The sequence below is a fragment of the Synergistaceae bacterium genome (genome assembly GCA_031267575.1).
Classification (GTDB): domain Bacteria; phylum Synergistota; class Synergistia; order Synergistales; family Aminobacteriaceae; genus JAIRYN01.
The window spans coordinates 1-57,671 of record JAIRYN010000051.1; the positions used below are offsets into that span (position 1 = coordinate 1).

Here is a 57,671-nt window from a genome sequence, read left to right on the forward strand (position 1 = left end):
GGACCAGAGGACCAGAGGACCAGAGGACCAGAGGACCAGAGGACCAGAGGACCAGAGGACCAGAGGACCAGAGGACCAGAGGACCAGAGGACCAGAGGACCAGAGGTAATTTTTACTACCTTTCAACGTTTTTTTCCTTCTCGTTTTCCCTTTTTCAATTTAGAAAATCAAAACGGGGATCACCGTCGATATCGCGCTGCCAATCGGGATTTTCTTCTTCATATTTCAACTTTATATTTCAACTAATGTCCTACATGTTCGGTGTTTACCGAACTCCAGAACTCGCGCGGCGGCGCGCTTAGCAGACGATCGATGAGGAGTGAAGCGTGTCGGTCGTCGAGTTTTTTCATTAATTGCTGATCTTTTTCTACGTTATTTTACACAAATAGGCTCCGCCCTTCAGGGCTTGACAATTATAAGTTTTAAAGTAAAAGTAGTAAAATGCAATTATTAGTGTTAAACTACCCATGTAGTATTAACGACGTTTTATTAACTAATATGGATGAATGCAGTAGTGCCTGCATTTTAATTCTTGTGAAGGAGAGATTGCACATGTGGAAAAATTTCAAACTTAGTTTCAAACTTTTGTTGGGATTCGGCTTGCTCTTGGTGATATTCGTTGCGTCAATAGTCATATCCTGGAGCAATATGGCGGAAGTTCGTGAGGATAGTGATTTCCTGTCTACTCAAATTGTTCCGGTAGTTGTGATGAATAGTGAGTTGGAGCGCGAAGCCTACGAGCTCTTTTTGGCGGTGCGCCAGATGCAATTCCTTGAAGACGCGGATTCGATGACGGCGGTAAGGGCGGCGATCACTACTACAGGGAAAAAACTAGACGAAATCGGTACTTATCGTTCTTCTCACGCTAATCTTCAAACTCCGGCATATGTTATAGACAATGTTCTCCCTGTATTTAAAGATTACGTGAAAGACACCGAAAAAAACATGGATTTCATAACAAAGAAGAATGAGGCTTATAACGAGATGCTGGAGGGTATGAGGATACTATCCACCTCTGCTCAACGGACTAAAGACATAATATCTGAAGTTATGCTTGAAGAGATTAAAAACGGCGATACGGCTGGAATAATGCGAAGATTGGATTTGATGCATGTAGGTGAGGAGATCGCCTCTATCTCCTCGAATCTATGGGTGTCTATGATGTTGGCCATGGACGCCGGCGACGTCACAAAGATGCGCTCGACTTTCGATATGTTCGAACCTTTTGAAAAGAATATGCGAGTTCTGGATCAGTACACCAATACGGACGAGAAGACACAGTTGGTGGCGCGAATGCGTGCGGCGATTCGGACTTATGCGACCAACATGGAGGCGTATATTGAACTCTACAAGCAATTGCAAGACATTAACATCGAACGCCTCTCCCTTTTCAATCAATTCAATACGGCTTCCTCGAAAGCCACCACAATGGCTCAGGATCGAATCAGAAGCCTATCGAGGGCGGCCGTCGCTAGCCTGAGTGACGCTATCTTTCTTATGAACTCCTGCACGGGCCTCGCCATGATTTTAGGGATATTAATCGCGATCTTCATCTCCCGTAGCATCTCGAAGCCGTTGAACACGATTGTCCAACTCGCCAAACGCGTCGGAGACGGTGACATGACTGTTGAGTACAAAGAATTTGGTTATGAGGGTAAGGATGAATTGGGTACGCTCTCCCTGGCTCTGTCCCAAATGATCACAGATCAAGAAAAGGCCATGCAGCAAATTCTTTCTGTGGCGGTAAAACTTTCAGATGAAGCAGTCGACCTTTCCGCCATTTCTCAGGAAACGGACGCCTCGATGATGGAAGTTAAGTCATCCATCGAACAAGTTGCTTCTTTGAGCGAGGCCAATGGTGCCGCTCTCGAAGAATGTAATGCTGGTGTTGAGGAGATGAGCGCAGGAGCGGATACCGTGGCTCAGTCGTCCACCGACAGCGCCGCTTTCCTTTCTCAGACCACGGGGGCTTCTCAAAAAGCTATTCAGACGGTGAGCGGCGTCATTTCGGGTATGCATAACGTGGATAAAAACGCCAAGGAAAGTGAAAACAAAATACGTCAGTTGGTTTCGTCTGTGGATAACGTCAGCAGTTTTGTATCGGTCATCACGGGGATCGCGGATCAGACGAACCTCCTTGCCCTCAACGCGGCCATTGAGGCGGCGCGCGCCGGAGAGGTCGGGCGCGGGTTTGCTGTGGTCGCTGAAGAGGTTCGCAAGTTGGCAGAAGAGTCCGCTCGCGCGGCTCAAAACGTAAATGGAATCATCGTCGAGCTTCAGAATGGCGCGCACGAAAGTATCAAGGCCACGATCGAGGCGGGGCGTGTGCTAGGGGATACCCTCGTCCAGGCGGAACAGGCGCAGGGAGAGCTGGATAGCGCTTTGCGGCAAATCAACAAAGCCAATGATTCCATACAGAATATCGCCGCTGTCGCGGAAGAACAGGCGGCTTCTTCCAAGGAAGTGGCAACGGCCATCGACAACGCAACCCAATCGACGATGGAGGTTGTCGAGGCGATCAGCCATATTCGTCACGCGTCGGAGGATACGGCACAGGCCGCGCAGGGTATCGCGAAGCAGTCCGAGTCTTTGAGCTCGTATGCTCATGACCTGTCAAATATCTTGTCCAAATTCAAGCTAGATGTCGCTGCTCCTGTTGTTAAAGTGACAAAAAGTTTGAAGCCTCAAAAAAAAGCAATATTGAAGACGTCCTAAACCGAATAGTTTCTCAGTCGAATAGCTTCTCAGTAAAGTGAAAAGAGCAAAGTGAAAAGTTAATATTCATGACTTTGGGCAAACGCGCTCTTACGCTCGTTTGCCCCATCATTTAGATCAAACCTAAATCACAAAAAGCCGAAAAGATTCCTCCCTCGTCGATATCTTGGGTTATGAAGTCCGCGACAGCCTTTAACTCCGGTTTGGCGCCTCCGACCGCGATGCCCAGTGAAGCGTTTTGTATCATATCCATGTCGTTCAAGCCATCTCCCACCGTCACAATGTCCTTCACGTCAAAACCCACCGCCGTCGCAAGCCTCACGATGCCGCTCCACTTGGAGGTTCCAGAAGGGCGAAACTCCGTTGAATTTGGAAACTCGACAATGTCCAGATTCCAACTCTTCCGCCTCTTCCGCCACTGAGGAGGAAAGGAATCGGAATCAAAAACGCAGACCAAGTGAACCCGCTCCGCAGAGATCAGATTTTTTTTGCAACTGTGTCCCGCTTGTTCGAGGAGGTAGGCGTCGAGGTAATCCTCGTTCATGTTCGTGTAGACATTCTCCGCGTCGAGAGCATAGGACTTGCGAGAAGAAGACGAAAATTCTGATCGGAAATTTTGCGTAAAATCCTCACTGAGGAATACCTCGTAAAGCGACTCTCCCTTTCGGATCCCCTGCGCTCCGTTGCAGCACACCAAAGAGTCGATTCCCAGTGACGACGCCGTCTTACGGGTCAAGGCCAAGTTACGCCCCGTAGCTACAGCCGGCACGTGGCCTTTTTGGGCGAGGCGCTTCAATGCTTCCACCGTGGGCTCCGGAACGTGGGATTTGCCCGCATAGCTGACTAACGTCCCATCGATGTCAAAAAAAACGAGCTTACTTTTCATTATTAATATACCTTTATCCTTCCAAAATCTTTCCAAATTTCGCTCTCTCGGATTTTTATTTGAGGCGGTTCGGATTTTTATTTGAGACGGTAGGGAAAGCCGGCCCACACCCGATCCACCCGGCAGGCTCGCGCGGCCAAGGCCTGGTAGAGAAAGCCCGTCTCGTCACGCCAAAGCCGTTCAAAGGGATCAATAGGCACGATCCCGCTTCCGATTTCGTCACCAATTAAAATTTTGTCCTCTAGGCGATGTAGGTTGACTTCAAAGAACTTCTGGACGGACATCCCCTTTTGGAGCATACGGCGCGTTCCGTCCTGGAGATTCGTCACGACGCGAGCGTCGAAAATTTCCTCCGGCTTCGCGACGGAGAAATCGCGGATAGAAACGTCTTCGCCATAGAGACTTTGGGCATATTTCAGTTTTCCCATGTATTTACCTCCAATGATCAGATGCATGGCCCGCCTCCTTTCGATTGTTCTATTGTCTTTTCATCTTGTCGCGACCAACGTTAGGAGCATCAGGGTTTCCGATAGTTCGAGGAAAGCGCCCAGAAGGTCGCCGGTAACTCCGCCGAAGGTTTTGATGCAGTAAAAACCATACAGACAGAAAAAAAGGGCTCCCGTCACAGGCGCGCCGAAGAAAACAAAAGGAACCCCCGCAATGGAGTAAGTTATCAGTAGGACGAAACGACCTATTGGGGTGCTGGCGCTTCCCAAGGCTCGCGCGAGCCCATCCTTCCGCGCGAAAGGAAAGTACAACAAAAGGCCCAGGCCGGCGCGCGAGTAGACAGGGATCAGCGTCAATAAAACGACAACGGATTTTCCTCTCTCCGAATCAAGGCGAAAGGTCCCCAACAGCTCGGAAAAAATTCCCGTCTTCAATAGCAAGACGATTACGCATCCCATAACAGCAAAAGCCCCAGTGTGGGTATCTGAAAGGATTTCGAGCCGGGCGTCTCGGTCTCGACGGGAAAAAACCGCGTCACAGGTGTCCATCAATCCATCCATGTGAAGCCCCCCTGTGGCGGTCAGATAAAAAAGCGTCATCAGCGCGGCCCGAAGCGTTAGGGAAACTTCCCAAAACTGAAGCCAGGCGAAGAACGCCGCGCCCAAAGCTCCGATCGCAAGCCCCACCAGGGGCAGTACAGCGGGAAAGTAACGAAGACGCGAGGGGGTCCAGTCCAATCGGGGAACGGGAAGCGTGGTCAAAAACGAAAAAGCGATCATCGTTGCCATTATAATGTTTATCATAAAATGGGACATCGCGAAAAAGCATCCTTTCTCTAGGGGTGAATTCAGGGGTGAATTCCTGGTTATTTGTGGGCTTAAATATTTTTACTTCAGGTTTTTTATTTTAAATCATTATAAAGGAGTGAGATGATGTTCGTGTTCATTTCCGGGGCGGCGCGTAGCGGCAAAAGCACCTGGGCCGAAAAGTACGCGCTCTCGCTTTCCCACGCGGAACAAATGGATACTCCACGGGTGTATCTCGCCACAGCTCGCATTCTCGACCAAGAGATGAAGGAGCGTGTTCTGCGTCACCAGGCGACGCGTCAGGAGAAGGGATTCGAGACCTGGGAACAGGATGTGGATATTTCGAGGATCCTTCCTCGGCTTGTCCAGTGCGTTCCCGCCGCGACTCTTTTGCTGGAGTGTCTAGGAACACTGTTGGCGAACGAAATGTTCGGTCGAGAAACAACAATAAAAACAAGAAAAACAAGAAAAACGATAGCCTCCCGTGGAAGAGAAAAAGCGAACGTCCTGGTGGAAAAAATCTATGGAGAAATCCTGAGTTTGAAGGCCAATACGGCAAACCTGCTGGTGGTCTCCAACGATGTTTTCATGGACGGCTCGACCTACGACGAAGAAACGGAAAACTATCGGCGAGCCTTGGGAGCGCTTCACGTAAAACTGGCTCGCGAATCCCAACTGGCCGTGGAATGCGTCTGTGGGCAGGCGACGACAATTTACCGAAAAACACCCGCCTGAGAGTGGGCGGGCAGATATCCCTTACGTCCATCCCTCACGCACCCTCACGCGGGAATTTAGGTGACTTCCGTCAACGCGTTCAACGCGTTGGTGTTCGTCAGGATTCTATGTCGATCCCTACTTCCTTGAAGTTTTTCAGAACCTCGTCGAGGGGCATATAGCCGATTCCTTCCTTGAGCACATTACCGGAAGCGTCCATAAAAAGCAGATGGGGGACGTAGCGCACCTTGTATTTTTCCGCTATATCGCGGCGCTCGTAAAGGTCGATTTTTTCCGTGGAGAGTTTGCCCGCGTACTTACCGTTGATCTCGTCCACGACCCTGTACATCTGAGCGCAAGCGGGGCAAGAAGGCGTCGAAAGAACCTTGAGTGACGGAAGCTGAAGCTCCTCCGCCTGCGCTCGCCTTGGGAAAACAACTGGGAAAACGACCAGGAAAGTAAAAAGCGCGAACAAAAAAATTATATTCCACAACGACATGAAAGCCACTCCTTTAAAATAAAATGATAACTCCAAGAATATTATGACTCTCAATTGACAAAACTTGACATACTTCTGACAAAACTTGACATATTTCCACGATTCTTGACATACTTCCACGATTAAAGTTGTGGGATTCTAAGATCGACAAAGACAGCCGACTGAAACCAGTCTTACATCTTCTCCTTCAAGAGTGGATGCCCCCACTCTGAGAATATTTACAGCCACATTAATATCCTGGTCGTGTTCCGCCCCGCATCTCACGTTGATAAGCCATAAAAGGATTTTAACATGAAAGTAGACATATGGCAAGAAACCAAATACAAAACAAACGCCGCCGTTGGATGAGAATCGCTTTATCGTAAACTATTTGGAGGAAGGGGAGAGAGAGATGTACGTCTTGGCGTTTGAAAGAGTCTACACGGCCAAAGGCGGAGAGGAAGAGAGGAAGAGAGGAAGGAAAGGAAGGACGAGCGGAGGAGCACGTAGAAGTAACCCGCAATATCTTGAGCGACGGCTTTCCTATCAATAAAATCGTTAAATACACGATGCTGCCATGGGAAGAGGTGGAAAAGCTGTTGCATTGACCTATTTTCACGAGAAAGGTGGATCTTCGCCTTTCTCGTGAAATTTAATTAAATTTAAATTAAATAAATTTAAATTAAATAAATTTAATTAAATTGAAGTATGCCGCTCTACTTTGACGATCCTGCCGTGTTCCAACACGATGGTCTTTTCCGCGTGTTCCGCCACCTCGGGATCATGGGTAACGACGATGATCGTGCTGCCCTCCCCGTGAAGCCGGCTCAGGAGGTCCAATACGATCATCTCATTGTCCTCGTCTAAGTTACCCGTGGGTTCGTCCGCCAGAATCAGCCTCGGATAGTTGATCAAAGCGCGGGCGATGCAGACGCGTTGCTGTTCGCCGCCCGAAAGCTGGCGGGGAAGATGCTTCGCGCGATCCTTCAGCCCCACCCGTTCCAGGGCTTGCATGGCCTCGGATTCGTCGATCATGCTGTGGTAATACTGAGCGACCATGACGTTTTCCAGAGCCGTCAGATAGGAGATCAGGTGAAACTGCTGAAAGATCAACCCTATCTTGTCACGCCGTATGGTGGTGAGGGCACGAGGAGAAAGCCTCGTGACATCTTGATTGTCCAGGATCACCGTGCCACTGGTGGGTTTGTCCATGCAGCCGATGATGTTCATCATCGTAGTCTTCCCCGACCCGGACGGCCCCATGATCGCCAGCCATTCACCTTGGGCCACCGTCAGATCGATGTTTTGGAGCGCCTTGACCTGCCCTCCCGCTCCATAAATCATGGAGATGTTCTTGAGTTCTAGTATGTTCATGACATCTCTCCTATTCTCCGCGCAGAACCAAGGCCGGCTCTACGTCGGTAGCGCGTCGGACGGGCACCAGACACGCCAACGCCGTTACGGCCATCGACGCCAACACGGTAGCGGGCGCCAAGGCAAAGCTGAAGGAAATCGAACGGCCAAAAACGTTTATGCTGATCGTCTGGGCAAACATCCATCCAAACACGACTCCCAGCAACCCTCCTAGAATCCCTAGGAAAAGCCCCTCTCCCAGAAATTCCGCAACGATACTCCAGTTCTCCGCTCCGATGGCCTTCTTAAGGCCAATTTCCTTGCGCCTCTCCATGACCACCGTCATCATGGTGGTGGCGACACAGATCATCGTCAGCACCAACACCACCAGTGTCACCAAGTACACCAACGTCTGAAGTTTCGACAAAACGGAGGCCTCGGACTGAGTAACGCGCTTCACCAGCCGTGGCGCCACCGTGGGGACTTGCTCCCGAACCCGGGCCGCCATCGCTGAGAGCTCCACCTCGCTGCCCGCGACGCTCACTTCCGCCACCTCCGCCTCGCCCTCCTTGCCTGTCAGGCGTTCCATGGTATCCAGGTGCATAAAGAGAAAGCCGTCCTCTATGCTGCCCGTGCGGACGATCCCACTGATGGTCATCTCGCGGTTGAAGCGCCTCTGCCTGGCGTCGCGGCCGGATAGGGCCATCGTATCGCCCGGCGCGAGACGTGTGAACTCCGCCACGTCCGTTCCGATAAGGATCTCGTTTTCGCCTTCGGGCCACGCCCCTTCGATGTTCCAGTAAGGACTCGTCTTTTTCACCTGCGCGAAATCCGTTCCCACGGCCGTATAGGGCTGCATGTTGCTGCGCACCGCCTCGTACCGATAAGGCGCGACACCTATGAGACTTTCTCGTGGTAGAAGAGCGACGGCCTTTTCGACATCCGTCAGCCGTAGCATAGCTTCCCCTCCCGAAGCGACGAAGACCATGTTAGCCCCGTAGGAGCGAAACTCCCGCTCCATCTGGCGCGGAATGTCGTAGGTGATCGTCGTCATTCCTAGAAGCACCGTGGCTCCTATCGCTACTGCCAAAAGCGCCACCGTCATGCGCGACCGGCGGCGCAAAAGAGAACTGAACAACATTTTCATGTACATCTGACGTTTTGTCATTGGGTTACCTCCCGTGTAAAACCTCCGTAGGACGGAGGGACAGCAGCATCCGTATGGCGGGGAGGCTGCCCAAAAGCGTGACAAGCAGAACCAGAAGCGTGACCATAGGAACGACCAACCCTTTGACCGCGATGGCTGATCCAAAAACGGTTCTCCCGATAACTTGGGCGAAGCCCAGCCCCACAAAGTACCCCGCGGTTCCCCCCAACATGGAAGTCAGGACGATCTCCGTCAGGATCAAAAGGGCAACAGCCGCGCCCGTGGCACCGATGGCTTTCAGAAGACCGATCTCTGAACTGCGCTCCATGACGCTGGCCGTGACCAGGTTTGATATGGCCAGAGCCGAGCAGACCAGGCTCAACACGGTCAAGAGCAGCATCAAAAGCTGAGTCTTCTGCAAAATGGCCCCCTCCGACTCCGCCACCTGCAAGACAGGTTTGGCGCGAGACCCTGGGATAGCCTCCTCGATCTGGTAGGCAATGGAACTGATGTAGGCCGTGCAATACCAGGTATCCCATTCTTTGGGAGAAAGGCTCTTGGGGTTCTGGGCGGCGCGGCGCGCTAGGTCGTTTTCCGGTGTGGTCAGGGCACTGACGTCCACTCTCTGGACGAGTCCTGGTCGATTAGAGATGTTCTGCGCCAGCCGCAGGGGAACGAAGGCCTGGTCGTCTTCTTTGCCGCCGCTATAAAACACCGCTCGCACCGTCAAAGTCTCGTTTCGGCCATTGGCGGCAACCTGAAAGGCGTCTCCTATTTTCAAACCCAACTTCTCCGCCAGATTTTGCCCCAGCATAGCGCCATCGTCGTCATCGCGCGCCCACTCCCCGGTCACGTCCCACCAGGATTTCAAGCGTTTTATGCCCGTGTCCACAGTCTCACCCGTGGGCAGGTCCAGGTGTTTGTCGAACCAGGTTCCCACCAGAGTAACCATTTGACCGTCGGACAGGACCGGCGTCTCCAAAAAAGGAGCGAAGTCCACGATGTTGAAAGCCCAGAAGATCATTTTCATCTTGACTAGTTCGTCCTCAGGCAAATATTTTTGTGAGTTTAACGCGCCCGACAGTTTTTCTGGAAACTCCTCGTCTTCGACGTCCTCCACGCCGTAGAGCTCGCTCAGAAGCGCCGTCTCTCTGGGAACGACGCTCAGGTTCGCTCCGTAGGTTTTCAGCTCCTGATTGACCTTGTCGCCCACGTCCATCATAACGCCCAACATCGCTGTCGCCAGCGAGACACCCAGGGCCATCGTGAACGCGATCATTGACAATTTGCCTTTTTGGCGCATCAAAGCGCCCTTTAACATTTGCGTAAACATAGATTCGACCGCCTTATGAATTAAATAAAAGGCCTAAAGTAAAAGGCCTAAAGTAAAAAGCCTAAAGTGAAAGGCCTAAATAAATAGGAGAGACCCACAATTTGCGTCAATCTTATCTGAACCTTCTTTTCTCCGCCTCCAGGGCCGAGGTCTCAATGACGAGACTGCCGCTCTCAATGACGTACTTCAGAGGTACGGGGTTGCAGCCTCCCGCGAAGCCGATCGTCGAGATGTTCATCACCACGTCGCACAAAATACAAATGACCTGGTCCTTGCGCTGATAATAGCCCGTCGCCCCACAGACATCGCAGGCATCCAAACCCACCCCGTAAGCCACGTCACTTTTGCGGATAACAATGTAACGAACCTCAGTGCCGTCCGAGGTTTTATACATAAAACGATAGAGTTTTCCATCGTTTACATTCTCGAGGGGAATGATAATTCTACCTTCCGTGGCGAGAAGCTCTACGGGAGGGGAAAGTTCGACCGTGCGGTTGGCGTAACTCTGCCCCACGGTAAGAACCAAAAGTGAAAACAAAAGCCCTGTTAACACCACTCCACCGAAGCGTTTTTGACGCCGGGCACCGGTCTTCGCCTTGCGAAGCTGGGCTGGGTTTTCCCCCGTGGGCGGCATGGAGCGTAGCCGAGCGAAAAGGATCAGAGAGAGAATCAGGGCAAGCCCCATGAGGGCGTACATGAACCCGTTCACCCTGGGCAGAAACCACATGACCGGTCCCATCAGCCATTTGTAGCGAGGAATCAGGTTGCGCCCCAAAAGAATCTGAGCGACGGTCAAGGACTGAAAAGCTCCCATGACCAAAACCTCCAGAGCTAAAATGCTCTTCAAGCCCAGAAGAGGGAGTTTTTCCGAACTTGCCGCGAAAAAATAGGCTAACCCGATCAGGAAAAGCACCAAGAGACCCAGAACGTACCCGATGACCTTGTACATGAAATCCGTGTTGAAAATCGTGTCCATCCCCACGGCAAACTCGAAGGGATAGAGCAAAAGGTCAGGCAAACAATAGGCCGTCCAGGTAGCAACGACGCACAAAATGAAAAAGTGAAGCGTGAGCCGGTAGACTTTGTTGTTACCCCAAAAGATCCACCAGAGGATGCAAAGAAAACAAAAAGACGCGACGATGGAAGGCAAGAGGGCTCCCAGGTCATAGTATTCGCGCACCGCGAAGCCGGTGTTACGCTTCAGTACGGCGTAAATCAGGGCGGCGGCGAACCCCAAAGCCCAACCCCACCTCAAATACGTTTTCTTCTCTGTCGGTTCCGCGCGAAAAAGAACGGCCAACAACAAAGACATGACGAGAACCGTCGAAAGAGAGTTGTTTGTGACTTTTATCAGGTATTGCAGCATGAAAAGGCATTCCTCCTAAAATTCTGCAAGAGCGAATAGAAGACATAATTCTGGACAGAACATATCAGTCCCCCGATATCCTCTGTCCATCGCGTTATTACAACATTATTTTAACCTTCGGCTGGCGGAAAAGAACGCGCCTCTGGCCGAAAAGTTATTTTTGAATTTTCCCGTTACCAGGAGCGCGGAATATAGTCGAAGTCCCAGGTCGCCTCGATCGGCTGAGCCCAAAAACGACCAGTTACGCCTGTTTCTTTGTCCACATGCAGCAGGTAACTTTGTTTTTCAGGATTTTCGATGATGAAGGTGATTCTGTATTTACCCGCGCCATCCAGCTTCACGTTGTTGCCGTAGTGAGGGCCATCGGAGGCGCTCATGGGCATGAAAGTCCCCTCGATGGTTTTACCGCCCGCTTTCTGAGCGACATATCTCACTGTCAAATAAGGCACGAAGTCGCCCGCGCCGTAACCCAGATTGTTCCCCTCATTGGCGGAAATATCTGCTTCCAAGTGCATGTCGGCTTCGGCGGCGGGAATCCCACCCAATCCGGCCGGCTCCATATCCACGGGCTGGAAGTACACCCCCGCGATGTGAAGGGGTCCCACATCGTGGTCGTCGCCGATGGGAAACTCCTCGAAGCCAGCGGTATCCTCACCGGGCGCGGGAGCGGCGGCAAACGCGCAGGAAGCGAACAACACGAACACGCACACCAACAACACACCAAACTTTTTCATGACAAACCCTCCATAATAATAGTGATAGATGTATTTCAACCCGCCGTCAAGCGTTGCCGTTCGCTGCGGCCAGCCCTTTTTTGGCCTTGTTGTGGTAATATAACACCGAGACCACAGCCAAGATCAAAAGCACCGCCTGAGGTAACAACGTCTCCACAGTAGGATAAATACCTAAAATATCGATGGACTCCACGAAATTCACCGGCGTCACGCTGATCACGTCGGCTTCTTGCAACTCCTTTACCCCGCCGCCGGCGAAGGCGATGGACATGATGTACATGAGAATGCTGGTTCCCAAGAAGAAAGCCCGGATGGGAATAGCCAGAGACCCATAACGTACAAGTGCGAATATCGCCACCAGCGCCACGCAACCTACGGCGAATCCTCCCCACACCATACTACCGTAGGTCTCCGTCTCGGCCAGAAGCGCTTGGTAAAACAGAATGGTTTCCGCTCCTTCTCGAAAGACCGCCAGAAAGGCGGCGGCTCCCAGAGCAAAGCTATTGCCTGTTTCCACGGCAGTCTGCACCTTTCCCTCAATGTAACTTTTCCAGGCCTCGGCCTCCGCTTTGGACACCATCCAATTGCTGACAAAGAAAAGAACGAACACGGCCAAAAGCATCGCCGCGCCTTCCAAGATCTCCTGATTTGCCCCGCTGACCTCGAAAATGTATTGGATGGCCACGGCCGCCGCAGCGCTGGCGACTAGAGCCGCCACTGCGCTGGCGTAGACGACGCGAGTTTGTCGCCTGTTCCCGGACCGGATGAGGTAGGCAGCAATGGCGGCGATGACTAGAATGGCCTCGAAACCCTCCCGCAAAATGATCACCAATGATGCCAAGAACACACCCCAAGAACTTTCTTCTTTTCCGTCCAACTTGTCGGCGTCTTCATGGAGCATCTTACTCAGAAGATCTAGAGAGGTCCGAACCTCTCGGTTGCTGACCTGTTCCGTCATCAGCTTCTTCACGATTCCGAACTGGTACTCCACAGTGGAAGCTCGCTTACCCGATACGTAAGACAACACCGCGCGCTCAACGCCTTCTTTTTCGTAGTAACCGAAGTACGCGTCGTTCACCCAGTTTTTCGCACCATCAATATCCTTCTGGAAATAAGCGTCATAAGCCTTGTTTAACGAGACGTCCATCTGATCGACGATCTCGTTCCAATTGCTCCACCGACTCGCCCCTTTTGCCTCAAAAGGAAAGGTGAACAAACTCAAAAAAAGTAACGAAACCACCATAGACAAAATCGCGATTTTACGCCTTTGCGCTTGCATATTGCGAGAAACCCCTTTCTCATTAAAAACCACATACACACGCACGGCCGTGCGCTTCTTCAAACATCCCCTCGTCCTCGAGTCGCCCTTAGGGCACTTTCATGAAACCAAGAGGTTTTTCCAATCAAACTTTTAGAACCGCGTATTATATTATCCTAAAAAGTATGTGATGTCAAACACGCTTCTAAAGAAAGCACACTTCTAAAGAAAGTACGCTTCTTAAAGAAAGATAGATGTAACTATAAAAATAGGCATTAACATTATCTCTTTACCAGAGATGAGCGATCTTCATAAAAATAGCTAACGATAAAACAGCCAACAATTTTAACGGCGAAATTCAGTTTTTGCCGTTTGCACTAAAGCGTCGCAGCGGTTGTTGTAAACGTCCGATTCGTGTCCTTTCGTCCAGCGCCACTCCACATCGTGCTGGCAGGACAGCTCCCAAAGGTTTTCCCATAGGTCGCGGTTAAGAACGGATTCCTTCTTCGAGGTGACCCAACCGTTCTTTTGCCACTTTTCCAGCCAGCCTTTGACAAAAGCATTTTGCAGGTACGTGGAGTCTGTGTGCAGTTCCACGGAGCAAGGGAACTTTAGCGCCCGCAAAGCCATGATCGCCGCGGTCAACTCCATGCGGTTGTTGGTGGTATCGTTTTCGAAGCCGTAAATCTCCTGCTCTCGGTTGCCGTGGGCGGGGGAGATCAAAATGGCGGCCCACCCCCCCAAACCCGGGTTGGGCGACGCGCCTCCGTCCGTGTAGATCACGACTTTGGCTTTTTTAGGGACTTTCTTTTCGGAGGTTATTAGCTCAGACATTTTTCAGTTAGGTTAGGAGTACTCAATGGGGCGACGTAGCACAACCATCGCTCCCTCTCGGCTCTCGAAGCCCCGAGAGGTCATGAAGGGAATCCATTCGTCCGTGTATGTAATGACCATCGGAATATTCTTGATGGCAGGGTGAGTCAAAGCGTAGTCCACCAAAGCGCTCCCTAGACCTCTGCCTTGGTGCTCCGGATGAACCACCACGTCCCACAGAGACGCCCGGTAGATGAAATCCGTCACGGCGCGGCAAAATCCCACCAACTTTTCTTGACTCCGGGCGGAAAAGCACATGCCGCTGCCCCTCAGCATCGCGTCGATGCCCTCTACGGACCGGCTACGTCCCCACGTGGTGTAGCGGTAGAGATCTTGCAGCTCGACGGCGTTTAATGCCAGCTTGCTGTCGTAAAACAAATAGTCGTCCTTCACTTTATCATTCCCAATCATTCCCATTCTAGAAGTACGCGTTCTGCTCGGACTTCCATTGTCATCCCCAGGACGATACTTTTCAGGTCGCCGCGTCCATCCGTGGGAACCTCCAATTGCACCACCTGACCTGAGCCACAACAAGGACAGATCCAACATGTCCTTGCTAACCCGTCCTCGTCGGGAGCACCAGCCAAAACTTTACTATCCCCACAGACCTGACACGTTACGATCAGCATCACACCGCACCTCCACACCGCCATACTAGACATTCAAGTTCAGGAAGACGGGGCTCGTTCGGCACGAACGTGTGGAATTTGAACGTTCCCCCGGCCTATTCCAGAATTATTTTAATCCTTACAGGACCTTCCGTATAGATGTCTTCTAACGCTACCGCGTTAATGATCGTTGGTCCCCAAACGGTTTTCAATTTCTCCACCGTTTCGAAAAAGTCCTCTCCTTCTAGAGAACCGACGCTGTTCGTAGCAGGGTCAGGTCTCACACCGTTTTCGATGGCATGGTTTTTCAGCCTCCGCAAAAAATTGTGCAACGCCTCTTCCGCGCCAAACCCCGGCGTTCTCGGATCGATGAGGGTGCGGTAAAGGGTCTCACCTTCGCTGTACAAAAGATAGCTTCTGTCGCTTTCCAGGCGGATCTTGACGTTTTCGCCAGCCGCGATGTTCTCCGCCGCCAGAAGCCGTATGTACAGGCGATCCGGGAAGTCAGTGGCCCGCGTCATCACCTCGGATTCCTCCAGTACGTCGAGAGCAAGTCTCACGTCCCCGGGGGCTACATTGCGCTGTTTGGCGACCGCTATCCGTGCTACGTCTTCCAAGGAGGATAAGATCGACTGAACCAGCGGTCGCGAAGTCTCAGGCGGGACTACTGCCTGCGCCAAAAGGGCGTTGGCCTGAACCGTTATCGGACCCAAGCGCATGACATCCAACTCTCTCCGCAGCTCCTGAGACTCCTCTCTCAAGGAAACCACTGACGCCTCTAAGTCGTTTTTTTCGCTGGTGAGCAGGTCTCGGTCGTTGCGCAAAGTTTCGAGGTCGAAACGCGTCAAGTCGAGGCTCAACGTCGCCGTCTGCAAAAGCGCCTGTTGGTCCATCAGACGTTCTAGATTAGACCTCAGCTCCAGCCGGTTGGACAGGAGTTCATTTTGCGCCTCCTCCAAATCTACGCGATTGTTCTGCAACTGGACGGAAATCCTGTCTAACTCCTGTCGGAGGTATTTCATTGTGAAAAGCGCGGTGCGCACGTTCTCGGAGAAAAAAGACATAATCGTAAGAACCGTCACGGAGATGAAAATGCCGGTGAAGGCCGTGATCAAACGGCTGGTGTACTTGGGACGGAGGCCGAAAATGGAAATTCTCTGTTTCCCGTACTTGGAGCCAAGCACATCCCCCAGGTAGGCGAGAACCGCGCTACCTGCGATGATGGAAACGATAAGAGTCCAGTTGGCTCCTGAAAAAATCTGCGGCTGCACAAGCCTCTCCTCTCCTTTAGCCCCTTACGCTCTGCTCAAGATTGGCGTGGACTCTCAAATGCGCTTAAGCACCCGTTTTTTACTTGGCGTATCTCCTCAATGGCCCGGCGTGCTTTTTCTGCGCTCCGCTGAAAATCTATCTCGGCTTCTTCCGGAGACATCCGCGCGTACCGCTCTGCCCTCGCTACACGTGCTTTGTGAATATCGTCACAGTTGAAAATCACGCCTCACTCCTCCTCGCATTCCCAACTTTACTTCCACCTGTTGTGGAGCCAAAACCATAGGTCCGGGCGGGGGGGCGATCATCTTTTCGAGGGCTTCGTTGACTCGGCGCGTCAAAAGCTCCGTTTTGAGGCGATTGTCGCTCGCGAGAGTTCATTATCGTCAAGCTCCGACAGCACAAAGCTATTATACCTCAACTTTCGCGGCGATTTTTCTACACTTAGACATTGCAATTACAGATTTTTATGGCAATAAAAAGATTAAAAATACTTTGTGATGTTTAAGGTCTTTCAAAACAAAAACTTGTAACCACTAATTCCATTATTTGTATGATGACAAAGGTGACAGCAGTGCTATCCTATCTCCTCGATTTTAGTTCTGATTTGTCAAAGAGCTATAGTCCTCCAGTATCTGCTTCAGTGTATAGCTGGACATCATCTTCTGGGCAGAATCCGCGATCAGGTTAAATGGTTTTTCCAGCAATTGATGAATTTTACTTCCCACGGGACACTTGGGAGAAGGGTTGGGGTGCACTCCAATCAGTTCGTTTAAGGAAACGGTGTCCACAGCCTGATATACATCCCAAATAGTGACGGTCTCCGGTGCGGCAATCAAAGACGTGCCACCCGAGCCGCGCTGTACATTCACGATTCCCGCCTTTTTTAGATTTCCGACTAAATTTCTCACAATAACAGGGTTGCAGCCGATACTCTTAGCTAAACTTTCGCTCGTCTTTTTTTTATCCTTAAATACTTCGAGCAAAACAAGCAGATGAAGAGCAATTGAACACTTGGTGCTGATACGCATGGATACCCCTCCCCACAAAATCATACCAGAAAACTTCGTGATAATTTTTATTGTAAGTATTGGAATTACGATTGAACTGTGCTATGCTATATGTAATAACAAATATTACATCAGGGGGGAATTAAAAAATGAAATCCGTGTTCGATGAAATCACCTTGGGCAATATTCAAGTGCAAAACCGGCTTGTGCGAAGTGCGACGTTCGAGAGCGGAGCCGATGCGGAAGGGCGTTACGATCAGAAAATGTTTGATTTGTACCGGAAACTTGCTGACGGAGGAGTCGGGTTGATCATAACGGGTATGGTTGGAGTTGATGCAAATTCGCGGATAGCGCCTTCTATGGTAAAGACCTATAACGATACATTCACCGAGCGATTGCGTCAGCTCACCGAATTGGTCCACGACCACGGGAGTAGGTTGGTTATCCAACTCGCTCATTGTGGAATCAAAGTTTCCAAGACGGATTCAGGAGAACCGCCTCTAGGAATATCGAGTCTTCCTGGGCAAAATATCCGCGAAATGTCCAAAGAAGATCTTTACCGGCTGGCCGACAGCTTCGCCGACGCGGCGCTTCGCTGTAAAAAAGCAGGGGCCGACGGTGTGCAGATGCACGCCGCGCATGGTTATTTGTTGAGTCAAGCGTTGAGTCCGATTTTCAACAAGCGCACCGATGATTATGGCGGATCTCTCGAAAAACGCGCAAAGCTGCTTTTTGATGTTTACAAATCAATTCGAGACGCAGTCGGCGACGACTACCCCGTATGGATCAAGATCAATTCCAGTGACCTTGTCGACGGCGGACTTACACTGGATGAAAGTCAGGCAATATGTGAACAACTATCAAAAGCGGGTATGGACGCTATCGAAGTCAGCGGAGGCATTGCTGTCTCCAAGGAAAGTCTGCCGATGAAAGGCGTTCGCGACGCGCAGCAAGAGGGGTATTTTTATAAGGAGGCTGTTTCTATCGCGGGAAAAGTCGAAGCCGATACGGATGTGATCAGCGTAGGCGGGTACCGCACACCGGAACTACTGGAGCGAAAGCTGAATGAAGGAAATTTCAAAGGCTTTAGCCTGTGCCGTCCTTTTATTGTCGAGCCTGGGTTGGCGAACCGGTGGCGTTCCGGCCAAATGGAGAAAGCCAAGTGTATTTCGTGCAATCGGTGTTTTGCGCCGGGCGAATTGAGCTGTAAGCAAAGGACTGTGTAAATGACGCGAGAGATCGCTCTCCAAATTGGATGTAAAAGCCAATAGCGTCGGCTTTTACATCCACAACAAAAACTGCCATGCTATGGGGATTTGAAGCGCTCGATGCATGGCGTCCAGAAGCATGAATTTTCCCAACCTCTGGCCTCGACATGAAAGATCTACGGCCAGTCAACTGTCGTAAATAGTGGTCTAGCGCCTCTGTACCGCAAGAGAAAAAAGATCTATCGTGGCGCTTTTGCAACGGTTCAATGACGAACAACAAGTTTACCTTCTTCTATTGCTTTTTCATAGTCTGCTGCCGCCTTTTGCATCCTTTCGTTCGGTTCGAGAGCCGGAGCGTTCAGAGCCTCCAGTAAGGTCATCTGATCCCGTACCGTCAAGTGAATCTCCGACACTTCCGCTTGTTTTGGCATACAAAAACACCTCGCATTCCCAACTTTACTTCCACCTGTTGTGGAGCCAAAACCATAGGTCTGGACGAGGAACGATCATCTTTTCGAGTGCCTCGTTGGCTCGGCGCGTCAGTAACTCCGTTTTGAGGCGCCGATCTTTTTCCTCCGGCACGGAAAGCGGAGGAAAAAACTCCACCATGTGGCGAAAAGGAGCCTTCCGATAGATACCCACCGGGATAATCGGCACAGAAGCTAGGATTCCCAGAACGGCTGGGCCGGTGGTGTTCGTGCAAGGATGCCCCATAAAGGGCAGGGAAATCCCCCCCAGCCAAGAAATATCCGCCAATGCTGCCACGTGAGCGCCTGACTTCAAAAGTTTCACCATCTCCAGCACGGAGGTTTTCTTGGGTAGGAGATTGACTCCAGCGTTCCTCCGATATCGGGCGATCAGATGGGAGATGTCTTTGTCCCTCATGTCCTGGGAGACAATATGAAAATTGTGAAAGCCTTTTTGGCTCAGCCACTGAGCGTACCAGGCAGACAACAACTCCCAGTTGCCATAATGGCCGCTCAGGAAAAGAGCGCCTTTGCCTTTGGCGAGAAGTCCCTCTACGAGACCCAAGTTACGCGTTTCCTCGACCCATTGAAGAGCCTGAGCGGAATCCCGCTGCAAGGTCAATATCTCCGTCACCGTCCAGCCCAGGTGTTCGTAGACACGTCGGCGCAAGGTCCCGCGCCACGCCTCGTCGGTATCAGGGTAGACCAGAGAAAGGTTTGAAAGAACCCTTTTCCCCCTGGGAGCTACGACCTTCAAGATTCCGCAAAGCACAGAGGCGACGCAAGACGCGCGCAACCCCCGTTTTGCCGCCATACGCAGGCCCTCGATCGCCCATGCCGCCAGCTTCAACGATTCTCTTTTCTCGCCGCCGAGACGGAGGACGCGGCAACCGAACGATAAAGCTCCGTCAGCGTCTCTGTCGCTCCACGAACCGAGTAATTTTCCTTCAAAAAGCGCCGGGCGCTGGCCGAGGTCGAACGGCCCTTTTCGGACAAAGCCTCCTGGAGGACCGCTCTCCAGTCCTCTTTCGCCCCACCTTGGAGCGTCAGATATCCTCCCGGCCCCAGCACGGATCGGGATAAAGGACCGTCACGGGTTATCACGGGCACTCCCTGCATCGTCAGGTACGCGGCCAGAAGCGCGTTCGAGGGACTGTCGTCGATAAAGAGGACTCGGCACTTTTTGAGAAGCTCCGACTGGAACATCTCCGACCCATCGATAGCAATACCTTCGACGCCCCCTTCGGGAAGCACCTCCTCCATAATTTTCTTAATTTCCTTCAAATTTTCTTTTAGGGCTTCGTCTAGGGCTTTGTCAGGTTGGAGCGCCAGAAGGAGAACAGAGGTAGGACTTCCTTCTCGGTCTGTCCAGGCTACTTTGATCTCGAAGGAGGGGATGATCCGGCTCTCTCCCTCCTGGACCTGCTCCGCGAAAAGGCGAGTGGGGTGTCCTCGCCACTGGGGTTGGACGTCCAAGGAGGTGTGTAGCGTCCGGGCGCGAAGCCGCACCCACCCCCACCAGAAAGGAGCGTCTCCCCAAAGGTGCCAGAGCCTGCCCTTGAAAAGCACGATCACCGCGCGCTCGAAAAAAGTGAGGGACTTCCAGGACAAAACTCCCTCTACTCGAAAATTCGCCGTTCCGCTCTCTGCGTAGACTCGCGGGGAAAATTCACCGCCTGCCCCCAGTGCCACCGCTAGGTTACCAACCACGGCCGCCTCCCAGGGGCGGCGAAAGCCGGAAATATACCAAATGCACTCCATTTGTGGCGACCTATCGTGAAATCACTTGAAAGCGACGAGGTGGAAGCGCTTTTTTCCCACTCTCACGAAAACGTATTTGCCGAACAAGAGCGACTCTCGTGACAGAAGATCTCCTTCGCTCCCCACGCGAAGATCGTTCATCGAGACGCCGCCCTGCTTGATGGTTCTCCTGGCCTCGCTCTTGCTCTCGCTGGCGTCGCAGGACGTCAGGATGTCCACCACCGTGGCGGGTAGAGGTAGGGAAAGCGTCGCAAAGGGAATCTCTTCCTTCAACAAGGCGAAGGTCTCCTCCTTCACTTCGAACAGGGAACCCGACCCGAAAAGGACGCCACTGGCCGCGACAACGCTTTGAGCCGTGGCTTCCCCGTGGACGAGCTTCGTCACGTTGAAAGCTAGTTGACGTTGGGCTTCCCTGAGGCCCGGTTCTTTTTCGTGCGTTTCCATGATGAAGGTGATTTCCTCCAAGGGCAAGAAGGTGAAAAGTTTCAAGAGGCGCTCCACATCTTTATCGTCGGTGTTGATCCAGAATTGATAGAACTTGTAGGGGCTCGTTTTTTCGGCGTCGAGCCACACGGCGCCTTCCTCAGTCTTGCCAAACTTGGTTCCAGTGGAGGTCAAAAGCAGGGGTTGCGTCAGGCCGAAGACCTCGCCCCCTGTGGTCTTCCGCACGTAATCAGCCCCTGCCACCAGGTTGCCCTGCTGATCGTTGCCCCCCATTTGGAGCCGGCACCCGTAGGTCTCGTAAAGGTGTTTGAAGTCCATGGACTGCAACAGCACATAGGAAAACTCCGTGTAAGAAATGCTTTTATCGGGGTCGTTCAGACGGCTTTTGACGTACTCCCGAGCGATCAGTGCGTTGACCGAAAAGTACTTGCCCACGTCGCGTAAAACATCAATAAAAGAAAAGGTCGATAGCCAGTCGTAATTATTGACTAGAATAGCGGAGTTCTCCCCGCAATTGAAATTTAAAAAATGCGCAAGCTGAGGACGGACTTTTTCGACGTTCTTTCGGACCTCCTCGATGGTGATGAGGTTGCGTTCCTTGCTTTTGCCGGAGGGGTCCCCGATCAGGCCGGTTCCCCCGCCCGCCACGGCGATAGGGCGATGTCCTGTTCGCTGAATCCAAGCCAGGCCCATGAGGGGAATAAGGTGCCCCACGTGTAGGCTGTCCGCCGTGGGGTCAAACCCCACGTAGGCCGTCGTCTTCTCTTTTTGAAAAAGCTCCCGCAATTTTTCGGGCTGACTGCACCACTCCACGAAACCGCGTTTTCGCAAAACTTCATAAGCGTCAGTATAGGTGTTGCTATCAGTATTGACAGGCATACGAAAAAACCTCCCCAATTATTATAGCCCCGTTTATCGCATACTTTCCCAGGCGGAAAAATTCCGACCCAGATGGCACAAGATCGTCGTCCCTTCGCCTACCGCCGAACGCACCTCCAAAGATCCCCCCATCAAGGACATGCGTTCCGTCATGTTGGCGAGGCCGCGATGGCCTTCGAGACGCAGAGCTTCGTGGTCCACCCCGGAGTCGAAGCCTTTACCGTTGTCCTTGATCTCGAAGACGAGTTGACCGTCTTGCTCGTACATCTGCCCGTGGACCTCCGTGGCGTCTCCATGCCGCACCGCGTTGGAAACCGCCTCCTGGAAAATCCGCAGGAGGGAAAGGGTCCGTTCGGGGCCCAGATCGAACGCCTCGTCCATATCTGCCGAGACATGTATATCATAGTTTTGAGAGAGGCGTTCCGCAAGCTCCGTCAAAGCCTGAGCTAGACCTAAATCCACCCAAGGCGGAGCCAGCGCGTCGCAGAGCCCTCGGAGCTCGCGGACTACTACTCGCGCCAGCCGTTCCGTTTTTTTGACACGTTCCCGGATGTTCTCGCCTTCTTCCATCGACATGTGGATTTGCTGCAAAAGCGCGGTGATGTCTTGGAGGGGGCCGTCGTGGATTTCCCTGGCCATGTCCAAACGCTCCGCTTCTTGGACCAGAACAATGTCCCTGACATAACGGTTCCGCAGGTTGTCTCGGTCGATAGCGGCCCGGGCCAAGCGGATCAAAGCGCTGTGGACGCTGTCGATTTCCTTCACGGCCCGGGGGTCCAGAGTGGGGGGCATGTCTTTGCCCATTCGGAGGTCGTCGATCTCGGCGGCCAATCCCCTTAAGGGAGCGATCAGCCTACACCACAACAGGCGAATCGCCCAGAAACTGCCCAGAGAAAGCGCGGAAAACAGAACAGGCCACAAGCGTCCGACTCGAACCAAGTTGCCCAAGAGGAAATCCCAGGAGACCGCCGCGATCACGTAGCCCTGACCTTTTCTCAAAGGTTGGATGGCCAAGGTGTATTGACGCCCCTCCTCGTCTTTCACTCGGACGGCAATGCCGACGGGAAGGTTCTGCCGCCACAGCGATTGAATATCGGCCACGCCGTTCGACGCCAGGAGGACCTTTCCCTCGTTATCGACACGGGCAACCCATCCGGGCATGGAGGGGCCCCACGAAAAGAGTCGGTAACGGTCGTTGGACGAAAAAGGTTTTTCAGGCAAATTCCAGAGGTGGATCTCGGAGTTCAGCCGATAGGCAGCGCCTTCAGCCAGTTCCAGCACATAGGCGCTCACCGTGGCATCCATGACCTCTTCCTGACGGAAATGCGCAAATGCTGCCACCAGGAGAACAACAACGGGGGGCAGCATTAACGCGCACACAAGAAGCGCCAAGAGATGAGTTTTTAACGATACCAGCTTGGGGCGTCTAATCTTCCAACAACTCCTCCAACGTCACCACACCGTATTTCAGAGCCAGGAGTAGGGCCTCCGTCTTGTTCTTTGAGCCCAACTTGTCGTAGATCGAAGCCAAGTGCGTCTGCACCGTGCGTTCGCTGATAAAGAGCTTGCCAGCGACTTCTTTGCTGGAGAGCCCCTTGGCCGCCAGCACTAAAACCTCGCGCTCTCGGGTCGAAAGCTGTTCGGGGTCGAACTCCCTTTCTCCCATGACCGAAGCCACTTCGGGGTCTAGGTAAAGACCGCCTCGGGCCACGGTGGCGATGGCCGTCGTCAGTTCCTTAGGGCTCACGGTTTTGAGGACAAATCCGCGGGCACCCGCACGCAGGGAGGCCATGACGTATTGTTGCGCGTCGTAAGAGGTCAGCATCACCGTCGCCGTCGTCAGACCTGCTTCTTTGACCTTCTGGGCTACGGCGACTCCATCCAATCCCGGCATACGAATATCCAGTAACGCCACATCAGGCTTAAGGTCCTGGATCAACTGCCATGCCTTCAACCCATCCTCCGCCTCGCCCAAGAGTTCAAGAGAACTTTCGCGCTTCAGGTACTCCGCTATTCCGGCCCTTGTCAAGGGATGGTCATCCGCTAACACTACTCTTATCGGCATGAAAATCGGTACTCCTTCCTCGTCAACTTCCCTTGTCAAATTCTCTCGCCAAACTCCTTGCTCTTACCAAATTCGCGCGTTGCCCCCTCTCAAACTCATTCATTCCTTGCTTTGCCCTTGCGTGTTTTAAACGCGTTTCACTTTTGATTTTTCACAAACTTCTACTTCTTGCAAACACTAGCAGCAGTATACGCTGAAGACAACGGCAAAGATACTTACGAAATAGTTCCGCCAGCTGGCTATGATCGATTTCGGATCGTTTTGAAGACGCGACGCTCTTATAGTACAATGGAACCGCGAACATACGAATACGACGAGTCAGAGGCCAGGCTTCGATCTGGCGTGGGTATGATGAATTTTTGTGAAGATAGTGTCGAGGGGGTTCAGTTTCGTTTTAATCATTTTGTTTAAACCACTGGGGAGGGATGGAAATGCCTCTGTTTTCTTGCAGGTTGTGTGGAACAATTTTTACCTCGGCAGGGGGGAGAACATGTCCTGCGTGTTTGCAACGTATCGACGCTCTGTATCCGAAGGCTCGCGAATACCTGAGAGATCATCCCAAAGACGCCCTCGACGTGGAAGGTCTGTCTGAGGAAATGGACGTCGACATTCGGGATATCCAAGCTCTAGTGGATATGGGATATTTGGATCGCGACTTCAACCGAACCAGCGATAAACGGGCGCTCAACAGGCAGCGGCTGGTCAAGGAGCTTGAGACTTCTCTGCGACAGATGAAGAACGAGTCAAGCGTTCGGAATGAGGCAAAAGACACCGCGTCCTATGGGCAACTGCGCTACGGCGAAAAAGAAAAAAAAGAAAAAGAAAAGAAAAGAAACATCTTCTAATACTTACGAAAAGTCCCGTTTAGGAGCATTGTTATGGATATTTTTTCTCTTTTTCAAATTGTGTTTTCCACTCTTCTCGGCGCTTCCTTAGGATCTTTTCTCAATGTGGTGGCCCATCGCAGTGTGGAAGGGCGTCGCTGGTGGGGAAAAGAGCGTTCCGTTTGCGAGTCCTGCGGCAGGGAACTCACCGTCCAGGAGCTGATTCCTATCCTCTCCTGGGTCCTACAAAGGGGACGCTGCCGAGGATGCAAGGCCCCTGTTTCCCCCCGTTACGTGCTGGTGGAGCTCATTGGAGCGACGGGGGCAGGGCTTGTTGCTTGGCGCTGGGGTTTCACTTGGGCTTACGCCTTTTCTATGGTGGGGATCTTCGGATTTTTTCTGAACGCGCTGACCGATTACGAAAGTGGGGACGTTTTCGACGTTTTTGCCCTCGCGATGGGAGGCTGTGGTTTGCTGCTCCGCCTTTTCGGCGGACAAGACGCCTTTATTGATGGGCTCTTGGGCACCGTGGTGGGGTGGAGCGTTTTCGCTGTCATCATTTTGGTGAGTCGAGGCGGAATGGGGTGGGGCGACGCCTGTCTCATGGCTGGAGCTGGAGCTGTACTGGGCTGGAAAATGACACTTCTCGCCTTCTACCTAGGGATCATGGCCGGCGGGGCGGGCATCGCGTGGTTGATGTTCCGCGGAAAAATCAAGTGGGGACGGGGAGACTCCATTCCCCTCGTTCCCTATCTCGCTGTGGGAGGACTGTTGACATTTTTGCAGGGTCCCTGGATTCTAGATCTTGTGGGATCTCACTTTCAGTATTTTTTCCAAGCCGGGTGGCCCTGGTAAAAGCGAAATAAAGGAGGAGGCAAAGGCAAAGAAATGTCTGTCGCTAACATATTCGACATCGGCACCGCGTGTTTATTGGCGTTTTTCATCGTAAGGGGAGGGCTGAGAGGTCTGACGGGGGAGATTGTATCTTTGCTGGGCCTGGTTGCCAGCGTGACCTGTGGGTGGACCTTCGCCCAACCCCTGGCTGCCGCGGTATTGGAGCGTTATCCAAATTGGGATCGAACTATCACCGAACTGGCCTGTGCCGTGATTGTCTTCATGGCCGTGTCCCTGGTTTTCGCGGTTCTGGGCAAGATGCTGCGCGTCTTGGTCAAGGCAGCTAATTTGTCGCTGCTGGACCACCTGGTGGGAGCCGTGGCGGGGGGGCTGCGCGCGCTTCTCGTCATTCTTTTCATTTACGGCGTTCTTTCCATTTTTACGCCCGTGCTCCAGAGCGAATGGGTGGCTGAAAGCCTGGTCATGAAGCAGGCTGCCGTGGTGTGGCCTTTCGTCCTGGACTTTCTGACAGCTCGCGGTTGGGTGGACCTTTCTCATTTGATGCCAAGAGTCTGACAACGAGAATATGAACGTATCCGCCTCCGTGCTGAACCTACTGGAGTTTGCAAAGTCGCTCTTTCCTTTCGCGGAAAACTTGAGGGGTGAGCTGGGAAAGGGTATCCTCGCCTCCCTCGTTCCGTGTAAAACCCTGGAGCAGCTAGAAGGGCGCCATCAACTCCTGAGGGAATGGGCGGACTGCTCCGACCGGCGCGGAGACAAGGAGATCCCCTGGAACCCGGCCGCTGTTCCCGTGACGGACCTTTTCCCTTTGGCGAAAAAAAGCGGGATTCTAACAGGCGGGGAGCTGTTGAAGGTCAAGACACTGCTCTCCCTGGCGACCCGAGTGAAGGAAGCCCTGGGGAAACTGAAAAACGATTACCCCGCCTTTCAGGGCCCGGAACGGCGTATCCGAGACTTCGGTCACGAGCTGGAGGCCTTGTCAGTGGTAGAGGACACGGGCCGCCTGGCGGACAACGCCTCGCCCCGGCTTCAGGCCATTCGCAACGACCTTGAAAACCTGAAGCGCGCCGGTCGCAAGACCGCCAATCGTCTCATGGAGGACGCGAGTATTCTGAACATGTTGCAGGAACGCGCGCTTTCCTACCGGGATGGGCGTTTTCTTTTGCTGGTCCGGCAGGAGTATGTCAACCGTTTCCCTGGGCTTTTGGTTGATCGGTCGGCGTCGGGGAACTCTGTGTACATGGAACCGCGGATGCTCTCCTCCATCAATAACGGCATGATGCTAAAAGCCCGGGACGAACAGGACGAGGAAACGCGCGTTCTGATGGAAATCGCGGGGAAAATTTTAGCGCGCGAGCGGGCCATCGCAGAGGCTCAGGAGGTTTTGGGGGAAATCGACATGCTCTACGCTTGTCGGGAAGTTATGCGCAAAAAACGCTGGACCCTGCCGAACCTGTCACGCCAAACGCAGTTCGACTTAGTAGAGGCGTGTCATCCTCTCTTGGGAGACTCTGCTGTTCCCGTAAACGTGTACTGCTGTGTCAAGGGCAAGACGAATCGCCCTCCATTCACCTCCCTGGTGATCACGGGTCCCAACACCGGCGGTAAAACAGTGGTGTTGAAAACCGCGGGGCTCTGTGTGGCAATGGGGTGGTCGGGGTTGCCGTTGCCTGTTCGAGATGGTTCCCTTGTGGGAAATATCGATGCGATTTACGCGGATATCGGCGACGAACAGAGCATCGAGCAGAATCTCTCCACTTTCAGCGCCCATTTGAAAAACATCGTCAGGATTTTAAAATCCGCCACCTCAAAGTCTCTCGTGCTGCTGGATGAACTCGGCGCGGGCACGGATCCCCAGGAGGGCGCGGCACTGGGGGTGGCGATTCTAGAAACCCTCAAGAACAATCGCGTCCCGACCCTGGCGTCCACCCATCACAATCCCATCAAACAATACGCTTTGACCACTCCATCGGTGGAGACTGCGAGCATGGAATTCGACGCGGACAAATTGGCGCCCACCTATCACCTTTTGATGGGGGTTCCCGGTAAGAGTAACGCTCTCCTAATCGCGCGGAGATGGGGCATGCCAGAGGACGTTTTGGAACTAGCCCATTTGTCTTTGGAGGCCCGAGACATTTCAGCGGAGGACCTGATGGGGCAATTAAACGAGCGTGGGGCAGCCCTGGACGCAATGGAGGAACGGTTCGAGGTTGAGAGGACGGAGACGACTCGGCTCAAAAAAATTTACGAGGATCGGATGTCGGAAATCGAGCGCCAAAGGGATAAAATTATCGAGGCCGCGGACAGACGCGCGGACGATTTGATCGCTAAGGCGGAGGCCGTCTCCCGGGACCTGATCAAGGGATTGGAGGAGGCGACGAGATCGGCGGTCTACAAAGCTCTCGAACCCAGGCGGCAGAATATTCAGAAACTCCGCATAGGAATGGAAACGCGTCACGCCAAGCGCGTCGCCCAGGAACTGAAGAACAAACCAGAGGCGTTTGTCCCAAGGGAAGGCGTGACGGCTCAGGTCGCGGGCAGTGGTGTCGTAGGGGTGATCGAGTCCGTTAGGAACGGCAAGGCAAAGCTCGTGGCGGGTCCCATGCACATGGAAGTCCCTCTGGACCAACTTATGGAGACACAAAAAGTGGCGAAGATCGCCGTTCCCCCACTGGACACATCCGCCGCCATGAAGCGAGAGACCGTCCCCAGTTCTCTGATGGTAAGGGGGATGACCGTGGACGAGGCGTTGCCTTTGACTGGCGCTTACCTGGACAGAGCCTACCGGGCTGGTCACTCCAGCGTCCTCGTCATTCACGGTCGAGGGGAGGGGATTTTGCGCCGCGAGGTTCACGCCCTTTGCGCGAGACTAAAGTACGTGTCCCGTTATCGTCTGGGCGAAATAGGAGAGGGCGGTTACGGAGTTACGGTGGTAGAGTTCAGAAGTAGTAGAGTTCAGAAGTAGTCGAGTTCAGAAAATGAATTGATTTTTGAATACTTAAAAAAGCTGGTTTTTAGATATTCTAACGTCAGAGCTTTTATCTTAAATCAGTATAAGAGAAGTGAGATATGGATGGTAAGAAATTTGCTGTATTGGCTGGCGAGCCTGTTTCATATTGAGGTTGTATGGGTCGATAAAGGGCAGGGAAAATGGGTGAAGCGGCGTCGTTACCATCCCGTGATAAGGGGACTGCTGATCGTGATGACGCTGACGGTGTGTATCACCTGGAGCGTGAATTTTTTCCATAACGTGATGGATTCGGGAGAAGCCCAGCGCGCGCCCTCGCTTCCCGCGGACCCGTCGAGGACCATCGAGTTCAACCCCAACAATTTTTTCCCGGAGCTCACCTCGATAGACACCCTTCCCGGCCCCATTCCCATTGAACTGAATGTAGACGACAACGAATATTGGGTGCGGATCAACAAAAGACTTTACATGCTCTATCTCTATCGCGGTGACGAGGTAGAGAAGACTTATGAGATTGCGGTGGGGAAGAACCCCGGTAACAAGGAAAGGGTGGGCGATAATAGGACACCGAACGGCATCTTCACGGTTCAATCTATCGAAAACGCCAGCTCCTGGAGCCATGATTTTCGGGATGGCAAGGGCGTGATCAGAGGCGCTTACGGTCCCTGGTTCATTCGTCTCCGCACGGGTTGGAAGGGCATCGGCATCCACGGCACTCACGACCCCAATTCTCGGGGCTCTATGGTTTCGGAGGGGTGTATTCGAATGCTGAACGACGAACTGGAGGAGCTAAGGCGATTTACCTTCAGGAATATGAAAGTGGTGATCGAGGAATGAACCCTATCGACGAGCGAAAAACGACGGTTCAGCGCGGAATCGACAGAAGGGGCTCGGACGGAAGAGCCGACGTTCAGACCGCCGCCGAATGGACAGAAGAGGAGCGGAAGAAGTCGGAACGGCGGCTCCTCGAAGGGCGAGTGATTTTTCCCGAAAAATTACACCTGCTGGACCTTCCCCAATTCCGGCCAGGTTTTCGCCAGTTCATTGCCTCATGGTTTTTTATCGATTCTCTAGGAAGAAGAATGGTGGTCGATCCCGGTCCGGCGAGCACCATCCCTCTTCTGTTGCGCAAACTTTCCTTTTTGACCAACGACGTGGATTATGTTCTTCTGACCCATATTCATCTAGACCACTCTGGAGGGATTGGACAGTTCTGCCAGCAGTACAAGAACGCCAAGGTGTTGGTCCACCCTAAGGCTAGGAGATACCTGCTCGATCCGGGAAAGCTCTGGAAGTCCTCGCTCGAAATCTTGGGGGATATTGCCGTCATGTACGGCACTCCCGTGCCTCTGGCCCCCGATTCCCTATTGGATCGCGACGACTTATCGGGCGTGACGATTCTCGAAACGCCGGGACACGCTCCTCATCACCTTTCCTTCATCGTCCAGTTGGCTAGTGAAAAAAGTGAAGAAAACGAAAAAAGTGAAAAAAGTGAAAAGGTCGTTTTTGTGGGAGAAGCCGCCGGGCTTTTTCTTCCTCTGGGCTCGTCCTCCGCTTTACCCTACTTACGCCCCACAACCCCGCCCAAGTTTGATGGAGTCGCGGCGCGGGCATCTCTTCGCAAAATCTCAGAATCCCTACGAGGAGATGAACTTCTGTGCTACGCTCACTGGGGCGCGGCCCGACACGCACGAAACCAAATGGCCCTGGCAAGAGGGCAGTTCGACGATTGGACCACCCTCTTTTCCAGGATGAAAGACCAGACCGAGAGGGCCATTACGAATAGCCTATTTGAGCAAGATTCCCTTCTGAGCGGATATTTCCGGCTGCCAGAGGACCTGCGGACGCGGGAACTCTTTTTTATCCGCAACAGTGTGAAGGGTTTTTTGCAATATATTCGGAAAACCGAAAAAACAAGTGAAGAGTGAGGATGAGCATTTATGAAGATAGAGATCGCGCCTGAGGTATTCGCTCTTTTTCCCAGTTACGCGCGTCATGTTCTTGTGGTGAATGGAGCGGACAATACGAAAGAGGTTTTAGAGCTGGCCGAGCTTCTGGTCGAGGCCCAAGAGCGAGTACGGAGAGACGAGGCGTTTTCGGATTTGAAGACCCATCCTCGTATTGCCTCATGGCGCGACGCTTTTCAGTCTTTTGGAACAAACCCCAACAAGTGTCCTCCCTCCATCGCCAACCTCATCAAGCGCGTGCGTGGAGGCAAGGACCTTCCCTACGTGAACAGCCTAGTGTCGATTTTCAACGTGATCAGTATGAGGCACGTTCTGCCGGCCGGAGGTGACGACTTGGACACGGTGAAGGGAGATATCCGCCTGACTCTTGCCCGTGGTCATGAAAACTATACGCCCCTAGGTTCCCCCGAACAAAAAGAGCGTCCGGTGCCCGGTGAGGTCGTTTTGCTGGACACGGGGAACGACGAGGTTTTTTGCCGCGCCTGGTGCTGGAAAAACGGCGACGTCAGCAAGATCGAGGCGACAACCCGCCGCGTGGCCATCAACATCGACACCCTGCCCCCCGGAACCCCGGAGGAAGGAAAAGCCGCCGCCCTGGAAACGCTGGAGTTGGTGAAGCGGTTTTGCGGCGGGAGCGCCGAGCTCCACAGGCTGGACCCGGAGCACGGGAGCGTGGAGATTGGATAGGCGCGACGGAAGTAAATTTCAGATATAATATTTGATAAGGTGATGGACTTCGATGAGAAGATGAGAAGGAGATTTTTTGAGCATGAGGGGACGTATCGTTGCCGTGTGTCGAGCGCCGGTGAAAGGTATGCAGAAAACCGACATTGGCGAAGCTCTTTTGATAGAAGATAAGGGATTGGAAGGAGACGCTCATTTCGGGTTTCAACACCGTCAGGTAAGTTTGCTCAGCGCGGAAGAAGCTGAGAAAATCAAGAAGAAAGTGCCTCTGTTGAAAGCGGGAGATTTTGCGGAAAATCTTTTGGTCGAAGGTTTTGATCTCGCGCGGTTGGCCCTGGGCGACCAGATTCAAGTGGGCGGAGCGATATTAGAGGTCACTCAAAAAGGAAAGGAATGTCACTCCCATTGCGCTATTTACGAGGCGGCGGGAGATTGTATTATGCCTCGTCTTGGCGTGTTTTGTCGCGTGACCCGGGGTGGCAGGGTGCGCAATGGCGATATGATCCAACGCGTAGTATATTAATAAGCTATATTAATATTCATATCTGATAAACTATTATAAAGCGTCATAATGTATTATGATCAAGTTATATACGGTGTATCAAGCGGTATAGGTAATAAGGTTATGCATTTCGACAATTTCGACAATAAGGAGGTAGCAAAGTCTATCAAAGATGAAAATATTGTTGTAGATCGGAACTATAACGGCGCTTGTGGAATATTTCCGCGAGCTTTGCGAGATTCAGCTTTTTCTTTGGCTTCATAGTCGAAGAAATACTATGCGGAATATATCTAACTAGCTATAAGTAGGTATTAGTACGCTGAAAGGATCGGTTAAGAGAGTATGGCTACTATTGGTTACTACGAACCGGAAAATTTTAAGAAGATTCACCAAACCCCCATCCGAACAACAGTGGAATCTCTATTTTACGGCAACAACGTCACGAAGGTTCCCGACCTGAAAGTCGCCTACGAGTTGGCCAAGGCCAGTCCGGGCACGGTGGAACTGACGGGAATGCCTGTCTATTTGCCGGAAGAGCAGGGTCTTCCGGTGGGAGCGAATGTCCTTCTTTTCAACGATGGGGCTTTTTATGGCCGCACCGCCGCGGCGCGCCGCATCATTGGATATCCCAACGTCAAGCCCGAAGAGATGGCCACCCTCATCCGTGAGGCCGTTTACAAACTGCGTGACCGTAAGCTCTACACGGCGGACGCCTATATCGGTTTGGAAGAGGACTTCATGGTCGCCGCTCATCTTCTGGTGCCTCAAGGATTTGAAAACAACCTTTATAGCTGGCTTTTCAACTTTCAATATATCAACGAAAAATACAAAGAGATGTACAATCGATCACGAAAAGTTTCGGACACGGATGGAGACGTCCTCATCTTCGCCGACCCGGACTGGACGCACCCAGATTATCCGCTGGGCCTGGCCTTCTTTTCGCCCAAAGAAAACTGTGCTGTGGTGCTGGGGCTCCGTTATTTTGGGGAACTCAAAAAGGGCACCTTGACCCTGGGCTGGGGAATCGGCGCGCGCAACGGTTACGCCTCTTGCCACGGGGGACTCAAGCGCTACACCACCCAAAACGATAAAAAGTTTGTGCTAGCCGCTTTCGGTCTCTCAGGATCGGGTAAATCGACGATTACCCACGCCACTCACGGTGGCAAGTACAACATCACCGTCTTGCACGATGACGCGTTCGTGGTAAACGTGAAGGACAAATATGCCATCGCCTTGGAGCCCGCTTACTTCGACAAGGTGCAGGACTATCCCATTGGATGCCCGGCCAACAAGTTTCTGGTGACGATGCAGAATTGCGGTGTTACGCGTACAGCGGATGGCAAGTTGATCGCCGTAACCGAAGACGTCCGCAACGGCAACGGCCGCGCGATGAAATCCAAGTTCTGGTCCCCAAATCGCATTGATCGCATCGATGAGCCTTTGAACGCCATCTTCTGGCTGATGCGAGACCCGACCATTCCCCCCGTTCTGAAACTGACGGGCCCGGAACTGGGATCTGTTCTGGGAGCCACTCTCGCGACGAAGCGCACCAGCGCCGAACGCCTGGCGCCTGGAGTCGACCCCAACGCCCTGGTTTGCGAACCCTATGCCAACCCCTTCCGTACCTATCCTCTCGCGATGGACTACGAACGTTTCAAACAATTGATCGCGGATGGAGTTGACTGCTACATCCTGAACACGGGAGATTTCATGGGTACGAAGGTCAAGCCTGTCCATACCCTTTCGATTCTGGAATCCGTCATCGAGGGTACGGCAAAATGGGCCCCCTTCGGAAACTTCAGCGGCATGCAAATCCTGCCATTGGACGATTTCAAAATCGACTTGAACGACAAGAACTATCGGGAACAGCTTCTGGCGCGTTTCAAAGATCGTTTGAATTTTGTGAAATCGCGCGATACGGAGCTGGGTGGCTTGGACAAGTTGCCTGAGGATGCCCATAAAGCGATAACTCTCGCGGTAGAGGAAATGTCGAAGTTTTAGAAACTTTAACTGAACTGTACTGTATTGAACTGAACTAAACTGAACTGAACTGAACTGAGAAAAATACACGAGCTCGCTCATTGCTGGGGCGAGCTTTAGGATTTTGAGCACAGCAATGACAATACTCGACACAGGTGGGTGTGAATAATGAAAATAGTCATACTTGACGGTTATACGGAAAACCCCGGCGACCTTACTTGGGCCGAACTGGAAAAACTGGGAGAACTTGTCGTATACGACCGCACCTCTCTCACGGACCAAGAGGAAGTAATTTCTCGTATTGGAAACGCGGAGGTCGCCATCACCAATAAGACGCCGATCAGCCGGGAAGCCATAACGCGGTGCGCTAACCTGAAATATATCGGTGTGCTTGCCACCGGCTACAACATCGTGGATGTCAACGCCGCAAAGGAGAAAAAAATTCCTGTCTGCAACATCCCCACTTACGGTACAGCCGCGGTTGGGCAGTTCGCCATTGGTTTGCTGCTGGAGATATGTCATCACATAGGGCACCACGATAAAGTTGTCCATGAGGGCAAGTGGGCGGCCAGCAACGATTGGTGTTTCTGGGATTATCCGTTGATTGAATTGGCCGACAAGACCATGGGAATCATCGGTTTTGGCCGCATTGGGCAAACTACGGGCAAGATAGCCAAAGCCTTGGGCATGAAGGTCATCGCCAACGATGAGTTTCCGAACGACGCGGGAGCTCAAATCGCGAAATATGTTTCGTTGGATGAGCTTTTCACCGAATCGGATGTTGTTGTCCTGCACTGTCCTCTTTTCCCATCCACGCAGGGAATCGTTAATAAAGAAAATATCGCCAAAATGAAAGACGGCGTTATCCTGATCAACAACTCCCGCGGACCTCTCATTGTCGAACAAGACCTTACCGATGCTTTGAATAACGGTAAAGTCTTCGCGGCAGGCTTGGATGTGGTGTCCAGCGAGCCCATTAAAGGCGACAATCCCTTACTCAAAGCAAAAAATTGTATTATCACACCGCACATCTCCTGGGCGCCCAAAGAGAGCCGTCAGCGTTTAATGGACGTTACCGTCGATAACCTGAAAGCCTTTGTGAGCGGAACCCCCATCAATGTGGTTAATAACTGAATGAATGTGAAAGCATGTGAAAGAATCTAAAAAAAGGCGGTTCCCCTAAAGGGAGCCGCTTTCTTTGTCTTTGTGATGCTTGTGATTGGTTGTTTTGCTAGGTTCAGCTTCAGCTTCAGCTTCTGGCGTCTATCTTCCCATTAGTTTAGGTTCTTTCATCCACTACGCGCTTCGCTTTGTGCGTGCTGCGTTCGATAGAACCGTCCGGCAGGACGACGACCCGCGCCGGCTTCACTCCGATTCGCGCTTTAAGAGCGTTGGACACCCTTGCGGCAACCTCTTCGTCGCTCTTTTCGCTGGCGTTTTCAACTGTGACTTCAAATTTGCACGTGAGATCTTGTTCGTAAACACGAATCTTGTACTCTCCCGTCACTTCGGTCAATCCGCGAATGACGTACTCGATATCGCTGGGATACACGTTGACCGCGCTGACTATGAACATGTCGTCCTTGCGTCCGTCCACATGTATCCTCCCGTGGGTGCGCCCACAAGGACAGGGCGTGTAATCGATCCAGCCAATATCACCCGTGCGGAAACGGATCATCGGGCGAGCTTTCTTCCTCAGCGTCGTGTAAACCAGCTCGCCACGCTTACCTGGTTCAATGACCTCGCCGGTCTCCAGGTCGACGGTCTCCACGAGTATGTGGTCCTCAGCAATGTGAAGGCCATCGTGAACCTCGCACTGCGCGGCGCACGCGCCGAAAATATCCGACAGACCATAAAAGTCAAAAAGTTCGGCACCCCAAAGGTCTTCGATCACTTTCCGGGTCGCTCCTATGCTTCCACCCATCTCCCCCGCGACGAAAATTTTATTGATCGACAGGTCCTTTCTGGGGTTGACGCCGTTTTTCACGCAAGTTTCCCCCAGGTACCAAGCATAACTTGGGCTCGTCCAGATGCAGGTTGGCTGGTAGGCTTTAAGGATGAAAATCAACCTCTCGCTGGGAAGCGTCCCGCCCCAGATGCAAAGAGCGCCGAGATTTTGTGCTCCTATCACGTCGGGGCCGCCCACGTACAGCGAAAAATTCAGGGCGTGGACATATCTGTCGTTCGGCCGCATGGATGCCTGCCAGAACCAGCGGCTCTCCACGTCCTGAAATTCGTCGAAGTCCTTCTTCGTGAACGGAGACATGGTCGGAACCCCGGTTGACCCGCTCGAAGTGCTCACGAACACGACATCTTCTTCTGGAACGGCGGCGAGCTCACCGAGAAACGAACCGACCCCCTGGGTGTCGCGCTGCGTCTTTTTATCTATGAAGGGAAACTTCGCTATATCAGAAAGAGATTTCACGTCCTCGGGTTTCAAGCCCACGGTATCAAAAGAACGCCTGTAGTACGGGCTGTTCGTATACGCGTGAGCAAGTTCCTCCCTCAGTGACCTCAGTTGCAGGGCTTCGAGCTTCGAGCGTGGAAGCGTTTCAATTTCCGGATCCCAGTATTTGCCTTTTGACATTTTTTATCTCCTCCAAATTATTTATAGTTTTTATAAAATTTATATTATGCCTGCCAGCGCAGCATGAATTTTTGTAGCCGGCTGACCGCGAGGTATACGACGCTGATCACAATTCCGATCAGGAAAACACCGACCATCGTTCGCGTGTAGTCGCCCAGGTCCGAGAAATAATTCACGTAGTAGCCCATGCCGCTTCGCGCGCCAATCATCTCCGCCGAAGTCAACAAAATGAACGACACCGAGAGGCCCTGGTTGCAACCCGTGAATATTTGAGGCAGCGCGCTCGGTAGTACGACGTGGAACAACGTTCCGCACTTTCCACAGCCGAGGTTTTTGGCGACGTCGAGATACTTTCTCTCGGTGTACATGACGCCGGAGACAGTGGCCGATAACACCGGCCAAAAGGTCGCAAGAAAGATGACCATGACGCTGACGCTCCTAAAAGTAGGCAACAGAGCTATGCCGTAAGGTATGTACACGATCGGCGGTATCGACGACAGAAACTTGGATATCAGTGTCGCCGCCCTGCCAACTCGCGCGCTATACCCGATAAAAAGCCCCAAAGGGATGGCCGCCGCCAGACCGAGCGTGTAGCCATTAAAGATGAGCCCCAGAGAACTGAAAATATGCCTAATCAAGCTCTGGTAATCCAGTATAAATTGCCGCAAGACCTTACCCGGCGGAGCGAAAAGAAACTCCCTGAGCAGGTTAAATTTCGATGTGGCGAGCATCCACGCGATGAGAAGCGCGAGCGTGAAAAAGGCCAAATCTTTCATGACAAGTTTTTTTCCCGACACGACGATAATAGACTCCAGCACAACCGCGAGAGCGATCGCGTAAAGCGCGAAACTTTCCCCTTTGATCCTGTCCGGTAGCAGATTAATCAGCAAAAACGCCGCGAACAGAATGTGTGGGCATATGCTCTTCATTTTTCGCGATGGAATATGGAGCGTTTTTTGATGAGAAAACGCTCCATGTGAGACCAGCTCAAAAACGTTGCTGAGCCGTGCCATTCGAGTTCTCGAAGCGCTCCAAAAGCTCAGCGTATATCTTGTCGCCGGGACTGTCTTTGAGCAAGGACCGAAGGGCCGCCTCGTAGACATTTGTGTTGTATAACGGTTCGATATCGTAGTCTTTGGTGTAACCAAACTCGACTACGCTGGATTTCAGCGCGACCATCGCGGTTTTGTCCGGGTCAGGGATGGACTGCGAGTATCCACCGTAAACTTCGGTTTTTATTAGACTTCGGTCGATTTGAATGTACTTGGCAACGTCGTCGATTGTCTTCTCCCGGCTTTCCTGAGAGAACTTGTACGCTTTGATCAGAGCGCGCTCAAACGCTTTGAAGGTATCAGGTTTGGCGGTAAGCGCGGAAGATTCGGCTACCTGGCGGCAGCAGGGTTGATTCAGAAATTCCTCCTCTTGAGAGCAGTAGTAGATCACTCTATACCCCTCGCTGATGGCGCGGGACGCATAGGGGCTGTACACGCTGACGGCGTCGATCTCCGCGCTCAAAATAGCGTTGTACGCGTCTTTCTGACTGTCAAAGTACACTATTGTGACATCCGCTTTGCCTTTCTCGGTTGAATAGGTAAGGCCGGCGTTCGTGAGAAGTATCTGCAGTTCGAGGTCTTGCACGCTGGGCTTTGTCGTAGCCACCCGCAGACCTTTCAGCACGGAGATGTCGATTTCATCATCGCTGAGTCCCTCGACAAATTTTTGCTTCACCACATAGCCGTGGCCATTTGTCATCGCGCCTCCGAAAATGGTGAGCGGCTGTCCCTGGCTCTGGAATGCGATCACCGGGACTGAGCCGATGAACGCGGCATCGAGCTTGCCGGTGGTCAACCCGGCCGCGAGGTCACTGGCACTCGCGAACTGCGTGAGTATAACGTTGAGACTTTCTTCGTTGAAAAACCCTTCCTCGGCTGCAACGAAAGCCAACAGGTGAGCTGTCGAGTTTAGGTGACCGAGATTGAATTTGGTTTGTTCGAGACTGGCGGCCGGCGCACTGGCCGGGACGCGGATCCATTCATACGTGGTAAACGCCACGACTAGCGCTAACATGAGCATGGCGGCAAAAATTTTCTTTTTCATAGGATACACCCTTTCTTATTCGCTGATTTTTGATCCTTCCTTCAGTCATACATGCATGCATTCATTTCTTTAATTTCTTTAATTTCTTCATGCATGTCGGTAAATGGAACGTGGTAAAGTCAACATCGCTCGTCGGGGTACATTCGATAATTCCTCATATCGTGTAATCCTCCTGAATAGTTTTGGCGAATTCCAACTGTTTCAGAATGTGGACTCGAAGCCCCATAAAATCGCCGGAAGCCCGGTCGCGTGGATAATTCATCGGGATATCCAGAATGTTTTTGACGCGCCCGGGGCGAGGCGACATCAGTATGACGCGCTGGCTGAGATAGATGGCTTCGTCCACGTCATGTGTTACCATAATCATCGTACTGCGACGCTCCCGCCAAAGCCTGATCAGCTCGTCCTGCAAAGTCATTCGCGTAAAGTTGTCAAGCGCGCCGAGAGGTTCGTCGAGCAGTACGACATCGGGCGCGACGGCCAATGTCCGCACTAGGGAAGCCCTTTGTCGCATCCCTCCGCTGAGTTGATGAGGATAGCTGCCCGCGAAGCTTTCAAGGTCGGCGAGGTTTAGCCATTCGGCTATTTCGTGTTGTTTTTCCCTATATTGATTGGTGGATTTCAGCGCAAATTCAATATTGCCTCGCACGGTCATCCACGGAAACAGCGTATGTTCCTGAAAGACGAGCCCGCGTCTGGGATTAGGACTCATCACGAGCTCTCCGTCGCAATATATCGTTCCAGAGGTCGCCTTATCAAGCCCCGCGATGATCCGCAGCAAGGTACTTTTGCCACAGCCACTGGCGCCCAGAATTGAAACGAACTCGCCCGGTATGATGCCAGCGTTTATATTATCCAGCGCGATAAGTCCAGTGTCTTTATCACGCTCCTCAAAAACTTTGCTCACTCCCCTGATTTCAATACTCGCGCCCACGTTCCACTCACCACATAACATCTAAAATATATTTAATATATATATTTTATAAAATATATTATAATCATATAATTGTCAAGGCAGAGGCAGAACTCAAATCGCGGGAAAAGGAAAGATAGGCGTCATATGTCTACAGCGCTGCGAGATACTTTCTTCTATAATGTTTTTATTAATGTTTTATTGGTTGATAGGCCTGTTCCGATAGCTTGAATCTCTTATAAAGTTCTAAACTAAGATGACGTAAGATCATGTTTTTTGAGCATTCCGCTTTCAAAACGAATGACGTGATACCGCTTGTTGGTTTTCCAGAAAGCGCAGGCATTGCGCCCTGTGGCTTTGGCGTAATAGAGAGCCTCGTCGGCACGCATCATGAGCTGTTGGGGATGATCTCCGTCATCGGGGCAGATACTGATACCAAAAGACGCGCTAATGGTAATTTCTTTGTCTTTCAAGATCATGGGTTTTTTTAAAGACGCCATTGTGCGGGTTAAAAGTTTTGTGATACTCTGCCACTCATCCTTCCCAAAAGCCAGAATCATGGCAAATTCATCTCCTCCGAAGCGGGAGACCATGTCGCTTTCTCTCAGATTTTTCTGGAGGCGCTGCGCCACTTCCACCAACAGAGTATCGCCCGCGAGATGTCCTAGGGTATCGTTGACGGACTTGAACTTGTCCAAATCTACCATGATAACGGCCAGGTGCGTTCCGTTTCGTTTTGCGTATTCAATGCTGTTCTTCAAATGTTCGTCGAAAAATATCCTATTTGGCAATTCCGTCAAAGCGTCGTGGGTAGCCCGGTGCGAAAAAAACTCCTCGCGTTCTTTTCGGTCCTGAATATCGGCCGTAACTCCGATGATCCGCGTGGGTTCCTGGGTAATGAGGTCTTTGAGTACCATCCCCCGCGTCTGGAACCAGCGGTAAACGCCATCGGCGCAAAGGAGTTTGTGGTCGAGTTCGAAATACCCCGGAGGATTTTCGTCGAGAAAAAAACTCCGGTACAGTTGCAATATTTCTTGGTCGTCCGGGTGAAAGAGTTTCGGCCAATCGTGAACGCCGGGGATGTCTTCCAATCGAAATTTCGTCAGTTCAGCCAGGCGCTGAGAATAATAAGGAAGAGTTTGGTTTTTCAGATTGATTTCCCAAATTCCATCCCGACTGCACTGAACCGCTAGTTTCCATCGTTCCTTTTCCACTCGGAGGCGCTGTTCTGTGTGTTTGCGCGCCTCCACTTCCTGTTGCAGCTCTTCCGTCAAAGCCGTCAAACTTTCCTGTTTATGTCTCAACGCGTCCAGAGTGGTCGAGAGCTGCTCGACCATTGAGTTGAAGGAATCCGAAAAATCTCCCATGAAATCCATACGCTGACTCAAGTCTCCATCCGCGACCCGGCGCGTCAACCACGCCACATGACTCAAATTTGCCTGAAGGGCCTTTAGCGCCCCTCCCATAAAACCTTTGAATTGGATTTTATAAGAAAAATCACCCTTGCGAGCCATTTGTAGAACTTCACGAAGTCCCAGGAGAGCAGTCGTTATCTCTTTCATCGTTTGAGTTTCATCGATGAAGGTAGAAGTTTCGGGTGGCAAAACCGAAGAAAACAAAAGCGCATGATAAAACTTCAGCACCCGATCCCGCTCCTCGGCAGAGGAAACATTCTCGCAAGATGCCGAAGATAAAATGACAGTTTCTTTATTTTCTCTTCCGATTTCCAACTCGCTCTTTCGCTCTCGGTGTTGCTCGATTTAGTCGGCAGCTCTATCCGCCGTGAAGCGGCACGTGCGATCTCCTGTGCACCAGCAGTCTATTTCCTTTACAATATATTGTTTTCCCGAAAAATTTTCGAGAATACCCGCAATGAAACCCTCGTCATAAACGCAGATTTCATAGTCCATTTCCGGCAATCCAGCGCAATCCAAGTCTTCATCGACGGTAAGAATGATTTTTTCCGCCCCGTCCGTCATGGACTCAACACGCAAAACGCCAATTTTCATCTCTTTCAAAACGCTTTGCAATTTTTTAACAAAGTCTCCAACATCATTGTTTCCTGCCAAAAAGTGTTCGGAAAAGGCGATGCCCGCCTTTTTTCCCGCTTCGTAAAAAACCTTGTCCGCCTCTTCCGTCCCGAATCTGGCTTCGATAATGTCTCGCAACGTAAACTGCATCAGGCGATAGATCTCGACGCGCGTAGAATTTCCTAAATTCGGACGTCCCACTTCGAGATTGCCAAGAAGGTCCCACGAAAAAGCATATTTTCTTTCCTCCATCGTTTTCAACGCTCCTTTTCAACGCCAGTTTTGATAAAGGCTTAAACCGCCTCCTTTTATTATTATAGACTAATTATGTAGCATAATTTTTTTCTCATTTGTTACATTTCACAAAAGGGCATCATGAGCTCTCTTGAGGCTGGTTCTCTTCCACAGCGTCGCACAGGCGGGAGGCAGCGCCTTGCGGCCCGGAAAGCGCCAGAAGCTCTTTACGGACGCGAGAAAGTTTTTCCTTGTCTTGCAGAGACGCCGCGATTCGAGCAGCCAGCTCATTGGGAGCGATATTGCCCGTCGCCTCGTCCAGAAGCATCTGGTTCGCGATCCGGTTCGGCCAGGAGATGAACCCGTTGTAGCGCTCCAAATTTCTGCGTATGGCCTGTTCCTTGAGCCATGAACCCATCAAGGGTACCCCCGACAAAAACCCACCGATCCCAGATATGGGGACGGTTCTCAGAAAATTCATAGGGGCGGCGACCAGGGCGGGTAAACCACAGTGCATCATTTCGAGAACGTTGGTTCCTGGTTGGGTCAAGGCATAGTCCGCGCTTCTCATCACCACTCCCGCGCCGGCTCTCAGGGGGTTCAATCCCGCGTTGGCCCAAACGGAAAACTCATTCTCCGGAACAAAGGGCGAAAAAAGGGCGCCGACCTGAATCTGGCCAAGCTGAACCCGCAAGTGCCGAAGAACGGCCTGAAGCCACCCCAGAGACAGTCGCCGGATGTTCGGCCGGCTTCCGGGGAAAATTAACAACCGCGGGGGAGCGTTTTTTTCCTCTTCTTTTTCCTCTTCTTTTTCCTCTTCGCCATGCTCCTTTTCGTCATCTTTTTCTTCGTCCCACTTGAACGTTCCCGTGTCGAGGGCCAGAGAATCCTTAACCAAATCTCCGATGGGTTGCGCTTTTGGCGTTTTAAGGCGCATGTCGATATTCTCCGCCATATAAAAGTAGGCGGTGAAAACCCTGGCGTGCTCCATGCCTTTTTTGAACCCATAGGCGTAACTGATCAACGGAGCCCCCGCGCAATTGGCGATTCGGCGTCCGAAGAGCAAGTCTCCCCCCAATTGCAGGACACAGTCCGTTTTTTCCTGCCCCAAAGCACGCCACGTCCACGCGCTTCCGCTGGGCCCCTCCAGCTTATCGACGCCCAGCCGGGAGGCTACGGTTCGCTCGGATCCCGAAGCGAATTGGCAAGGGAGCAACCATAAAGAAACAGAATGCCCTCGCCGGCGCAACTCCATAACGACAGGCCGAGCCCAACCCCAAAGCTCTCCGGGACCATTGGTCAAGATAGAGACCTTCATGGCTTTTTCACTCCTTCCGGCACATCATAAACCAAAATATCAACGACGCGTTTTTTTATTATCGCTTCCTCGATCACGCGCGCCCAAAACGCTGCGGCATTAACAGCGCCCATGGCATTTTGAGCTATCTCCAAGCGTCGATCAATCTCCGCCTTTTCGGCGGGATCGTCCAGGTAGGCGAGCAATTCATGTACAATGCGCTCCGGCCGCGCGGCGGTCCTCAAAAGCTCAGGGTAGACGGGGCGGTCGGTCAGATAATTAGGGATAGAAATATAGGGAACGCGGACGAGAGTACGCAAGATAAGCCACGAAAGCAGGTTCACGTCGTAAATCACCACCATAAAACACCGCATGAGCATCGCCTCCACGGCCACCGTTCCACTGACGCCCGCCACGGCCTCCGAGACCGCCATCAGGTCACGCCCTTCTCCTTCCCATCGCTCAAACCCCGCGACGCGTTCCAGTAGTTCTCGACGCAAAGGCTCGGAGAGGCCCGGCGCCACGGAAAAAACTGGCAAGAATCCCTGCTCCCCAAGGATCCTAGCCGTTCCCAGCAGACAGTCGATGTGATATTTTATGTCATAGCGGCGGCTGCCCGCCATCAACGCGATCACACGCTCGCCACGATAGCGCCTCGATAGCTCCTCCGGCACGGTATGGCCCGCTAGGTCCGAGACGAGAGGATGGGCTGCCCATTGGGAGTGGACGCCCCGCGCGGTCAGAAAGTCATGTTCAAAAGAAAAAAGCGGAAGACAGAGGTCGAAGTCGTTCCGAAGGATTCGAGTTCGACCCCTGCGCCATGCCCATACCGTGGGCGTGACCAGGCATACCGTGAGTCCTCGATAGCCGACTCGCCGAAGTTTTTTGACAAGACCCAGGTGAAAATCGGGGCTGTCCACCACCACAACCGCGGCTGGATCGCGCCGAAGGACTTCGTTCACGATCCGGTCGCGCAGCTTCAAGATGCGCGGAATAGCCGGAATGACCTCCGTAATTCCCATGAGTTTCAGCTCTTCGTAGCTCCAGATGGCTTCTCCACCCGCCTTCACGCCCCGAGGCCCCATCATGCCCCAAATTTCCTGAGCGTCGCCCCGCGACCGTAAAAACTCCCGGATCAGATCGGAGGCGTAGAGGTCTCCGCTGACTTCTCCACAACTCATAAAGATTGACATGGTAAGCCCCACAGAGCGATGTTGTAACGCTTTGCCAAAGCGAAAGTTTTTTCTACATCGATGATCAACGTCCGGTTTGCTTCCACAGCCAGACAGGTCAACCCCGCTTGAGCCATGTTTTCGATGGTTTCCGGCCCCACCGTGGGAATATCGTATCGGGAATCCTGATCTGCCCGCATCATCTTGACCAACACGCCTTTGGGAACCAGTTCTCCAGCTCGCCGTATGACGGCGTCCGTGCCCTCCATTGCCTCCACGGCCACCACGGCGCCATCCGCCACTATCAGGGCCTGACCGAAAGAGCAGGGCAGTGTCACCTTTAGCACCATCATGCCGTATTCGAAGTCTCGGACCTCGTCTGCCGTGGGCCTCCGATGGCCCAATGCCCCCTCGGAAGCTAAGCATTCGGGCAAAATATGCCAGTAGGGTGACACCGTAATGCCTTCTTCCTCCAAAACATTGACCACAGCCGCCAACAACGAGTGATCATCCCGTCTAGTTCTCGCCAGGAGCTTCAGGATGAGGGGGTCGAATAAAGCCGGAACGTAAATGAGCTTTTTGGGAACCTGGCCCGCTAAAATGACGTTTTGAGCCCCATGCCGCCGAATCTCCTTTATCACTCGGCTCAGGCTGGGATAGCGCAGGCGCACCAGCGGGTCGGAGATGCCTTTGAAAACCTGCCCGTCATCGCGCAAGGTAAGAACAAGAGGGGTAAGACCTTGTGATGCCAAACGCTTGGCGATCTCGACGGGAAGAAGTCCTTCGCCCGCGATGATGGCGCTCTTGGTGTCTAGCATGTTCGCCGGAGACATATCAATCGACCCTCCGTGAGAAGAAAAGCCCCGCCGCTAGAAAAAGACCATTCGGAAGCCAGGCAGCCAGCGCCGGAGACATATTTCCCGCTTCTCCCAGGGCACGGCAAAGGGACATGACCACATAGTAGGCGAAGACGAAGATGACGCTAATCCCGAACCCGATCCCCGAACCAGATCGTCCCTGGCGAGAGGCCCCGAAACTAGCCCCCAGAAGAGCCATGATGACACAAGCCCAAGGCACGGCCAGCTTCAGGTGAAAAAGAACCCAGAGCTGAGAAAGGTTAGTCCCTCCCATACGTGCTTGTTCGATGTACTCCCAAAGTTCGCGAGCGCTCATGTCCACGGGACGCCTGGACGTGCGCTGAAGTTGCTGGGGTGAAAGGTTCAACGCCAGTCTCTGCCGCTCGAAGCGAAAAAGCAGACGAACCTCTCCTCTTTCCAAAACCTCGAAGACCCGACCATTCTCGATCCACCACTCGCCGCCTTTCCATGTCCCGCTCTGGGCTAAAGACGTGCGGACCAGGCGCCCGTCCTCGAACTCATGAAACATGACACCACTCATGATGCCCTTGTCCACATCCAGGTGATCAAGATAAATAACGCGCCGTAACTCTCCGTCACTCTCATCGCGTAAAAAAACCTTTTCCTGGAGGGCAGAGGCTTGATTTTTCAGGATCTCGTATCTCATGAGATTCTCGGCGGCATGAGTAGTGAAGGGTACGACGGTTTCGTTAAAGAGGAGCGCCCCCCCGGCCACCAAGAAAGAGGCCCACATGATCGGGCGCAGTATCCGATAGAAGGACACCCCCAGGGATTTGAGGGCGATCAGTTCGCTGTTGCCTGAAAGTCGTGTCATACCCAAAAGCGTCGAAAGAAGGCAGGACATGGGTAAAGTCATTCCCACCACCTCGGGCAAACGATAGAGAAAAAGCCGCACAACGACCCCCAGGGAAATACCTCTTTCGATCATCAGTTTCGCCGCTTGAAAAAGGAGGTCGCCAGCCACGAAAATCATGGTAAAAATGAGCACTCCAAAGACGAAGGGACCCGATATCTCCCCCAACACGAAACGATCTAAAGTGCGCAATCCTGGAAACGACTTCATCCGCAAGTGATTTTCTCCCTAAAAAACATCAAAATCTCTCAATTTTTTAACGATCCTCATACCGCATCGTTCCCCAGCATAGGACGGGAGCGATAAACGCGAAGTTCATTCCGGTACCGTCCCAGGAAATGGGAAGAAACTCGAACAGAAAGCCCGTCAAGAAATAGAGGCCAATAGCGGCGACAAGAGACAAAAAGACAAGCATCCCATGCGTCGCATTGTTTTCCGCGGGTTGAGCCAGGAAAAAAAAACGTGTAACAATCGGCAGGGGGAGAGCGCAGCAAAAAAGGCGCGTCGTGGAGATAAAAGCCGACACAATCCACGTAAGCGTAGAAGGAGACGACATCACGATCTTTTTCATGAATTCCATATCCAGCGCGCCCACCCATTTCGCTCCCAAAGAAAGACGCATGATCAATTCGAAGAATGCGAACAACAAATAGCTTTTCACGTAATAGCGTAAAAGGCGATCCTGAATCCCCAAGGTGAAAAACTCGTTTTCTTCTTCCTGTTCCTGTGGAGCGTAACTTTGCCTCAACTGCGTGATATCCATATTCAACAGTTCCGCGTCGGAGAAAGAGGCGGGTACTTCCTCCACCAGACCCTCCAGTTCGGGATCTGAAAAAAACGACGGAATCTGCTGAGAGGGAAATGAAGGAGCCACCTTCGCGGGTTGAGTCTGTGACGGCGCCTCTACAGACGTCTGCAAGAGCGAAGCCTCCTGAAGCCGAACTTGGACTTGCGGAGGCGCAGGCTGAACTGGAGTCTGGATCTCCGCGGACTTTTGGTTTACCTGAGCCTGCGAAGGTTCATGAGGCGTTTCCGCCAGCCATGGCTTTGCCACACCGTCTTGTGGGGTCGCGATTTTAGGCATGGGGCCAGAAAAAGCTTGTATCGGAACGAAAGTCGCCATAATCGCGTTATCATAGGCCGTATCCAGTTCTTTTAGCGTCGCAAAAGCACGCACCCATTCCAGAGTCCCCTGCTCGAAGCGATCTATTACGTATTCGCGTTTTTTGTTTTGGTAAGCATCCTCTATTTTCTCGGCGGTCGCGGTTGGCAGAACCCCCAACAAAGTATAACACTTTTCCATGTTCTCCATGTTCAAAATCAGCCCTCCCAATCGCATTTAAGTCAATATGAGTCAATCTAAAGCGTGCTCCTTCGCAAGAATACCACAATCCCCCTCCCGACAGAACAACTCTATATGCTATCGTTATACTGTTATTTTTGTCCCCAAGCGCTTTTCTTAAGCTAGTAAGAAAGCGGGAAGAAAGAGAGGTATCGTGGCACCGTGCACAGCGTGACCGTCATGCCGGAAAACAAAATCCTTTTTTATGAATCGGGAAAAAACCTGCTAACCATTTTGCGGGAAGGAGGTATTTTTGTCGAGAGTTCTTGTGGTGGAGGGGGGACCTGCGGCAAATGTAAGGTGACACTCATTGTTCAAGATCAGGAGGGTAGAGCTCATTCGGCCCAAAGCGACCTCATTGCCCCCCATGAAACCCCCTCAATGAAAAACCCGCTCAGGGCAGAATCGAGCGAGAGGAGGCTTGAACGGTTACAAATGACGCTTCTCTCGGAAGAGTCGGAATCGGAAGAGCCGGAATCGGAAGAGGAGGATTTTCTCTCGAAAGAGGAGGATTTGTCCTCAGCCTCCGGCAATGAGCTGAGACGGCCGTGCCCGAAGGAAAAGACGGCGCGTGTCTGTCTGGCGTGTGTTTTTTTCCCATCGGGTAACTTAACGGTGAAAGTTCCGCCGAAACGACAAAAAGACGAACTTTTTGTTCCCTCACGCTTTTCCGCGAAGCCGAGGAGAACGGAGCGGAAGAAAGCGAGGCGGAGGACGCCGTTGGGTTTAGCGTTGGACGTCGGCACCACCACCTTGGAAGTAGTGCTGGTGGACAGGGAAACGGAAGAGGAACTAGCCAACCGGTCGGCGGTCAACCCTCAGGTCCAATACGGCATGGATATCCTGTCTCGAATTTCTCACGTCATGCGATACCCGAAGGAAGTGCGCGCTATGCAGCGGGTCTTGCTCGAGAAGGTTAACGCGATAACGGAGGACCTGTGCCGAGAGGCCCAGGTGTATTCCTCTTCTATCGACACCGTGGCCGTGGCGGCCAACTGCACCATGCTTCACTTTCTTTTGGGGATTAGTCCCACGTCTCTGGGGACCTTTCCCTTCACACCCGTGTTCTTGGAGAGCCGAGAGCTTCCAGTCCATGAGATCGGCCTGACGGCATTGAGGAGAAACGCTCGTTTGTTTTGTTTGCCCTCCGTATCGGCTTTTATTGGCGCGGATATCGTCGCCGGTGTCTACGCAACAGGACTGGTCCGGAAAAAGGGTAATGTGCTTTTTCTTGACATCGGCACCAATGGGGAGATGGTCTTGTCCCGTCAAGGAACTCTCGTCTCCTGTTCCTGTGCAGCAGGACCGGCCCTAGAAGGCATGAACATCAGTTGCGGGATGCGCGCCGAACCTGGGGCTGTCGAAGACGTTTCCATCGATTATCGAATCGATGATCGAGGCGATTATCGAGGCGCTGTTCAGTTTCAGGTCATTGGAGGCGAACCCCCCGTTGGAATTTGTGGCAGCGGCATTCTCGCCGTCATACGGGAGCTACTTCGCGTCGGGCTTCTTCGGAGGGATGGTTCTTTGCTGACGGAAGCGGAGGTGAAGGCGGAACTACCCTCCGCGAGAGAGGCACTCACCGCTCTTTGCCGTGAAGAAAACGGTATTCCGGCGGTCTGCCTGTTTGGGGACATCGTCGTGACTCAGAAAGACGTCCGTCAGGTACAGTTGGCCAAAGGCGCTCTGCTTTCCGGTTTGCTCGCTCTTTTGAACCAGGCCGGTCTGAGCGTGGAGGACATCGACAAGGTCTTGATCGCGGGGCAATTTGGCGCTCATCTTTCTGTGGAGAGCTTGATGGGATGTGGTATCCTTCCGCATGAACCGTCTTTTGCGGCGGAAAAAGTTGAATACGTTGGAAACACCTCAAAAAAGGGTGCTCTCATGGCGTTGACATCCTCTTCCGCCCTAGCAGAGATGAGCACCCTGGCCCAGAGTATCGCCTATGTCGAACTCGGCGCTACTCCGAGATACGAGGAACTCTTCATGCGATGCCTCGAATTTCCCTAACCTTCCCTATCCTGCCCTTCCCTTCTCTTTCCTTTTCTTCTCTTTCCTTCTCTTTCCTTCTCTTCTTTCCCCTGAGCGTCGATGGTGAAGACGTCAAATATCGCTTTCATGCCGTCGGCAAGGACGGAGAGATTTTCTGCCCCTTTTGCCATGGATTCGGCGGAAGACGCGACGTCTCCGATGCTGTTGTGGATATTTTCGCCTGCCTGAGCCGTGGTTGAAACCTCTTGGGCAATATTGTGCACGGCTCTCGCGATTTCCCCGCTCGACGACGCTTGTTCCTCGGAGACGACCGCCAGGTCCTGCGTAGCCCCGGCAATGCTTCCGAGATAGGTGATCATGTTGCCGATGATTTCTTCCGTCTCGGTGGAAAGGTCTCTCACTTTCTGCGTCGCGTCCAGATTGCTTTTGGAAACGCCGACCGTTTTTTCGAGGTCTTTCGAAATGGTATTGGCCAGAGTGGCGATGTTTTTCGCCGCCGCGTCGCTGTCCTCTGCAAGCTTGCGAACTTCCTCGGCAACCACGGCAAATCCACGTCCCGCTTCTCCGGAGCGAGACGCCTCGATCGCCGCGTTTAGCGCCAGAAGGTTGGTTTGAGCCGCGATACCGCTGATTTGCGCTACAAAATTCTGAATCTGATGTGTCCTTGTCCCCAGTTCTTGAATGCTGTGGGCGGAGTCAGAGACGTCCTGAGCGACCTTTTCGATGTCCTTGACAACCTGCCGCACCGCGTTCATTCCATTTTCACTGGCTTTCATCGCCGCGTCGATCTGTTTTGCGATGTCCGAGCCTTTTTCTGCCGCGGACTGCGCTCCAGACGCGACCGTGTTGGCCGCGATATTGACTTTCTCTCCAGTTGACGCGAGCGAGTTAAGGCTTGATCCCATTTCGTCCACATTGACGCGGACAAGAGCGACCAAGTTCTTCGTCTGCTGCGCCAACGACGAGAAGTGCTTCGCGGTATCGACGATATTGTCGTTCGTCTCCATCGACTCCACATATATGGAACACACGTGTTCCATCATTTGGTTGAGGTGTTCTTCCAGATCACCAAATTCGTCGCGTTCTGTTATCTCTATTCTTTTTGAAAAATCGCCCCCGGCGGCCACCATCGCGAAGCGGTTGATTTTTTTCGCGATTCTGCGTAGGTAGACGGCGACGAAGAAAAGAAAGAGCGTCGCGATCAAAAGACCGATAAGCGGAACAACAGCGCTTCTCGATACAAGGCTAAAGATGCTGTGGGAGATTTCGCTGTTGTCGACCATGAGAACCAATAGCCAGCCCGTTGCCTCGATTTCGCTATAGAACGTGCGCATGGAACCGCCGGCTGTCTCTACCATCGCGATCCCTTTCCTGGTTTGCAATGCCTGATTTCCAAACGCGGCGAGATTCGCGTCTTGTTCCCTGGTGATGGTGTCGTCGATTTTTCTGCTGTCGTCGTAAAAGGTGATATATTCGCCCGCTCTCCCCAGAATGAAAACTTTACTCGTGGTGCCCACGGAAACTCCATCCACGATCTTTTGAATATCCGTCAGAGCCATGTCGCTTGTCGCGACACCCCTCATTTTTCCCGCTTCGTCGAAAAACGGAACCGTCGCGGTGATCATCGTCGCTGTCGTCAAAGGGTCGTAGAACACACTCGACCAGATCGGATCTCCCTTCGATTTGCCACCATTGATATACCACTCTTCCTTGTAAAAATCGACGATATTCTCATAATTCGGCTCGTAAACGGCCTTTCCGCTGCTATCTTTATAAGCGTAGAGACCATAGGTTTCTATATTACTGTAGCAGGCGTAAGGCTCATACCAGATTCCGCCGCCTAACGTATTTTTGTTTAGAAGGATTGATTTCATCAGAAAAAATTTCACCTCGCCCCTGTCAAAGGTGGCGAGGCTACTCGTTTCCGCATAGACCGCAAAGCTTTTAGCGATTTCCGCGTTCTGAGAGAATTCTTTCTGAATCGCTAAGTCCAGTTTTTCCAGAGATTCTTCTATCTTGTTGTTTACCTGGGCATTGATCTGCGACTTCATTAGGCTGTTTATTATCAGCATAAATAGAACCATAGAAAGCGCGATGACCGGAACGACCGAAACGATAATACGTGACATGATACCTTTAAATTTCATAGAATATTCTGATCCTTTCAACGTACTAATACCTACTTATAATGAGTAGATACGTTTCGTCCAGTTTTCCAGCATGGAGATGGAGGCAATCACAAGAGCGAAATGTGTCTCACTCTCTTTTACTGGGTCGGCTTTCCACGCCTCATATTGCTGTCTTCATATTGCTGTCTTCATTTTGCTGTCTTCATTCAGCCCGCCAACGCGCCCACTTATACGCATATTCCTAATTTTCGCAAAAGCGCTTCGAGGGCGGCGGGTTCACTTGCTAGAAGGATGTGGGCGTCAAGAGGGTCAGATTGCGTCCTTCCCTCAGGCATGACGTTCAGGCTCGATTGCGTCACGAGCGCGATGTCTCCATACTGTCCGAACATAGCGGAAACGACGCTCAAAATCGAGCCAAGCATGTCGTGGGTCACGCTTGGCGTGCTGATCCCGCTAACGACTCCCAACAGGGTGTTTACGGAGTTTAGGAAAGAGCCCAATAAAATGTTACCTATCTCGCCCAACGCGCTATCTATCATCTCTTCAGACATGGAGGAGAATTCCATCTGCATTCCAAACTGTTTCAACACGAGCAGCGTCACCAGTTTGTCGACATCCTTTTCTTTGATCAGGAGCATGAAGTTCATGGACGCATCGTTGTCGGATGCCGCGAATACGGCGGTATAACTCGCGTCGGGATTATCGTAGTAGCTGTTCAGTTCGTATATCGATACGAGCTCCGCCCTGGGAACATCAATCTCTACCAAGCATCCTAACATGGCGGACAGCGCAGTCGCAGCATGCCCCGCGCCAATATTACCGATTTCCCGGATCGCGTCGAGGTGCATCTGATTCATCGATTTGAGGTCAAGCATAATTATCCTCCCAACCTTCCTGAGAACTTGTTGCGTCGATTATATTACTCCTACAATTTTCACATATAGTCTAGCATATTATATGCAGAAATAGAAACAGTTAGTTACCTTGATTTCACGGCGTCGAGATATTACATAAGCAAAGTTAATAGTTAAATTATTGGTATTGCTTATTTTAAAGATATTCCCTACAATAAAATCATCATTTTAACTTTTCTCTAAAGTAGTGACCTTGGTATAAAACCCTGTAAAAAAGACTTTAAAAAAGAAAGCTTTTATGAAGGAGGAAAAAATATTATGGCTAAAGATACGGTGGTGTTGAACGGGCTATCTCTTTCCCTTGAGGACGTCGCCAAGGTCGCACGGGAAGGCTGCGAAGCGAAATTGGATCTAGAAGCGGCCGAGGCAGTGGAGGAGGCTGCCGCCCTCGTGGAAACTTGGGCCTCCTCGGATCAAGTGGTCTATGGCATCACCACAGGATTTGGAGACTTGGCCTCCGTCAAAATCTCCCCCAAAGACCGTCGCATCCTTCAGGAAAACTTGCTCCGTAGTCACGCCTGCGGAGTGGGTACCCCCTACCCTGTGGATGTGACCCGCGCCATCATGCTTCTGCGCGTTAATACCCTCAGCCGCGGATATTCTGGAATAAGTCTCGCCACTTTAAACGGACTCGTCAAGCTCCTGAACGCTAACATCCATCCACTGATTCCCCGCCAGGGATCTGTCGGGGCTTCGGGGGATCTGTGCCCCCTGTCGCATTTGGCCATCGCGCTACTGGGCGATGGGGACGCGGAGTACAAGGGAAAGATTATCCCCGTAAAAGAAGCTCTGGCCCAAGAGGGCCTCAAACCCATTGCCCTGGGAGCCAAAGAGGGTTTGGCGCTCAACAACGGTACGACCGTCATGAACGCGGTAGGCGCGCTCGCGCTCTTGGACGCGGAAAAGCTCGCCAAAACGGCGGACATCGTCGCGGCCCTATCTCTGGAGGCCCTCCACGGAGTGCCCTACGCCTACGACGCCCGCACCCATGCCCTACGCGCTTATAGAGGGCAAGGCAACGTCGCCTCCAATATCCGCCGGCTCATCGAAGGTAGCGAAATCATAGAACGCTATAAACAAAACCGAGTGCAGGATGCGTATTCCCTACGTTGCGCGCCTCAGGTTCATGGAGCCAGCCGCGACGCGCTCTCCTACATCCGATCCGTCCTTGAAACCGAGATCAACTCCGTGACGGACAATCCACTGATCTTCCCCAAGGAAAAAGAGGCTTTGAGTGGAGGCAATTTTCACGGACAACCCTTAGCTTTGGCGATGGATTTCTTCGGTATCGCGATGGCGGAGTTCGCCAGCATCTCCGAACGTCGTCAAGCTCGCATGGTCGACGCTTCTCTCTCCGGTCTGCCACCCTTTATCATTGAGGACTGCGGCCTCAACAGCGGCTTCATGATTCCCCAGTACACCTCCGCCGCGCTGGTGTCCGAAAACAAAGTTCTCGCTCATCCCTCCTCCGTTGATTCGATCCCTACATCGGCGAACCAGGAGGATCATGTTTCCATGGGCGGGTACGCCGCCAGAAAGGCGGTCTCCATTTTGGAGAACACCCGCAAAGTTTTGGCCATCGAGATGCTCCTGGCTGCCCAGGCCCTCAACTTCAGTCTTTTATACCTCAAGCCGGGGCGCGGCACTCTGGCAGCGCACAGTTGTATCCGCCGCGTCGTGCCCTACATCCGAAAAGACGAGTATCTTCATCCTCTGATGCAGCGTATCATCGAGCTGACGGAGCGCGGTAGCGTCGTCGAAGCGGTGGAGTCCGAAATTGGGGAACTGGCTTAAATCGACCTGAATTTATACATCCTGAATTTATACATCAAATACTCCCGTGACCGGACGCAGAGCTGTCATTTACTCTTAGCGCTCGGTCAAGCGTTTATGTGGTTATCAAGATAAAACAATTCCTTGACACACTCCCACGACAAAAGTCGTGGGAGTGTAAGATCGACAAAGACAGCCGACTGAAACCGGTCTTACATCTTTTCCTTTAAGAGTGGATGTCCCTACTCTGAGAATATTTACAGCCGCCTTGATATCCCGATTGATATCCCGATTGATATCCCGGTCGTGTTCCGCCCCGCACCTCACGTTGATAAACCATAAAATGAATCATGAAACACATCCGCACAAAAAAGTCTCTGAAAAAAGTTTTGATCTTTTACAATAGAGTTATTTTGCAAAAACGTTCTGCTGAGACTATATATACCTTCTTCTATCGAAAAAAATTCCACTTGCTGAGACGACATGCTCATCAGCATGTAAATTCACTAACTGAGACTATCAAAAAGCGTACTTTTTGATAAAACCTCAGAATTGAAATTTGGACTCAAAATTTTGGAATAATTATGGTAGAATACTTAGGAAAAAATTAGCTATTTTGCTGTTGCTAACCAGTGATAGAGTGACTGTCAAAAAGTACACATTTTGATAGTTTCTTAGTGAATTTACATGCTGATGAGCATGTCATCTCGGCAAGTGGAGGTCTTGGTTAATTTGCATATCAATCCTATGCGGAAGGAATTATGCACCGGTTGCTGTGCTTGCGCAACTCGTTGTCCACGCCAATGCATCGCTATGCATGCGGATGAAGAGGGTTTTCTGTATCCTGTCACAAACGAGGAAAAGTGTGTGAAGTGTGGTGTCTGTGAATCTCTCTGTCCTGTATTCAATAAACCCTCAATATCGATAGATCCATTCAACGCGGTAGCGTTTGCTTGCGTTAACAAGAATCAAAATGTTCGATTGAAGAGTTCTTCCGGGGGTATTTTTTCATTGATTGCGGAGCGGGTATTGGCCAGTGGCGGGGTTGTTTTCGGGGTTGCTTTTGATGAGAATTTTCACGTTGAACATCGATATGCTGAAACGAGAGAAAACGCGATGGCGTTTCGGCAATCTAAGTATGTTCAGAGTTGGATCGGAGATGTTTATCGCCAGGTAGAAATTTTCTTAAAGCAAAGACGGCTGGTTTTATTTTGCGGGACTCCATGTCAAACGGCTGGGCTTCACGCTTATCTAGGCGGAACACATGATCTTTTGCTTACGCAGGATCTGATTTGTCACGGCGTTTCAAGCCCAAGGGTGTGGGAAAGCTATTTAGCGATGCATAAACGTAGAGCTGCTTCTGTTATAAAAGATGTGCATTTCCGAAATAAAAGCAGGGGATGGCGGCAAATTTCAGTAAAGATCACGTTCGAAAGCGGGAAAGAATATTGTCGAACATATAGCACAGATCTTTTTATGCGAGGTTTTCTGGCCGGGTTATATCTTCGGCCATCGTGCTACGCCTGTGCTTTTAAAACAATACACCGCCAAACGGATTTTACCTTGGCCGATTTTTGGGGGGTACAACATCTCTGCCCTGAGTTGGACGACAATAAAGGAACTTCACTTGTCTTTGTCAATACCTTGAAAGGCATAGATTTATTTAGATCTATTATGGATGACATGCTGGCCATGCCGGTGGATACCGTTAATTCGGCGCGATTTAACCCTTCCATGGAGCATTCAGCAGCCCTTCCTAAAGATAGAGGAATTTTTTTCGATAGGTTTCGTGAAGAAGGTATAGCCGCAGTCAAAGGTTTTTGCAAAATAACCCTATTGCGAAAGATAAAAACTTTTTTCAGAGACTTTTTTAGGCGGGTGTATTTCATGTTTCATTCCGGATTACCGGAAAAATAAGCTTAGATTCTTATCCGAAAAAGAAACAAGGTATGGTATTATGTTGTGGAAATAAATTGATTTTGAGGTAGTGGATCAAAAAATGTTGCATTGGAGGAGAGATTCAATAGACTACTTAAAAAATGTTTCAGATGTTTTATCTGTGATATGAAAATCAGCGCAATTATGGCGTATGCCAATCTTTTTGTAAATCTACTTTATCATGTATTGATTACTCCCGTTGTCATACGGTTGTACGGGCAAAGCGAATACGGAATATTCAGCGTATGTACCTCGGTGATTCAATATCTCAACCTCTTTCAATTCGGGTTCGGGACGACGTATATGCGTTACTTCATCAAGTTCGAACAGCAGGAGAATCAGCGCAAAGCTGAGGAACTTAACGGTATGTTCCTTTTAATTTATGCGATAATCATTGTTGTTGTGATTGTCGCAGGGATATTTCTTGTCGTAAACATAGAATCCGTTTTGGGTGAAAAAATTACCACCAGCGAATACGCTACGGCAAAAAAGCTCTTGGTTTTGATGCTTATCAATATGACGGTTACGTTGTCCACAACACAGTTTACAATCTTTGCAATGATCCGTGAAAAATTTGTTTTTCAAAAGGGACTCACTCTATGCGTCTCCGCGGTTAAGCCGTTCGCAGTACTTTTAATCGTTCTTTTAGGGTATAAATCCGTGGAGGTGACAATGTTCATAACTTTCTTGACATTGTTTTCCTCGGTCATTTCAGCCTGGTATTGCTTCGCAAGGTTAAAAATGAAATTTCGTTTCTCCGGTTTCGATATCCAACTCTTTTCGGAGATGAGTAGTTTTACATTTTTTATCTTCTTGCAGCAAATTATGGACATAATCAACTGGCAGATCGACAAATTTCTGGTAGCCCGATTTTGGGGAGCGAAAGAAGCGGCCGTTTATGCGGTAGGCGCACTTTTTTGTAACGTATATCTACAATTTTCCACGGCCATTACTCAACTGTTTGTGCCGAGGGCAAATAGAATCGTAGCACAAAAATTGGGAGATGAGCCTTTATCTGATTTGCTCATTAAAACAGGGCGAATCCAATTTTTCATTGTTACGTTTGTAATGCTTTCCTTTATTGTTTTCGGCCAAAGCGGGATACATTTTTTCGTGGGGAAAGGGTACGAGAACGTGTATTACGTGGGATTGTTTCTGATGCTCCCTCTCATAATGCCGCTATCGATGAACCTTGCCATCCACATCTTACGAGCGAAAGCAAAACACAAAGTACAATCTGTTATCTATATATTGGTAGCTTTTTTAAACTTCCTTGTCAGCATTCCCCTCTGTAGATTTTATGGCGAGGTAGGAGCTGCTTTTGGTACATTTATAGGAATGATTGTGGCAAATAACATTATCCAGATAATATATATTCAAAAAGTCGGCGGCCTTGATATAAAACGATGGTTCAGAGAAATTTTTTCAATTTGCCAGTCTTTTGTGATCCCAATAGTCGTCGGAATGTTTATAATGATATTTATAGATACTATGTACATTCCTGCATTTCTGGTATCAGGAGTTTTTTTTACAATGGTGTATATGGGCTCGGCATGGCGTTTGGGGATGAACGCAGAAGAAAAAAAGATCATTTCTACTTCTATTGGAATCATATTTAAAAACGTAGGTAAAAAATGAATGCCGACGATTGCGGATATTTTGGGCAGCGGATATTTTGGGCAGTGGGACAAATCTGTTGAAATCTGTTGAAATCTGTTGAAGTTGAAATCTGTTGAAATTGGAGAGAACGTGAAAAAATTGGGAATGTCTCTATTACAATAGACCGCGGTCCCCGCTTTGCGAATAGCGCGGTCCGCGGAGGAGTCTTCGAATTTATCCGTTGATAAATTTTTTGATGCAGTCCACCACTCGTATAACGTCATCTTCCTCCATCAGCGGGAAAAGCGGTAAAGAAATCGCG

Annotated in this window: 53 protein-coding genes (1 of these 53 running past the window's edge); 18 read left to right on the top strand and 35 right to left on the bottom strand. The window is 51.5% G+C overall.

Annotated features, from left to right (window positions below; translation table 11 throughout):
- Positions 1-552 precede the first annotated feature (552 nt).
- Entirely contained in the window at positions 553-2,715 is a 2,163-nt protein-coding gene (locus LBJ36_08080) for a methyl-accepting chemotaxis protein (protein MDR1378995.1), read from the top strand.
- 112 nt (positions 2,716-2,827) lie between these two features.
- Here LBJ36_08080 and LBJ36_08085 read toward each other — a convergent pair whose 3' ends face one another.
- The 3 genes from LBJ36_08085 to cobS form a co-directional block, all read right to left on the bottom strand.
- Positions 2,828-3,601, bottom strand: coding sequence for a Cof-type HAD-IIB family hydrolase (locus LBJ36_08085; GenBank protein ID MDR1378996.1), 774 nt, complete (start codon positions 3,599-3,601; stop codon positions 2,828-2,830).
- Between the two features lie 77 nt (positions 3,602-3,678).
- On the bottom strand, positions 3,679-4,056 hold the full coding sequence (locus LBJ36_08090; GenBank protein ID MDR1378997.1) for a bifunctional adenosylcobinamide kinase/adenosylcobinamide-phosphate guanylyltransferase: 378 nt from the start codon (positions 4,054-4,056) through the stop codon (positions 3,679-3,681).
- 33 nt (positions 4,057-4,089) lie between these two features.
- Positions 4,090-4,851, bottom strand: coding sequence for an adenosylcobinamide-GDP ribazoletransferase (gene cobS, locus LBJ36_08095; protein MDR1378998.1), 762 nt, complete (start codon positions 4,849-4,851; stop codon positions 4,090-4,092).
- A 126-nt stretch (positions 4,852-4,977) separates the two neighbouring features.
- Between cobS and LBJ36_08100 the strand changes: the two genes are divergently transcribed.
- Positions 4,978-5,589: a bifunctional adenosylcobinamide kinase/adenosylcobinamide-phosphate guanylyltransferase gene (locus LBJ36_08100; protein MDR1378999.1), complete on the top strand. Its 612-nt coding sequence runs from the start codon at positions 4,978-4,980 to the stop codon at positions 5,587-5,589.
- A 97-nt stretch (positions 5,590-5,686) separates the two neighbouring features.
- Here the strand turns inward: LBJ36_08100 and LBJ36_08105 are convergent, their stop codons facing one another.
- Positions 5,687-6,067: a thioredoxin family protein gene (locus LBJ36_08105; protein MDR1379000.1), complete on the bottom strand. Its 381-nt coding sequence runs from the start codon at positions 6,065-6,067 to the stop codon at positions 5,687-5,689.
- A 407-nt stretch (positions 6,068-6,474) separates the two neighbouring features.
- On the opposite strand from LBJ36_08105, the gene LBJ36_08110 reads away from it, so the two are divergent.
- Positions 6,475-6,654 (top strand): hypothetical protein, encoded by a 180-nt coding sequence (locus LBJ36_08110; GenBank protein MDR1379001.1) that lies wholly within the window; start codon positions 6,475-6,477, stop codon positions 6,652-6,654.
- Positions 6,655-6,742: 88 nt separating this feature from the next.
- Here LBJ36_08110 and LBJ36_08115 read toward each other — a convergent pair whose 3' ends face one another.
- The 11 genes from LBJ36_08115 to LBJ36_08165 all read right to left on the bottom strand — a co-directional run bounded on the left by LBJ36_08115 (position 6,743) and on the right by LBJ36_08165 (position 17,018).
- The gene (locus LBJ36_08115; protein MDR1379002.1) at positions 6,743-7,420 is read right to left on the bottom strand and encodes an ABC transporter ATP-binding protein; all 678 of its coding nucleotides are present in this window, start codon (positions 7,418-7,420) and stop codon (positions 6,743-6,745) included.
- Positions 7,421-7,430: 10 nt separating this feature from the next.
- A complete protein-coding gene (locus LBJ36_08120) occupies positions 7,431-8,567 on the bottom strand; it encodes an ABC transporter permease (protein MDR1379003.1) in 1,137 nt (378 codons plus the stop codon).
- A 4-nt stretch (positions 8,568-8,571) separates the two neighbouring features.
- A complete protein-coding gene (locus LBJ36_08125; GenBank protein MDR1379004.1) occupies positions 8,572-9,879 on the bottom strand; it encodes an ABC transporter permease in 1,308 nt (435 codons plus the stop codon).
- A gap of 112 nt (positions 9,880-9,991) precedes the next feature.
- Positions 9,992-11,245, bottom strand: a complete 1,254-nt coding sequence (locus LBJ36_08130; protein MDR1379005.1) for a Fe-S-containing protein — start codon at positions 11,243-11,245, stop codon at positions 9,992-9,994.
- 173 nt (positions 11,246-11,418) lie between these two features.
- Positions 11,419-11,979, bottom strand: coding sequence for an iron transporter (locus tag LBJ36_08135; protein MDR1379006.1), 561 nt, complete (start codon positions 11,977-11,979; stop codon positions 11,419-11,421).
- Positions 11,980-12,025: 46 nt separating this feature from the next.
- Entirely contained in the window at positions 12,026-13,321 is a 1,296-nt protein-coding gene (locus LBJ36_08140; GenBank protein MDR1379007.1) for an FTR1 family iron permease, read from the bottom strand.
- A 261-nt stretch (positions 13,322-13,582) separates the two neighbouring features.
- On the bottom strand, positions 13,583-14,071 hold the full coding sequence (gene rnhA / locus LBJ36_08145) for a ribonuclease HI (protein MDR1379008.1): 489 nt from the start codon (positions 14,069-14,071) through the stop codon (positions 13,583-13,585).
- A gap of 12 nt (positions 14,072-14,083) precedes the next feature.
- Positions 14,084-14,527, bottom strand: coding sequence for a GNAT family N-acetyltransferase (locus tag LBJ36_08150; GenBank protein ID MDR1379009.1), 444 nt, complete (start codon positions 14,525-14,527; stop codon positions 14,084-14,086).
- Positions 14,518-14,739 carry an alcohol dehydrogenase gene (locus LBJ36_08155; protein ID MDR1379010.1) on the bottom strand — a complete coding sequence of 74 codons (222 nt, stop codon included), beginning with the start codon at positions 14,737-14,739 and terminating at the stop codon, positions 14,518-14,520. The genes LBJ36_08150 and LBJ36_08155 overlap by 10 nt, the downstream gene beginning before the upstream one ends.
- Positions 14,740-14,834: 95 nt before the next feature.
- On the bottom strand, positions 14,835-15,989 hold the full coding sequence (locus LBJ36_08160) for a DUF3084 domain-containing protein (protein ID MDR1379011.1): 1,155 nt from the start codon (positions 15,987-15,989) through the stop codon (positions 14,835-14,837).
- A 594-nt stretch (positions 15,990-16,583) separates the two neighbouring features.
- Positions 16,584-17,018 carry an Rrf2 family transcriptional regulator gene (locus LBJ36_08165; protein ID MDR1379012.1) on the bottom strand — a complete coding sequence of 145 codons (435 nt, stop codon included), beginning with the start codon at positions 17,016-17,018 and terminating at the stop codon, positions 16,584-16,586.
- Between the two features lie 128 nt (positions 17,019-17,146).
- On the opposite strand from LBJ36_08165, the gene LBJ36_08170 reads away from it, so the two are divergent.
- On the top strand, positions 17,147-18,223 hold the full coding sequence (locus tag LBJ36_08170; protein ID MDR1379013.1) for an NADH:flavin oxidoreductase: 1,077 nt from the start codon (positions 17,147-17,149) through the stop codon (positions 18,221-18,223).
- A 245-nt stretch (positions 18,224-18,468) separates the two neighbouring features.
- Here the strand turns inward: LBJ36_08170 and LBJ36_08175 are convergent, their stop codons facing one another.
- The 6 genes from LBJ36_08175 to LBJ36_08200 are packed head-to-tail and all read right to left on the bottom strand — an operon-like array spanning position 18,469 to position 23,821.
- Positions 18,469-18,636, bottom strand: coding sequence for a DUF1778 domain-containing protein (locus LBJ36_08175; protein MDR1379014.1), 168 nt, complete (start codon positions 18,634-18,636; stop codon positions 18,469-18,471).
- A gap of 25 nt (positions 18,637-18,661) precedes the next feature.
- Positions 18,662-19,522 (bottom strand): lysophospholipid acyltransferase family protein, encoded by an 861-nt coding sequence (locus LBJ36_08180; protein ID MDR1379015.1) that lies wholly within the window; start codon positions 19,520-19,522, stop codon positions 18,662-18,664.
- Positions 19,519-20,433: a hypothetical protein gene (locus tag LBJ36_08185; protein ID MDR1379016.1), complete on the bottom strand. Its 915-nt coding sequence runs from the start codon at positions 20,431-20,433 to the stop codon at positions 19,519-19,521. The genes LBJ36_08180 and LBJ36_08185 overlap by 4 nt, the downstream gene beginning before the upstream one ends.
- A gap of 21 nt (positions 20,434-20,454) precedes the next feature.
- Positions 20,455-21,756 carry a tyrosine--tRNA ligase gene (gene tyrS, locus LBJ36_08190; GenBank protein MDR1379017.1) on the bottom strand — a complete coding sequence of 434 codons (1,302 nt, stop codon included), beginning with the start codon at positions 21,754-21,756 and terminating at the stop codon, positions 20,455-20,457.
- Between the two features lie 33 nt (positions 21,757-21,789).
- A complete protein-coding gene (locus tag LBJ36_08195; GenBank protein ID MDR1379018.1) occupies positions 21,790-23,148 on the bottom strand; it encodes a sensor histidine kinase in 1,359 nt (452 codons plus the stop codon).
- A 34-nt stretch (positions 23,149-23,182) separates the two neighbouring features.
- Positions 23,183-23,821, bottom strand: coding sequence for a response regulator transcription factor (locus tag LBJ36_08200; protein ID MDR1379019.1), 639 nt, complete (start codon positions 23,819-23,821; stop codon positions 23,183-23,185).
- A 431-nt stretch (positions 23,822-24,252) separates the two neighbouring features.
- On the opposite strand from LBJ36_08200, the gene LBJ36_08205 reads away from it, so the two are divergent.
- The 10 genes from LBJ36_08205 (at position 24,253) to LBJ36_08250 (ending at position 34,735) form a co-directional block, all read left to right on the top strand.
- Positions 24,253-24,666 (top strand): hypothetical protein, encoded by a 414-nt coding sequence (locus tag LBJ36_08205; protein MDR1379020.1) that lies wholly within the window; start codon positions 24,253-24,255, stop codon positions 24,664-24,666.
- A 60-nt stretch (positions 24,667-24,726) separates the two neighbouring features.
- A complete protein-coding gene (locus LBJ36_08210; GenBank protein MDR1379021.1) occupies positions 24,727-25,500 on the top strand; it encodes a prepilin peptidase in 774 nt (257 codons plus the stop codon).
- 33 nt (positions 25,501-25,533) lie between these two features.
- On the top strand, positions 25,534-26,055 hold the full coding sequence (locus LBJ36_08215; GenBank protein ID MDR1379022.1) for a CvpA family protein: 522 nt from the start codon (positions 25,534-25,536) through the stop codon (positions 26,053-26,055).
- A gap of 10 nt (positions 26,056-26,065) precedes the next feature.
- Positions 26,066-28,465, top strand: a complete 2,400-nt coding sequence (locus LBJ36_08220; GenBank protein ID MDR1379023.1) for a Smr/MutS family protein — start codon at positions 26,066-26,068, stop codon at positions 28,463-28,465.
- A gap of 108 nt (positions 28,466-28,573) precedes the next feature.
- Positions 28,574-29,305: a L,D-transpeptidase gene (locus LBJ36_08225; GenBank protein ID MDR1379024.1), complete on the top strand. Its 732-nt coding sequence runs from the start codon at positions 28,574-28,576 to the stop codon at positions 29,303-29,305.
- A complete protein-coding gene (locus tag LBJ36_08230) occupies positions 29,302-30,396 on the top strand; it encodes an MBL fold metallo-hydrolase (GenBank protein ID MDR1379025.1) in 1,095 nt (364 codons plus the stop codon). The genes LBJ36_08225 and LBJ36_08230 overlap by 4 nt, the downstream gene beginning before the upstream one ends.
- A 12-nt stretch (positions 30,397-30,408) precedes the next feature.
- Positions 30,409-31,122 (top strand): hypothetical protein, encoded by a 714-nt coding sequence (locus tag LBJ36_08235; protein MDR1379026.1) that lies wholly within the window; start codon positions 30,409-30,411, stop codon positions 31,120-31,122.
- A gap of 82 nt (positions 31,123-31,204) precedes the next feature.
- Complete coding sequence (locus LBJ36_08240) at positions 31,205-31,642, top strand: MOSC domain-containing protein (GenBank protein MDR1379027.1); 438 nt, start codon at positions 31,205-31,207, stop codon at positions 31,640-31,642.
- A gap of 321 nt (positions 31,643-31,963) precedes the next feature.
- A complete protein-coding gene (locus tag LBJ36_08245) occupies positions 31,964-33,622 on the top strand; it encodes a phosphoenolpyruvate carboxykinase (ATP) (protein ID MDR1379028.1) in 1,659 nt (552 codons plus the stop codon).
- 147 nt (positions 33,623-33,769) lie between these two features.
- A complete protein-coding gene (locus tag LBJ36_08250; GenBank protein ID MDR1379029.1) occupies positions 33,770-34,735 on the top strand; it encodes a D-2-hydroxyacid dehydrogenase in 966 nt (321 codons plus the stop codon).
- A gap of 145 nt (positions 34,736-34,880) precedes the next feature.
- Here the strand turns inward: LBJ36_08250 and LBJ36_08255 are convergent, their stop codons facing one another.
- The 11 genes from LBJ36_08255 to LBJ36_08305 all read right to left on the bottom strand — a co-directional run bounded on the left by LBJ36_08255 (position 34,881) and on the right by LBJ36_08305 (position 46,980).
- Entirely contained in the window at positions 34,881-36,188 is a 1,308-nt protein-coding gene (locus LBJ36_08255; protein ID MDR1379030.1) for an AMP-binding protein, read from the bottom strand.
- Between the two features lie 44 nt (positions 36,189-36,232).
- Positions 36,233-37,117: an ABC transporter permease subunit gene (locus LBJ36_08260; GenBank protein MDR1379031.1), complete on the bottom strand. Its 885-nt coding sequence runs from the start codon at positions 37,115-37,117 to the stop codon at positions 36,233-36,235.
- Positions 37,118-37,175: 58 nt separating this feature from the next.
- Positions 37,176-38,285 carry an ABC transporter substrate-binding protein gene (locus LBJ36_08265; GenBank protein ID MDR1379032.1) on the bottom strand — a complete coding sequence of 370 codons (1,110 nt, stop codon included), beginning with the start codon at positions 38,283-38,285 and terminating at the stop codon, positions 37,176-37,178.
- 154 nt (positions 38,286-38,439) lie between these two features.
- Positions 38,440-39,240 (bottom strand): ABC transporter ATP-binding protein, encoded by an 801-nt coding sequence (locus LBJ36_08270; GenBank protein ID MDR1379033.1) that lies wholly within the window; start codon positions 39,238-39,240, stop codon positions 38,440-38,442.
- A 209-nt stretch (positions 39,241-39,449) separates the two neighbouring features.
- Positions 39,450-40,841: a diguanylate cyclase gene (locus LBJ36_08275; GenBank protein ID MDR1379034.1), complete on the bottom strand. Its 1,392-nt coding sequence runs from the start codon at positions 40,839-40,841 to the stop codon at positions 39,450-39,452.
- A gap of 117 nt (positions 40,842-40,958) precedes the next feature.
- Positions 40,959-41,480 (bottom strand): 4-vinyl reductase, encoded by a 522-nt coding sequence (locus LBJ36_08280; GenBank protein ID MDR1379035.1) that lies wholly within the window; start codon positions 41,478-41,480, stop codon positions 40,959-40,961.
- A 121-nt stretch (positions 41,481-41,601) separates the two neighbouring features.
- Positions 41,602-42,780, bottom strand: a complete 1,179-nt coding sequence (locus LBJ36_08285; GenBank protein ID MDR1379036.1) for a cdisaccharide synthetase — start codon at positions 42,778-42,780, stop codon at positions 41,602-41,604.
- Complete coding sequence (locus LBJ36_08290; protein MDR1379037.1) at positions 42,777-43,952, bottom strand: lipid-A-disaccharide synthase; 1,176 nt, start codon at positions 43,950-43,952, stop codon at positions 42,777-42,779. Before LBJ36_08290 ends, LBJ36_08285 begins: the two co-directional genes overlap by 4 nt.
- Positions 43,937-44,764, bottom strand: a complete 828-nt coding sequence (gene lpxI, locus LBJ36_08295; protein ID MDR1379038.1) for a UDP-2,3-diacylglucosamine diphosphatase LpxI — start codon at positions 44,762-44,764, stop codon at positions 43,937-43,939. The genes LBJ36_08290 and lpxI overlap by 16 nt, the downstream gene beginning before the upstream one ends.
- A 1-nt stretch (position 44,765) precedes the next feature.
- A complete protein-coding gene (locus LBJ36_08300; GenBank protein ID MDR1379039.1) occupies positions 44,766-45,872 on the bottom strand; it encodes an LptF/LptG family permease in 1,107 nt (368 codons plus the stop codon).
- Between the two features lie 46 nt (positions 45,873-45,918).
- Entirely contained in the window at positions 45,919-46,980 is a 1,062-nt protein-coding gene (locus tag LBJ36_08305; GenBank protein MDR1379040.1) for a J domain-containing protein, read from the bottom strand.
- A gap of 186 nt (positions 46,981-47,166) precedes the next feature.
- Here LBJ36_08305 and LBJ36_08310 point away from each other — a divergent pair, with 186 nt between their 5' ends.
- On the top strand, positions 47,167-49,014 hold the full coding sequence (locus LBJ36_08310) for an ASKHA domain-containing protein (GenBank protein ID MDR1379041.1): 1,848 nt from the start codon (positions 47,167-47,169) through the stop codon (positions 49,012-49,014).
- On the opposite strand, the gene LBJ36_08315 is transcribed toward LBJ36_08310, so the two are convergent.
- Entirely contained in the window at positions 49,011-51,143 is a 2,133-nt protein-coding gene (locus tag LBJ36_08315; GenBank protein MDR1379042.1) for a methyl-accepting chemotaxis protein, read from the bottom strand. The genes LBJ36_08310 and LBJ36_08315 overlap by 4 nt on opposite strands.
- Positions 51,144-51,352: 209 nt before the next feature.
- Positions 51,353-52,000, bottom strand: coding sequence for a chemotaxis protein CheC (locus LBJ36_08320; protein ID MDR1379043.1), 648 nt, complete (start codon positions 51,998-52,000; stop codon positions 51,353-51,355).
- Between the two features lie 297 nt (positions 52,001-52,297).
- Here LBJ36_08320 and hutH point away from each other — a divergent pair, with 297 nt between their 5' ends.
- The 3 genes from hutH (at position 52,298) to LBJ36_08335 (ending at position 57,388) form a co-directional block, all read left to right on the top strand.
- Positions 52,298-53,833, top strand: coding sequence for a histidine ammonia-lyase (hutH, locus tag LBJ36_08325; GenBank protein MDR1379044.1), 1,536 nt, complete (start codon positions 52,298-52,300; stop codon positions 53,831-53,833).
- 792 nt (positions 53,834-54,625) lie between these two features.
- Positions 54,626-55,729 carry a Coenzyme F420 hydrogenase/dehydrogenase, beta subunit C-terminal domain gene (locus LBJ36_08330; GenBank protein ID MDR1379045.1) on the top strand — a complete coding sequence of 368 codons (1,104 nt, stop codon included), beginning with the start codon at positions 54,626-54,628 and terminating at the stop codon, positions 55,727-55,729.
- 147 nt (positions 55,730-55,876) lie between these two features.
- Positions 55,877-57,388 carry an oligosaccharide flippase family protein gene (locus tag LBJ36_08335; GenBank protein MDR1379046.1) on the top strand — a complete coding sequence of 504 codons (1,512 nt, stop codon included), beginning with the start codon at positions 55,877-55,879 and terminating at the stop codon, positions 57,386-57,388.
- 195 nt (positions 57,389-57,583) lie between these two features.
- Here LBJ36_08335 and pseC read toward each other — a convergent pair whose 3' ends face one another.
- A protein-coding gene (gene pseC / locus LBJ36_08340) for a UDP-4-amino-4,6-dideoxy-N-acetyl-beta-L-altrosamine transaminase (protein MDR1379047.1) crosses the window boundary here: on the bottom strand, positions 57,584-57,671 show its final stretch. Its footprint extends 1,073 nt past the window's final position; the window shows 88 of its 1,161 coding nt (coding positions 1,074-1,161); the start codon falls outside the window, past its right edge — the gene reads right to left on this strand; its stop codon occupies positions 57,584-57,586.

Coding starts and splice junctions, on each gene's coding strand:
- LBJ36_08080 (MDR1378995.1), top strand. CDS start 553: ATGTGGAAAAATTTCAAACTTAGTTTCAAACTTTTGTTGGGATTCGGC.
- LBJ36_08085 (MDR1378996.1), bottom strand. CDS start 3,601: ATGAAAAGTAAGCTCGTTTTTTTTGACATCGATGGGACGTTAGTCAGC.
- LBJ36_08090 (MDR1378997.1), bottom strand. CDS start 4,056: ATGCATCTGATCATTGGAGGTAAATACATGGGAAAACTGAAATATGCC.
- cobS (MDR1378998.1), bottom strand. CDS start 4,851: ATGATAAACATTATAATGGCAACGATGATCGCTTTTTCGTTTTTGACC.
- LBJ36_08100 (MDR1378999.1), top strand. CDS start 4,978: ATGATGTTCGTGTTCATTTCCGGGGCGGCGCGTAGCGGCAAAAGCACC.
- LBJ36_08105 (MDR1379000.1), bottom strand. CDS start 6,067: ATGTCGTTGTGGAATATAATTTTTTTGTTCGCGCTTTTTACTTTCCTG.
- LBJ36_08115 (MDR1379002.1), bottom strand. CDS start 7,420: ATGAACATACTAGAACTCAAGAACATCTCCATGATTTATGGAGCGGGA.
- LBJ36_08120 (MDR1379003.1), bottom strand. CDS start 8,567: ATGACAAAACGTCAGATGTACATGAAAATGTTGTTCAGTTCTCTTTTG.
- LBJ36_08125 (MDR1379004.1), bottom strand. CDS start 9,879: ATGTTTACGCAAATGTTAAAGGGCGCTTTGATGCGCCAAAAAGGCAAA.
- LBJ36_08130 (MDR1379005.1), bottom strand. CDS start 11,245: ATGCTGCAATACCTGATAAAAGTCACAAACAACTCTCTTTCGACGGTT.
- LBJ36_08135 (MDR1379006.1), bottom strand. CDS start 11,979: ATGAAAAAGTTTGGTGTGTTGTTGGTGTGCGTGTTCGTGTTGTTCGCT.
- rnhA (MDR1379008.1), bottom strand. CDS start 14,071: ATGTCTGAGCTAATAACCTCCGAAAAGAAAGTCCCTAAAAAAGCCAAA.
- LBJ36_08150 (MDR1379009.1), bottom strand. CDS start 14,527: ATGGGAATGATTGGGAATGATAAAGTGAAGGACGACTATTTGTTTTAC.
- LBJ36_08155 (MDR1379010.1), bottom strand. CDS start 14,739: ATGCTGATCGTAACGTGTCAGGTCTGTGGGGATAGTAAAGTTTTGGCT.
- LBJ36_08165 (MDR1379012.1), bottom strand. CDS start 17,018: ATGCGTATCAGCACCAAGTGTTCAATTGCTCTTCATCTGCTTGTTTTG.
- LBJ36_08170 (MDR1379013.1), top strand. CDS start 17,147: ATGAAATCCGTGTTCGATGAAATCACCTTGGGCAATATTCAAGTGCAA.
- LBJ36_08175 (MDR1379014.1), bottom strand. CDS start 18,636: ATGCCAAAACAAGCGGAAGTGTCGGAGATTCACTTGACGGTACGGGAT.
- LBJ36_08185 (MDR1379016.1), bottom strand. CDS start 20,433: ATGGAGTGCATTTGGTATATTTCCGGCTTTCGCCGCCCCTGGGAGGCG.
- tyrS (MDR1379017.1), bottom strand. CDS start 21,756: ATGCCTGTCAATACTGATAGCAACACCTATACTGACGCTTATGAAGTT.
- LBJ36_08200 (MDR1379019.1), bottom strand. CDS start 23,821: ATGCCGATAAGAGTAGTGTTAGCGGATGACCATCCCTTGACAAGGGCC.
- LBJ36_08205 (MDR1379020.1), top strand. CDS start 24,253: ATGCCTCTGTTTTCTTGCAGGTTGTGTGGAACAATTTTTACCTCGGCA.
- LBJ36_08215 (MDR1379022.1), top strand. CDS start 25,534: ATGTCTGTCGCTAACATATTCGACATCGGCACCGCGTGTTTATTGGCG.
- LBJ36_08220 (MDR1379023.1), top strand. CDS start 26,066: ATGAACGTATCCGCCTCCGTGCTGAACCTACTGGAGTTTGCAAAGTCG.
- LBJ36_08225 (MDR1379024.1), top strand. CDS start 28,574: ATGGTAAGAAATTTGCTGTATTGGCTGGCGAGCCTGTTTCATATTGAG.
- LBJ36_08230 (MDR1379025.1), top strand. CDS start 29,302: ATGAACCCTATCGACGAGCGAAAAACGACGGTTCAGCGCGGAATCGAC.
- LBJ36_08235 (MDR1379026.1), top strand. CDS start 30,409: ATGAAGATAGAGATCGCGCCTGAGGTATTCGCTCTTTTTCCCAGTTAC.
- LBJ36_08240 (MDR1379027.1), top strand. CDS start 31,205: ATGAGGGGACGTATCGTTGCCGTGTGTCGAGCGCCGGTGAAAGGTATG.
- LBJ36_08245 (MDR1379028.1), top strand. CDS start 31,964: ATGGCTACTATTGGTTACTACGAACCGGAAAATTTTAAGAAGATTCAC.
- LBJ36_08250 (MDR1379029.1), top strand. CDS start 33,770: ATGAAAATAGTCATACTTGACGGTTATACGGAAAACCCCGGCGACCTT.
- LBJ36_08255 (MDR1379030.1), bottom strand. CDS start 36,188: ATGTCAAAAGGCAAATACTGGGATCCGGAAATTGAAACGCTTCCACGC.
- LBJ36_08260 (MDR1379031.1), bottom strand. CDS start 37,117: ATGAAGAGCATATGCCCACACATTCTGTTCGCGGCGTTTTTGCTGATT.
- LBJ36_08265 (MDR1379032.1), bottom strand. CDS start 38,285: ATGAAAAAGAAAATTTTTGCCGCCATGCTCATGTTAGCGCTAGTCGTG.
- LBJ36_08270 (MDR1379033.1), bottom strand. CDS start 39,240: ATGTTATGTGGTGAGTGGAACGTGGGCGCGAGTATTGAAATCAGGGGA.
- LBJ36_08280 (MDR1379035.1), bottom strand. CDS start 41,480: ATGGAGGAAAGAAAATATGCTTTTTCGTGGGACCTTCTTGGCAATCTC.
- LBJ36_08285 (MDR1379036.1), bottom strand. CDS start 42,780: ATGAAGGTCTCTATCTTGACCAATGGTCCCGGAGAGCTTTGGGGTTGG.
- LBJ36_08290 (MDR1379037.1), bottom strand. CDS start 43,952: ATGTCAATCTTTATGAGTTGTGGAGAAGTCAGCGGAGACCTCTACGCC.
- lpxI (MDR1379038.1), bottom strand. CDS start 44,764: ATGTCTCCGGCGAACATGCTAGACACCAAGAGCGCCATCATCGCGGGC.
- LBJ36_08300 (MDR1379039.1), bottom strand. CDS start 45,872: ATGAAGTCGTTTCCAGGATTGCGCACTTTAGATCGTTTCGTGTTGGGG.
- LBJ36_08315 (MDR1379042.1), bottom strand. CDS start 51,143: ATGAAATTTAAAGGTATCATGTCACGTATTATCGTTTCGGTCGTTCCG.
- LBJ36_08320 (MDR1379043.1), bottom strand. CDS start 52,000: ATGCTTGACCTCAAATCGATGAATCAGATGCACCTCGACGCGATCCGG.
- hutH (MDR1379044.1), top strand. CDS start 52,298: ATGGCTAAAGATACGGTGGTGTTGAACGGGCTATCTCTTTCCCTTGAG.
- LBJ36_08330 (MDR1379045.1), top strand. CDS start 54,626: ATGCATGCGGATGAAGAGGGTTTTCTGTATCCTGTCACAAACGAGGAA.
- LBJ36_08335 (MDR1379046.1), top strand. CDS start 55,877: ATGAAAATCAGCGCAATTATGGCGTATGCCAATCTTTTTGTAAATCTA.